The organism is Lutibacter flavus, from assembly GCF_900188355.1.
GTDB classification, from domain to species: Bacteria; Bacteroidota; Bacteroidia; order Flavobacteriales; family Flavobacteriaceae; genus Lutibacter; species Lutibacter flavus.
Genome location: NZ_FZNX01000001.1, coordinates 7501 through 65171 on the forward strand (window position 1 = coordinate 7501; position 57671 = coordinate 65171).

The following is a 57671-nucleotide window of genomic DNA, read 5'->3' on the forward strand; positions in this document are numbered from 1 at the left end:
ACCATTGATAAAAATTTCATCTCCATTTATGGTTAAATTATTTTTTTCATATACTTCAATAATTCTTTTATAAAATGGTAATGATTGAGAGTTTAATGCTACTGTCTTTCCAGCTTCAGGAACATAAATTGGACCGAAATTATCATCTGACCAGGCATATTGTGAACTATGAGGAAAAACCCTTGAGTTATAATTTCCATTAGGCGTTAGCTCTTTAGCAATGCTTTTCACTATTGGATTATTTTTAAGTCTTGCTGCATTTTCATCAGTTAAATTTAGCATATAATAATCCCCTTGAAAACTTCCTTCGGTTATATCATATCTTTTTAAAGTTGCAGCACTTAATTGTTGCCCTTCAGTTACAACTTTGTGCATGTATTGTGGTTTTGCTCTATCTGGTAAAACTGTTTGTTTTCCGTTTATATAGATATAGCCATCTTTAATTTCTAACGAATCCCCAGGAATACCAACACATCGTTTTACATAATTAGACTTTTTATCTATAGGCTTATCGATGTGAATCTTCGATTTATCAAAAAAGAATCGAACTGTATCAACTGGCCAGCTAAATACTACAATTTCATTTCTTTTAATTTTTTGTAAAGCAGGTAATCTAAAGTATGGTAATTGTGGCTTTTTTAAATAAGATTTAAATTTTGTTAATGGTAACGAATCATGAACCATTGGCGCAGCAATAGTCGTCATGGGAGTTCTTGCACCATAGTGAAATTTACTAACAAATAGAAAATCACCAACAAGTAAAGATTTTTCTAATGAAGATGTTGGTATAGTGTAAGGTTGCATAAAATAGGTGTGAACCAAAGTTGCAGCCACAATTGCAAATACAATTGAGCTTACCCATTCACCAAGTTCTGTTCTTGATTTTAAGCTTCTGTCTTCAACATAACTTGCATTTTCAACATAGTTTAAATAATAAGCATAAAAACCTAAAGTTACAACTGCAAGTATAGAATCTATAGTTTTATATTTTCCAAAACTTCTAACTGTTTCTACCCAAACAACTGGAAACATCAGTAAATTAATTATTGGAATAAATAGTAAAATTACCCACCAAAAAGGTCTATTTATTATTTTCATTAAAATAACTCCATTGTATATTGGAACCAATGCTTCCCAGGATTTCCTACCAGCTTTTACATATAATTTCCAAGTTCCTAGAAAATGGATTACTTGTACTATTAGAAAAAATATAAACCATTGAATCATTGTCATAATAAATAATTTTTAATATTATTTTAAACCTAAAACGTCTTTCATCGTAAAAACGCCTTCTTTACCGAATAACCATTCGGCAGCAAAAACAGCTCCTTGGGCAAATCCATCTCGTGTAAAAGCAGTATGCTTAATATCTATAGAGTCAATTTCGGACTTATACTCAACAGAATGTGTACCAGGCACATCTGCTATTCGTTTTGCAACTATAGGTATCTCAGAGTCTTTATTTGTTACATCTAATACCCAGTTTTTTTTATTTGTATGGTTTATTATTCCTTCAGCTAAAGTAATTGCTGTACCACTTGGGGCATCTAATTTTTTTGTATGATGAATTTCTTCCATTGAAATTTTATATTGGTTCAAATTATTCATCATTTTAGCCAAATATTCATTTAGTTCAAAAAAGATATTCACTCCTAAACTAAAATTTGACGCATAAATAAAACCACCATTTTTTTCTTTACAAAGTTCAGTGGCATCCTTATATTTATCTAGCCATCCAGTTGTACCGCTTACAACAGGAACGTTGTTATTTAAACAGTTTGTGATGTTATTAAATGCTATAGAAGGAATACTAAAATCAATGGCAATATCGGCAACTTTTATGTCATAGCTTTTAGAATGTTCATCAACTTTTAAAACAATTTCGTGCCCTCTTTGTAAAGCAATTTGTTCAATTGTTTTACCCATTCTACCATAACCTAATAAAGCTATTTTCATTTTTAAAATTTAAAATTTAAAGATGCTACAACAACGGACTTATTGGATACGGCATCTTGAATAATTTGAGGTGATAAAGATAAATTATTATCTACATTATGTTGCAGTAAATGTGCATTCGTACTAGCTTCCAGTACTTGTAAAACATATAATGCCACTGTAACAAGTAAAGACAAATCACGATCTTTTTTATATGATTTTTGAGCTCTTATTAAGGCATCTTCTGATAATAAAATATTACCATCTACACCATCAAATTCATTTGGTTTTCCATCTAATTTAAGCTTAAAGGCAGTTCGAGCTCTATTGTAATTAGTGCTATTTAAATCGTAAAAGTAGATTCCAGAACCAAGGGCACCCCAAACAAGAGGAATTTTCCAATATTTTTTATTGTATGCTTGGCCTAATCCTGGCAATATTGCTGAATAAAATGCGGCTTTAGCAGGAGAAAGCATATCAAATTCGACAGGGCTTATAACAGTTGTATCTTGTGCTTTTATTAATAGATCTTCTTGAGAAAAGCAATTAATAGTTGAAAATGAAATTACTATTATTAAAATATAAAACTTTTTGTTAAACACTATTGAAGTAATTTTTTTATGCGATTAAAATCTTCTTCAGAATGAAATGGGATAATAATTTTTCCTTTATCATTTCCTGATAATTTAACGTCAACTTTATGCCCAAAGTATTCACTTATTGCTTTTAGTCCTTTATTTACAAATTTTGGTGTTTCAACTTGTTTTGTAGCAGTTTTTGGTGCTGTATTTACTCCGTTCTTAAGATTTTTAACAATTTCTTCAGTTTGTCTAACAGATAATTTTTGCTGTAATATTTTTTCGTAAATATTTAATTGATCTTCTGTATTTTCAATATTTATTAATGCTCTTCCATGACCCATTGAAATGAAAGTATCACGCATACCTGTTTGAATTATTGGATCTAATTTTAAAAGACGTAAATAATTACTAATTGTTGAACGTTTTTTTCCAACTCGCTGACTCATTTCTTCTTGAGTTAAATCAATTTCATCAATTAAACGTTGGTAAGATAATGCTACTTCAATAGGGTCTAAATCCTTTCGTTGAATATTTTCAACCAATGCCATTTCTAGCATTTCTTGATCATTCGCAAGTCTAATATAAGCTGGAATTGTTGTATTTCCAATTAATTTTGAAGCTCTAAATCTACGTTCACCTGATACTAATTGAAATTTGTTGCCGTCTAATTTTCTTACCGTTATTGGTTGAATAACTCCAAGTTGTTTAATAGAACTAGCTAATTCTCTTAAGGCCTCTTCATTAAAGTAACTTCTAGGTTGAAAAGGATTTATATCTATTAATTCTAATTCAATTTCAATTATACTACCAACAACTTTATCAGCATTTTTATCATTAGCCGATTTAATATCTGAGCTATTTTCATTTAATAAGGCAGATAATCCTCTTCCTAGTGCTTGTTTTCTAGTTGCTTTTGCCATCCTTATTATTTTTTATTATTTCGTGCGCTAAGTTAATATAATTTACAGCACCTCTACTTGTAGCATCATATTCTATAATACTTTCTCCAAAACTTGGTGCTTCACTTAGTCGAACGTTTCTTTGAATAATAGTTTTAAAAACCATATCCTGAAAATGTTTTTTCACTTCTTCCACTACTTGATTAGATAGCCTTAATCGAGAATCGTACATGGTAAGTAATAATCCTTCAATATCTAATTCAGGATTGTGTATTTTTTGAATACTTTTTATTGTATTTAATAATTTCCCCAATCCTTCCAAAGCAAAATATTCACATTGAATAGGTATAATTACAGAATCTGAACCTACCAAGGCATTTAAAGTAATAAGTCCAAGTGAAGGAGCACAATCAATTAATATATAATCATACTCATCTTTAATATCCTTAAGAACTTCTTTAAGCATATACTCCCTGTTAACTTTATCAACCAACTCAATTTCTATTGCTACTAAATCTATATGGGCTGGAATTATATCAACATTTGGCGAATTTGATTTTAAAATTGCTTCTTTTGCAGTTGCAGCATGTTCCAATAATTGATAGGTACCAATTTCAACATCTTCCACCACAATTCCAAGACCTGATGAGGCATTTGCTTGTGGATCAGCATCAATTAACAACACTTTTTTTTCTAACACCCCTAAAGCGGCAGCTAAATTAACTGTTGTTGTAGTTTTACCAACACCACCTTTTTGATTGGCGACTGCAATAATTTTTCCCATAAAAGATTAAAGAATTATTTTAAGTTGTAAAAATACAATTATTTATGGTTTTTAAAAGGGAATATTGTTAACAAACATATAAAAAACAAAAGCGATTGAAATTTCAATCGCTTTTGTTTTTTATTACTTTCTTAAAGGAATATTTTCCAGAATTTCAATTAAAAAATTCCAAAATTTTTGACTTGATTTTATGCTTGCTCTTTCATCGGGCGAATGAGCGCCTTGTATTGTTGGACCAAATGAAATCATATCCATTTCTGGGTAATTTGTTCCTAAAATTCCACATTCTAATCCTGCATGACACGCAACAACATTTGCTTTACTTTTAAATAATTTTTGATAAGTATCTGTAAGTACATTTAAAATTAAAGAATCTGTATTTGGTTTCCAACCGGGATAAGAACCAGATAAAGCAACGTTATAACCAACCATTTCAAATGTAGCCTTTAATGCATTTGCTAAATCATTTTTTGAAGATTCCACAGATGATCTGGTTAAACATAAAATTTTAATGAGCTCATCTTTAACAATAACACGTGCAATATTATTAGATGTTTCAACTAAATCTTCCATATCATTACTCATTCTGTAAACCCCATTGTGGGCAGCATAAATAACTTTTAATAAAGAGGTTTGACTTATAGCTGTCATTACTTTTTTAGGTGTCTCAATTTCTGGATAAGAAATTTCTAAATTAGGGTCAGCAGTTTTAAATTCAAGTTTAATTTCTTTACTGATTTTTTTAATTTTTTTTAGAAAGATATCTTTTTGTGATTTATAGACTGATATGATTGCAAAACTTTCTCTTGGGATAGCATTTCTTAAACTTCCACCATTTATTTCAGAAATGCGAATATAATCTTGCACTTCATATAAAACCCGATTCATAATTTTATTAGCATTTCCCAAACCTTTGTGTATATCCATACCAGAATGTCCTCCATTAAGTCCAGTAACTGAAATTTTGAATCCAATGGAATTTGAAGGAGTATGTACTTCGTTGTAAGTATTAGTAGCCGTGATATCTATACCTCCAGCACAACCAATATCAATTTCATCATCTTCTTCAGTATCTAAATTAAGTAGTATTTCACCATCTAAATATCCAGCTTGCAATCCCATTGCACCAGTCATTCCTGTTTCTTCATCAATTGTAAACAATGCTTCAATTGCAGGATGTTTAATATCTTTAGAGGCTAAAACACTCATTATAGCCGCAACTCCTAAACCGTTATCAGCTCCAAGTGTTGTTCCTTCAGCTTTTACCCAATCTCCTTCAATTTTCATTTTAATCCCTTCCGTATCAAAATCAAAAATAGTATCAGAATTTTTTTGATGAACCATATCTAAATGCGATTGCATTACAATTGTTTTTCGGTTCTCCATTCCTTTTGAAGCAGGCTTTTTTATAATAACGTTTCCAACTGGGTCAACTATTGTTTTTAGATTTAGTTTGTTACCAAAATCAACCATAAATTGAATTACTTTTTCTTCTTTTTTGGAACCTCTTGGAACTGCGTTTAAATCTGCAAAATTATTCCAAAGTGCTTTTGGTTCTAATGTTCTAATTTCATTATTCATATCTAAATTTATTAATTGATTTTTTAGTTTATTTCTATAATTGTATCATTTAAAGGCTTACGAACTTTTTTCATTTCACTCATAATATCATCCTCAGCTCTGTATCCAACAGGTAACATTAAAACAGATTTTAAATTTAAATCTTTTAAGCTTAATAATTCGTCAATTTTATGAGGAATAAAGCCTTCCAAAGGACAAGCATCAATTCTTTCAATGGCACATACGGTCATTAAATTACCTAATGCAATATAAGTTTGGTATTTTGCTGAAAGTTGTTTTTCTTCATTTGACATATTTTTATACATATCAACAAGTTGATTTCTAAAATTTGAAATAACTTCTTCATCAACATTTCTAATTTTTTTTTCTAAATCAAAATAGGCATTAACATCATCAGCTGTGGTATCATTTTCTATACATAATACGAGTAGGTGAGAAGCATCTGCAACCTGTCGCTGATAATAAGAATGTTCAACAAATTTTTCTTGTAATTCTTTATTATTAATTACAATCATTTTTATGGGTTGAAGTCCAAACGATGTAGCCGTTAAATTAAAAGCGATTTTAAGTTTATCAATTTTATCTTTTGATAGTTTTTTAGAAGGGTCGAACTTTTTTGTTGCATATCTCCATTCTAAACTATTGATTATGTTCATTCTTATATATTTAATTAAGACAAAATTAGTTAAAATTACCAAAAAAACAGGGAAATAAGTGGTTCAATTTTTATAACTAAAAGTAAATTTTTACATTTAGAAAGTTAAAAAATGCTATGAAAGAAAATTTACTTCATTTTATATGGAAACTTAAGTTGTTTTCATCTAAAAAAATGCTGTCTACTAATGAAGAAAGTATTGAAATTACTTCGACCGGGATTGAAAACTTAAATTCGGGACCTGATTTTTTTAATGCAAAAATTCAAATTAATAATCAAGTTTGGGCTGGTAATGTTGAGATTCATATTAATTCTTCAGATTGGTATAAACACAATCATGAAATTGATGAGAATTATGATTCTGTAATTCTACATGTTGTTTGGGAACATGATGTTGAAATTTATAGAAAGAATGGGGATACCGTTTCTACATTAGAATTAAAAAATTACATTTCAAAAGAAGTATTAAAAAATTACGAGCAACTTTTTAGTAAAAATAATAATTGGATTAATTGTGAGAAGGATATAAATTCAGTCAATTCTTTTGCAATGGATAATTGGCTGGAACGACTTTATTTTGAAAGGCTAGAACAAAAATCTTTATTTATAAATCAAGTATTAGCAGCTAATTTAAATAATTGGGAAGCAACTTTATTTATTTTATTGGCTAAAAATTTTGGTTTAAAGGTTAATGCTGATGCTTTTTTAAATTTTGCTAGATCATTTGATTTTTCAATTGTTAGAAAAGTTTCAAATAATTTGGAACAATTAGAAGCGTTGTTTTTTGGACAAGCTGGATTGCTATCTAATGAAAAGGAGTCTGTTTATTTTAATAAATTAAAACAAGAATACAGTTATTTAAAAGTAAAGTTTAAACTTTCACCTATTTCAAAAGGGGAAGTGCAATTTTTTAGGCTGCGCCCTAATAATTTTCCAACAATTAGATTGTCTCAATTGGCATTTTTATTTAATAAAAATCAAAATTTGTTTTCTAAAATAACTGAGGTTAATTCTCTTGAAGGGTTTTATAAATTATTTGAAGTTTCAACATTGCCTTTTTGGGAAACTCATTATACATTTGAAACAACTTCTAAAAAGAGTTCTAAAAAATTAACAAAGTCGTTTGTAGATTTACTATTGATAAATACAATTCTACCTTTAAAATTCGTTTATTTAAAGAGTATTGGAAAAAGTGATTTCAGTTCAATATTTTCTATATTGGAGGAAATAAAACCAGAAAAAAATACAATTATTTCTAATTTTAATTATTTAAAAATAGATAGTTCTAATGCATTTAAAACACAAGCTTTACTTCAATTAAAAAACGAATATTGTAATAAACAGTTATGTTTGCAATGCTCTATTGGGAAAGAACTATTAAAACGTTAGTTTTTTGGATACCAATTAGATAAACGAACTTCAACGTTTTTATCCTTGTTCTGAACTAAGTTTTTAAAAGCTTCAACATCGCTAAAACCTTCACTACCTCTATAATGATATGGATATACAATTTTTGGTTTAAACTCTAAAACAGCATTTGCAGCTTGGTTTATATCCATAGTATAAGGTAAATTCATACAAACAAAAGCAACATCTATATTTCTCAACATTCTCATTTCAATAATATCTTCAGTGTCACCAGAAATGTAAATTCGTTTATTTTCAATATTTAAAACATACCCATTACCTCTTCCTTTAGGGTGTTTTGCATTTTCTTCTTCAGGTAAATTATACATAGGAATGGCTTTAATAAAATAATCTAATCGATGTACACCTTGTCCATTATTTAAAACAATCACTTGTGAATTGTAGCTTTCTGGTAATTTATTTGCAACTGCTTGAGGAACTATAATTATGCTTTTTGAAGTGTCAATTGAATCTAACGTTTTTTGATCTAGATGATCACCGTGAATATCAGTTAATAAAATAATATCTGGAGATTTGAGCCCTTTATATAAATCTATACCTCCATAAGGATCTATGTAAATTGTTTTATTGTTATGAGTTAATACGAGACTACCGTGCAATACTGGATGAATTTTTAATATTCCATTTGGAGTTTTTAATTCATCCAAAATTGGATTTTGTGCAAAGGAAATTGAGCTAATAAATACAAAAAATGATACTAAGGCTATTTTTACTTTCATATGATTAATTTAATAATGATGTTTATAAATGTACTATTAAATTAATAAATGCTAATATTATGCCAAATATGATAAAACTTGAAAATCTGTATTTTGTAAAATTAATTTCTTTTTTTATAAAAATCTTTAACCCAAGCTACCATTTGATTTTCTGTAATTAATTCAGAATTAAAAACACCAACAAGTTTATCTGCAACTTGCATATTACTTTTAATAGCTTTTTCAAATATTTTTTTCATTTTTGCAGGACCAAATAACACTATGGAATCACTCATTTCAACTTCTTTAATTAGATTTTTCAGAAATTGATTGGTTTGCTCAGTTCGTCGATTCAATCTGTTTTTTTCATAAGTAAGATATTGGTTGCCAAACCTACCAAATTTTTTTGAATCCCCTTCAACTCTTTCTCTCATTACGATATTTGACTCAATTTTTTTAATAGAATGATGGTCGTTGTTTGATAGTTTAATAATTACAGCTTGTTTTGTGTCGATCCAGATTCCAATGTTTTGTTTCATAATTAAAGCTTTTAATGATTTAACAATTGGGGGTAAAAGAGGTGTTTGAACTCTATTTTAAAGTTACGAAAAAATATTTTTCTAAATTCAAAAAAAATAAAAAAAGCTGCAACTTATTGTTGCAGCTTTCTAATTGTAATTAAATTGATTGAATATTAAAATTGATTGAATTAAAAGCAATATTTATTTTCAGCAATTACTTTTTCAGCAATCACTTTTCTTAATGCGATTGGATTGGGGTTATTTACATATTTTGTAAATCGTTTCAATCCCATAAGCATCATTCTTTGTTCATCTCCTTCAGAAAAGTATATAATAGCTTCTTTACCCATGCTACCTGCTTTTTCAACAGCATTAAATAAGTTTAATTTGGCCATAGCAATTTGACATGCTGCTTCTTTTTCAGAAGTTTGTTTAGCTAATTTTTCAGCTTTTAAAATTGAAGATTCTGCCATATATACTTCAATCATTACTTCAGCAGCAGCTAAAATTAATTGTTGATGGCTTTCTAATTCCATTCCAAAAGTTTGAACTGCTTTTCCAGAAATCATTAAAAAAGCTTTTTTTAATTTGTCGATCATTGCTTTTTCTTCTGATAAGACCTCAGAGAAATCTGGTGTTTCAAATGAAGGAATCCCCATTAAGCTTTGACCAACAGCCATTGCTGGAGTTAACAAATCTATTTCTCCTTTCATTGCTTTTTTAAGCAACATTCCAACTGTTAACAGTCTGTTTATTTCATTTGTTCCTTCATAGATTCTTGTAATTCTTGCGTCTCTCCAAGCACTTTCCATTGGTGTGTCTTTAGAAAAACCCATTCCTCCAAATATTTGGATACCTTCATCCGATACATATTGAGAAACTTCAGAACCAAAAACTTTTATAATAGCACATTCAATTGCATATTCTTGAAAAGCAGCTAATTCAGCATCTTGATGTGATTTACCTTCTGCCAAACCAGCATCAATCATATTTTGAATGTCTTTTGCAGCTCTATAACAAGCAGCATCTAAAGTGAATGTTCTGGCACTCATTTCAGCATATTTTTTTTGAATAGCACCAAAATTTGAGATAGCCGTTTTAAATTGTTTACGCTCATTTCCATAATTTACAGATTGAGTAATAATTCTTCTACTTGCATCTAAACAAGCAGCTCCTAATTTAATACGACCAACATTTAAAGAGTTTAAGGCAATTTTAAAACCTTTTCCTCTTTCTGAAAGCATATTTTCAACAGGAATTAATGTATCACTAAAAAACACTTGACGTGTTGAAGAAGAAGTAATTCCTAATTTATGTTCTTCTTCACCTAAAGTAACACCATTTGGATTGTTTTTATCAAATTCCAAGATAAATGCTGTTATGTTTTTATCATTTTCAATACGAGCAAAAACAATAAAAATTTCGGCAAATCCAGCGTTTGAAATCCACATTTTTTGACCGTTAATTTTGTAATGTTTTCCATCTTCAGTTAATTCGGCCGTAGTTTTACCAGAGTTAGCATCAGATCCAGCCCCAGGTTCTGTTAAACAGTAAGCCCCAAACTTTTCACCAGAAGTTAAAACAGGCAAATATTTTTGTTTTTGTTCTTCAGTTCCATATAAAAATATTGGCATTGTTCCAATTCCTGTATGTGCACCAAAAGCAGTTCCAACTGAACCTGTTGCTGATGAAATATAATCTGTCACCAACATTGTTGATACAAATCCCATTCCAATTCCACCATATTGTTCAGGAATTGAAACACCTAAAAAGCCCATTTCTCCAGCTTTGCGCATTACTTCTTCAGTTAAAGCAAAATCTTTATTTTCGAAACGTTCTCTATGAGGCCAAACTTCACGGTCAATGAATTCTATAACCGCTTCTTTCATCATTTTTTGTTCTTCATTAAACTCTTCCGACACAAAAATATCTTCTGATTTAATTTCTTTTATTAGGAATTCTCCTCCTTTTATTGTTCCCATTTTTCAGCCCCTTTTTATCCCCGAAGGGGGAAATTTCTACAAGAGGGAAGTAGTTTTTATTGTTAGACTTTAATTATTACTTTATATTCCAAAAGTCTTCCCTTTGGGAAGGTTTGGATGGGCTTTTTATTTTAATAACTCGTAAACTCCTGCAGCACCTTGACCAGTACCAACACACATTGTTACAATTCCATATTTGTTTTTACGTCTGCGCATTTCGTTAAATAACTGCACTGAAAGTTTTGCTCCAGTACAACCTAGTGGATGTCCTAATGCAATTGCACCTCCATTAACATTTACAATATCCTGATTAATATCCAGCTCTCGCATAACCGCTAAAGATTGAGAAGCAAAAGCTTCATTCAATTCAATTAAATCAATATCATTTAATGTTAAGTTTGCTTGTTTTAAAGCCTTTGGAATTGCTTTTACAGGTCCAATTCCCATAATGCGTGGTTCAACACCAACAGCAGCAAAAGAAACCATACGAGCTATAGGCTCTATGTTTAATTCCTTAACCATATCTTCACTCATAACCAATAAAAAAGCTGCACCATCACTCATTTGAGAAGAGTTGCCAGCAGTTACACTTCCGCCTTGAGCAAAAACCGGACGTAATCTGGCTAAAGCCTCTACTGAAGTTCCTTTACGAGGTCCTTCATCAGCGGAAACAGTATAGTTTTTCGTTTGTTTTTTTCCGTTTTCATCTAAAAATATATTTTCAACAGAAATAGGAACAATATCATCATCAAATGTCCCATTTGCTTGCGCCTCTAAAGCTTTCATATGAGATTTAAAAGAGAATTCATCTTGATCTTCTCGAGAAACTTTAAACTGTTGAGCAACTGCCTCTGCAGTTAAACCCATTCCCCAATAATAATCTTCGTGGCCTTCTTTAGCCGATTTATAATTAGGCACAGGACGGTAACCACCCATTGGAATATAACTCATACTTTCCACACCACCTGCAATAATACAGTCAGCCATTCCAGATTGAATTTTTGCCACGGCAATACTTACAGTTTCTAATCCTGATGCACAGTAACGGTTCACTGTCATACCCGGAACATCTTCAATTTTCAATCCCATTAACGAGACTAAACGCCCCATATTTAAACCTTGTTCGGCTTCAGGCATTGCGTTACCAACAATTACATCATCAATTCGTTTTTTATCTAACTGAGGAACATCTTTTAATAAATGTTCAATAGTTTCGGCAGCAAGTTCATCTGGTCTTTTAAACCTGAAAACACCTCTTGGCGCTTTACCAACTGCAGTTCTATATCCTTGTACTATATATGCTGTTTTCATTTTTTTAGTTTCTTAAAGGTTTACCTGTTTTTAACATGTGCTCAATACGCTCTAATGTTTTACGTTCAGTCATTAAACTCATAAATGCTTCACGTTCGAGGTCTAATAAGTATTGTTCTGAAACATAAGTTGGTTCAGATAAATCTCCACCAGCCATAACATAACCTAGTTTATTTGCTATTTTTTTATCGTGTTCAGAAGCGTAATGTCCTTTTTCTAAACTATCAGTTCCTACCAAGAACATTCCTAATGCTTGCTGACCATAAACCAATGCTTTTTTAGGAACAGGTTGTGTATAACCATCTTCCAACATTAGAATTGCGTGTCTCTTAGCAGTAGCAATTTGACGCTCTTTATTCACAACAACAATATCTTTGTGTTCTTTTAAGAAACCTAAATCATACGCTTCGTGTGCAGAAGTGGCAACTTTTGCCATTGCAACGTTTATAAAATAATCACGAAGTTTATTTAATTTCACATCATCTTTTAATAATCCTTCAGATGCTCTTAAAGCCATTTCTTTTGAGCCAGCTCCACCAGGTATAATTCCAACTCCAAATTCAACTAAGCCAATATATGTTTCTGCAGCAGCTATTACTTTATCGGCGTGCATACTTAATTCACATCCACCACCAAAAGTATATCCGTGAGGAGCTATAATTGTTGGGCAAGATGAATATCTAAGACGCATTACTGTATCTTGGAAATATTTTACAGAGAAGTTTAATTCATCATATTCCTGTTCTACAGCCATCATAAATACCATACCTAGATTAGCACCAACAGTAAAGTTGGCAGCTTGGTTTCCTAGTACAACGGCTTCATATTCAGTTTCAGCTAAATCTATTCCTTTATTAATTGCTTGTAAAACTTCTCCACCTAATGTGTTCATTTTAGATTGGAATTCTACATTTAAAACTCCATTTCCTAAATGTTGAATGGAAGCACCTGCATTAGACCAAATAGTTTTAGCTTCTCTAATATTGTCAAGAATTATAAAACTATCTTGACCTGGAATTTTAACTTGTTTTTTTGAAGGAATGTCATAATAATATTTCGCTCCATCACAAACTGTGTAGAATGATTTATTTCCACTTGCAACCATTTCTGATACCCATTTGGCAACAGGAATATTTTCAGCTTGCATTAATTCAATTCCTTTTTCAATTCCAATAGCATCCCAAATTTGGAAAGGACCATGTTCCCATCCAAAACCAGCTTTCATTGCATCATCAAGTCTATATAATTCATCAGAAATTTCTGGAATTCTGTTTTGAACGTACCCAAACATTGCAGCAAAATTCTTTCTATAAAATTCTCCGGCTTTGTCTTTACCTTTAACCAATACTTTAAAACGATCAATAACTTTATCAATAGTTTTTGTTAATTCAAGTGTGGCAAATTTTGCTCTTTTGTTTGGTCTATATTCTAAGGTGTCTAAATCTAAAGATAAAATTGATTTTTTTCCTCCTTCAACTACTTTTTTATAAAAACCTTGTTTAGTTTTACTACCCAACCATTTATTTTCCATCATGGTATTGATGAAACTTGGAAGCTTAAACAATTCATGAGCTTCATCATTAGGGCAGTTTTCATAAATACCATTGGCTACATGAACCAAGGTATCTAAACCTACCACATCAACAGTTCTAAATGTTGCCGATTTAGGACGTCCTATAACCGGACCAGTTAATTTATCTACTTCTTCAACAGTTAAACCTAACTCTTTAACTTGATGAAATAAACTCATTATTCCAAAAATTCCAACTCTGTTTCCAATAAAAGCAGGAGTGTCTTTAGCTAAAACAGAAGTTTTTCCTAAGAATTTTTCTCCATACATCATTAAAAAGTCAGTAACTTCTTGTTTACAATCGGGACCAGGAACAACTTCAAAAAGTTTTAAATATCTTGGTGGATTGAAAAAGTGAGTTACGGCAAAATGCTTTTGAAAATCTTCACTTCTTCCTTCGTTCATATAACTAATAGGAATACCAGAAGTGTTTGAAGTAATTAAAGTACCTGGTTTACGGTATTTTTCAATTTTTTCAAAAACTGATTTTTTAATATCCAGTCTTTCAACTACAACCTCCATTATCCAATCTACATCCTTTATTTTATGTAAATCGTCATCTAAATTTCCAGTAGATATTCTATCTGCAAATTTTTGATTATAAATAGGTGACGGTTTAGATTTTAATGAAGCTTTTAAACTATCATTAACCAATCTATTTCGCACAGCTTTGTGTTCTAGTGTAAGCCCTTTTGCTTTTTCTACTTCACTTAATTCACGAGGAATAATGTCAAGAAGCAAAACTTCTACACCAACGTTTGCAAAATGGCATGCAATACCAGATCCCATTATTCCAGAACCAATTACAGCTACTTTTTTTATTGGTCTTTTCATTGTTTAAATTTTTTGTTTAGAAGGTTTAGTATCAAATATTTTTTTTGAAGCAATTAACTTATTAATGGTATCAGTAACTTCAAAAAAATGATTTATTTTTTCTTCAGAAATATGTTGTTTAATGGTTTCGTTAAACTGAATAACAGCTTGGCGAGAAGTGTTTCTTTTCTCCAATCCAAAATCTGTTAATTTTATAAGTACACCACGTCCATCTTCTGGATTTTTTTCTCTATAAATTGCACCTTTTTCTTCCATACTTTTTAATATTCTTGAAAGGCTTGTTGGTTCCATTCCCATTTGTGGACCAAGAGCAGTTGAAGGTGTTCCTTTTTTTTTATCTATATTTAACAGTACAAAAGCCATGGCCATTGTGCTATCAAATTGGGTGGCTTTTTCATTATACATTTTTGCAACAGCTTGCCAAGTTGCTCTAAGTGCGTGATCTATTGATAATTCTTTTTGCATTTTTCAAATATATAAAAAAATACTATGCACGCATAATAAATTTTCAAAAAAAATGTTTGCATTGTAATTTTGTTTGGTTATTATAAAAAAAAAGGATAAGTTTAAAGAACTAATCGCAAATAAAAAATTATGGCCAAAAGTGAACTAATAGGGAAAGTTATAATACAAGAAAATATTGATACTGTTGATCAAAATAAAATACCAAATACTTTTATAATTAATGTTCCTGATCCTTTTGAATCGTATTACAGTAGGTTTACGGACATAAATAAACCAATTTCAATAATATTTGTTACGAAAGAAGCAAATTCATTTGAAAAAATTTTAAGAGCCACAAAAAGAATTAATGAAAAATACAATTTGAAATTGGATGGAGCAAAATGTGAAGTTTCAATTAATTCTCGCAAATTAAATGGAATTAGAATAAAAGGAATTAATAGGTACCCTGAAATTGAAATGGTTCAGCAATATTACAAAGATGCTGGGTTTGAATTTGCAAAAAGTGAAAAGTTTAAAGATAAAGATGCCTTAATAAGAATTAATCGTTTTTTTAATATTGAAGAAATAGAAAAAGGTATTTTTAAATCTTGTGAAGAAAGTGATGTTTATTACTTGGAAATACCTGAACTTATGACTTGGGATGAATTTAGAACCAATACATTCGAGATTAAAAACAATATTTCAGATAAGAATTATGATATTGCAAAAGGTATATTTTATACAAATGGTGGTATTACCGAAATGTTACGGGTAGTTAAACCAAAAGCAACAATTGAATTTTTAAAAACTATTCAACAAAAATACATAGATAAACTTCAATAATTTTATTAAAAGATTAACCCTTTTTTACTAAAATAAATTTACTTTCGTTTTGCGAATCAAAAACTAAAGAATGAAAAATATCTTAACGGTTGAAAACGTCTGTAAAAATTATGGAAATTTTACAGCATTAAACAACGTTTCAATTTCGGTACCAAAAGGAAGTGTTTTCGGACTACTTGGTCCTAATGGTGCAGGAAAAACTTCGTTAATTCGAATAATAAATCAAATTACTTTACCAGATAGTGGTACCATTTTATTAGATGGCGAACCACTGAAGCCGCATCATGTGCATCAAATAGGTTATTTACCTGAAGAACGCGGATTGTATAAAAGCATGAAAGTGGGGGAGCAGGCATTGTATTTGGCTCAATTAAAAGGACTTTCCAAAACGGAAGCTAAAAAGAAATTGAAATATTGGTTTGAAAAGTTTGAGATATCTGATTGGTGGGACAAAAAGATTCAGGAGCTTTCTAAAGGGATGGCTCAAAAAGTTCAATTTATTGTTACTGTTTTACATAGCCCAAAGTTGTTGATTTTTGATGAGCCTTTTACCGGTTTTGATCCAATAAATGCAAATATGATAAAAGATGAAATTCTAAAATTAAGAGATGAAGGTGCAAGCATTATTTTCTCTACACATAGAATGGAATCCGTTGAAGAATTATGTGATAACATTGCTTTAATTAATAAATCAAATAAAATATTGGATGGAAAATTAAGTGATATAAAGCAAGAGTTTAAAACCAATCAATTTGAAGTTGGTTTGTTTTCTAATGATAAAGACGAACTTTTGAATCAAATTAATTCACAGTATTTAACTGAAAAATCTAATTCGGCAAAATTAAAAGATGAATTGAGGTTAATAATCACCCTAAAAAATGGAGACACTTCAAAGGATTTAATTCGGTTTTTAAATAATAAAGCTCAATTAAATCATTTTACAGAAATTATTCCGAGCGCAAACGATATATTTTTAAAAGCAGTAGCCAACAATGAATAAATTAAAATTAATAATAAAGAGAGAGTTTTTGGCTAAAGTTAAAAACAAGTCATTTATTGTAATGACTGTTTTAAGTCCGTTATTAATGGTTGGACTTATGATGCTTATCATTTTTTTAAATGAAAAAAATAGTGAGGACGTTCGTACTGTTGCATTTGTTGATGAATCTAATTTATTGGCTTCAACTTTTACAGATACAGAAACTACAAAGTATATAGATTTAACGGCATTAGGTATAGATGAAGCTCGAATGCAAACGGAAGGTCAATATTATGGAATTTTATACATTCCTAAAAGTGATAGTTTGGTAAATTTATCAAAAGGGATTGCTTTTTATTCTGAAGACACACCAAGTTTAAATTTACTGGGTAGTATCGAAAATAAGCTTGAGAAAAAAATACGAAACCTAAAAATTGAACAACTTCATTTTGATGTTGATAAAATAAAAGCAACAGAAACTACCGTAGAAATTGCTACTGAAAATTTTGTTGGAGAAAAATCTTCAAAAATAGGTAGCGTATTAAGAATGATAGCAGGAGGAGGTTTTGGATATCTAATTTTTATGTTCATTATTATTTATGGAACTTCAGTTATGCGAAGTGTAATTGAAGAAAAAACAAGTAGAATTATTGAAGTAATTATTTCTTCTGTTAAACCATTTCAATTAATGATGGGTAAAATTTTAGGTAACGCTTTGGCAGGGGTTCTACAATTTATTATTTGGATGATTTCTGCAGGATTATTATTATTTGCAATTACTTATATTTTTGGAATAGATACTGCTGGATCCGGCACTGCAATGGGGCAAATGAATCCTGAAATGGTGCAACAAGTGCAGGCATCATCTGCAAGTGAATTACAATTGGCTTTGCAAGAAATAAAGAACTTGCCAATTTTAACAATGTTCTTTTCTTTCATAATATATTTTATTGGAGGCTATTTAATTTATAGTTCAATTTATGCGGCAATTGGTGCCGCTGTTGATAGCGAAACTGATACTCAACAATTTATGATGCCGGTTTTAATGCCATTGATAATTGCAATTTATGTTGGATTCTCAGTGATTGAAAATCCACACGGACCAATTGCACTTGCGTTTTCATTATTTCCATTAACATCTCCAATTGTAATGCTTATGCGAATTCCTTTTGGAGTTCCTTGGTGGCAAATTGTAACTTCAATGTTTCTGTTGATTATTACCTTTATTGCAATAGTTTGGTTTGCAGCTAAAATTTATAGAGTTGGTATTTTAATGTATGGTAAAAAACCAACTTATAAGGAATTGTATAAATGGTTAAAATATTAGATGAATCAAGCTTATTTTAGTTAATATATGAAAGAATTGGTTGAATTTTTAAATTATGATTTTGCATTTAGTGACGATGTACAAATTTCAATTAAGGCAATTTTAGTTGTTATTTTAACTTTAATTGTAACTGCTTTAATATTAAAATTAATAAGAAAAATAGTCACCAGGAAGATTCCAACTGAAGATAAAGTAAAATTTATATCCTTATTTTCATATAGTAAATGGTTTATTTATGTAATCATTATTTTAATGACCTTTCATAACATTGGCGTAAATGTAACGGCAATTTTTGCTGCTTCTGCAGCTTTGTTGGTAGGTGTTGGTTTAGCATTACAAACCTTATTTCAGGATATAATTTCAGGAGTTTTTATACTCGTTGATCAATCTGTTCATGTGGGTGATATTATTGAATTAGATGGGAAAGTTGGAAGAGTTGAAGATATTAAATTACGTACCACAAGAGCAGTAACAATTGATAATAAAGTTCTTATTATTCCAAACCATTTATACTTAACAAATAGTTTGTATAATTGGACTGAAAACGGAGTTGAAACCAGGGAAAATGTTTTAGTTGGTGTTGCTTACGGTAGTGATGTTCAGCTGGTGAAAGAATTATTGTTGCAAGCTGCCAAAAGCCATCCATTAGTATTGAAAACTCCGGTACCTGCGGTTTTATTTACTGATTTTGGTGAAAGCTCTTTAGATTTTAAATTGGTATTCACATTAAGTAATAGTTTTGAAGCAGGCCTTCCTAAAAGTGATATACGATTTGAAATTGATAGGTTATTTAGAGAAAATAATATTTCAATTCCATTTCCTCAAAGAGATGTTCATATGTTCCAAGGCAAAGATTAAGAGAAAGTGGCTTAATATTTGTTCTTAGGTAAATTAAAAAAACGTAAAAATGCCAAAAATATTAATAATAGAAGATGAAGCTGCAATTCGCAGAGTATTAAAAAAAATAATTTCAGAAGAAAACGATGCATATGAGGTAGAAGAAGCTGAAGATGGATTAATGGGAGTTGAAATGATTACCAAATCAGATTTTGATTTGGTATTATGTGATATAAAAATGCCGAAGATGGATGGTGTTGAGGTTTTGGAAAAAGTAAAAAAGTTAAAGCCCGAAATTCCTATGGTAATGATTTCTGGTCACGGTGATTTGGATACTGCTGTAAATACAATGCGTTTAGGAGCGTTTGATTATATTTCTAAACCGCCAGATTTAAATCGCTTATTAAATACTGTTAGAAATGCACTTGATAAAAAAGAATTAGTTGTTGAAAATAAGCTTTTAAAGAAAAAAGTGAGTAAAAAATATGAGATGATTGGCAATAGTGAGGCTATTTCTCATATTAAAGCAATGATTGAAAAAGTTGCACAAACTGATGCCAGAGTTTTAATAACAGGACCAAATGGAACAGGAAAAGAGTTGGTAGCGCATTGGTTACACGAAAAAAGTGATAGAACAAAAGCTCCAATGATAGAGGTAAACTGCGCAGCAATTCCCTCGGAATTAATTGAAAGTGAATTGTTTGGACATGTTAAAGGTTCGTTTACAGGTGCAAATAAAGATAGGGCTGGTAAGTTTGAAGCTGCAAATAGAGGAACTATTTTTTTAGATGAAATTGGAGACATGAGTCTTTCAGCTCAGGCTAAAGTATTAAGAGCTTTACAAGAAAATAAAATTACTAGAGTTGGAAGTGATAGAGATATTAAAGTTGATGTAAGAGTTATTGCAGCCACCAATAAAGACCTTCAAAAAGAAATTGCTGAAGGAAAATTTAGAGAAGATTTATATCACAGGTTAGCTGTTATTTTAATAAATGTTCCTGCTTTAAATGATAGAAGAGAGGATATTCCGTTATTAATTGATTTTTTCGCAGAACAAGTTGCAAAAGAACAAGGAACTGCTATAAAATCGTTTTCTACAAAAGCTGTAAAACTATTGCAAGAATATGATTGGACCGGAAATATTAGAGAACTTAGAAATGTTGTAGAGCGTTTAATAATTCTAGGTGAAAAAGAAGTTTCAGAAAATGATGTAAAACTATTCGCAAGTAAATAGGTTATAATTATACTTTTTGATATAAATTATAAAGAAAGCTTATACTAATATAAAAAATTAGCATAAGCTTTTTTTAGTTTTTATAAGATACCATAATATATTTGTGGTGTTAAAAAAGAATAATTAATAATTAAAAACAAAATATATGTCAACAGCAGTAGGTAAAAAATTTCCAGATTTAAATGTAGATGCGATGAATGAAATGGGTGATACAATTAAAGTAAATGTATTAGAGGAGGCAGTTAATAACAAAAAGAAAGTATTGTTATTTTGGTACCCAAAAGATTTTACATTTGTTTGTCCAACAGAATTACACGCTTTTCAAGCAGCATTAGGCGAATTTGAAAAAAGAAATACTATTGTAATTGGAGCTTCTTGTGATACTCCAGAAGTTCATTTTGCTTGGTTAAATACACCAAAAGATAATGGTGGTATAGAAGGTGTTACTTACCCAATTTTAGCAGATAGCAATCGTAACTTATCTAGTATTTTAGGAATATTAGATATTACTAACGAAACTTATGATGAAGCAACTGGAACAGTTCAAGTAGAAGGAGATAATGTAAGTTATAGAGCTACTTATTTAATTGATGAAGATGGTTTAGTACAACACGAAAGTATTAACAATATGCCTTTAGGTAGAAATGTGAACGAGTATTTACGTCTTATCGATGCATTAACTCACGTGCAAGAAAAAGGAGAAGTTTGTCCGGCAAACTGGGAAGAAGGTAAAGATGCTATGGCACCTAATGCAAAAGGAACAGCTGATTATTTAGCTTCACACTAAAAAAATAAGAAATTATGTTTCAAGAATTAACAGAAGATAATTTAGAACAAATTGTAGCCGATAACAAAACGGTTGTAGTTCAATATGCTGCCACTTGGTGTGGAAACTGTAGAATTATGAAACCTAAGTTTAAAAAATTAGCTACAGAAAATCCAGATGCTGTTTTTGTAATTGCAGATGCTGAAAAGTTTCCAAATACACGTAAATTAGCAACGGTAGATAATTTACCAACATTTGCTACTTTTAAAGGAGGAGCTTTTGTAAATCAGGTACAAACAAACAAATTTGAAATTTTAAAAGAACTAGTAGATGAAGTTGCCAGTAATTAAACACCTAACTAATTTTATTGAAGAGAACGATCAGGATTATGTGATTGAAACCATAGAAACTCTTGAGGCTCTAACTGAAGTTCCTTCTTTAAAAGATGAAGAGTTAGATGTTATTGGTGAACTAATTTCTAATTTGTATGGAGCAATTGAAGTTGATAAAATGGTGAAAGAAGGTATGCCTAAAAAAGAAGCTCTAAATACTTTTATGAAAAGAGTTTTAGGATCAATTGATTCTTAAAAAAATAACTACTACTATTTAAATCTAAAAATCCCGAGTTTATACTCGGGATTTTTTTTTGCACGAACAACATTAAGTTACTATTCTACTATCATTAGTATTGTTTTTATTGGAATAAAGTAATATAAATACGATTTGAAATTGGAATTTTAGATGCTAAACAATAATCTAGATACACTTATACAATAGAAGTAGTTGATTTTATACAAAAATCTATTTGTTGTAATTAGCCATTGATTCTTTTTCTTAAAATTAATTAATATAAAAAAAGTGGTCTATTTTTTAATAGACCACTTAAAAAGTTATATCATTAAAATATTATTTTTTGTTTTATTTTTATTAGAAAACTCTAAAACTTAAGCCAAATCAAATCTGTCAAGATTCATAACTTTATTCCAGGCTTTTACAAAATCTTTTATAAATTTTTCTTTATTGTCATCCTGAGCATAAACTTCAGCATAAGAACGAAGAATAGAGTTTGAACCAAATACAAGGTCAGTGCGTGTAGCCGTAAATTTAACTTCGTTTGTTTTACGGTTTCTGATTTCATACATGTTATCTCCTGATGGTATCCATTTAAAATTCATATCAGTTAAGTTTACAAAAAAATCATTGGTCAATACCCCTATTTTGTTAGTAAATACGCCGTGTTTGGTACCTCCATAATTGGTTCCTAACATTCGCAAACCTCCTACAAGAACAGTCATTTCAGGAGCTGTCAATCCCATCAACTGTGTGCGGTCAAGCATCAATTCTTCCGGGCTAACTGCATAGTCTTTTTTTATCCAGTTTCGGTAACCATCTGCTAAAGGTTCTAATGGCTCAAAAGAATCTGCATCTGTCATTTCATTTGTAGCATCTCCACGACCAGGTTGAAACGGAACATTGATGTCAAAACCTGTAGCTTTAATAGCTTGCTCTACACCAAGGTTTCCAGCCAAAACAATTATATCAGCTATACTGATGTTATATTGAGTTGAAATTGGCTCTAAAACTGACAATACACGGGATAAACGTTCTGGTTCATTTCCTTCCCAATTTTTTTGAGGTGCCAAACGAATACGAGCACCATTGGCTCCACCTCGCATGTCAGAACCACGATACGTGCGAGCGCTATCCCAAGCAGTAGATACCATATCAGAAATAGAAAGATTAGTACCCGCTATTTTTTCTTTTACAGCAGCGATGTTATAATTCTTAGGTCCTGTTGGAATAGGATCTTGCCAAATCAAGTCTTCCTTAGGTACATCCGGCCCAAAATAGCGATTCTTTGGACCCATATCTCTATGGGTTAATTTAAACCAAGCACGGGCAAATGTTTCAGAAAAATAGGCTGGATCTTTCATAAACTTTAGGGATATTTCTCTGTAGATAGGATCTACTTTCATAGCCATATCAGCATCTGTCATCATTGGGTTGTGACGAATAGAAGAATCTTCGACATCTACTGGTTTGTCTTCTTCTTTAATTTCTTTAGGTTCCCATTGCCAAGCCCCAGCTGGACTTTTTCGTAATTCCCATTCATGATTAAATAACATTTCAAAAAACCCATTATCCCATTTGGTTGGATATGTAGTCCAAGCACCTTCAAGCCCGCTGGTTACAGTATAGCGTCCCTTACCGGATTTTTGAGGATTATGCCATCCTAAACCTTGTTCTTCAACACTGGCAGCTTCAGGCTCAGGACCTAATAAACTGGCGTCGCCATTTCCATGGGTCTTTCCAACAGTGTGACCTCCGGCTGTTAAGGCTGCAGTTTCCTCATCATTCATTGCCATACGGGCAAAAGTTTCTCGAACTTGGGCTGCTGTTTTCAAAGGATCTGGATTACCATTAACTCCTTCTGGATTCACATAAATAAGTCCCATTTGTACTGCAGCAAGTGGGTTTTCCATTGTTGATGGTTCATCAACGTTATCATAACGTTCATCGCTAGGTGCTAACCATTCCTTTTCGGCACCCCAATAGATGTCCTTTTCTGGGTGCCATATATCTTCTCTACCAAAACCAAAGCCAAATGTTTTCAATCCCATATTTTCGTATGCAATTGTACCCGCCAAAATAATCAAATCAGCCCAACTCACTTTATTTCCATATTTTTTCTTTATTGGCCACAACAATCTTCTAGCTTTATCAAGATTTACATTATCTGGCCATGAGTTTAGTGGGGCGAAGCGTTGATTACCAGTTCCTCCGCCACCTCGGCCGTCGGCTATTCTATATGAACCTGCAGCATGCCAAGCCATTCGAATCATCAATCCTCCGTAATGACCCCAGTCTGCAGGCCACCATTCTTGGCTATTAGTCATTAAATTATGTACATCTTTTTTTAAAGCATCAACATTGAGTTTTTTCAATTCATCGCGATAATTAACATCTTGGCCAAAAGGATTCGTTTTTGTATCGTGTTGATGTAAAATATCAAGATTTAGTGCTTTTGGCCACCAATCCATTACGGATTCTCCAACTATAGTATTTGCCCCATGCATAACAGGACATTTTCCTTTAGCTGTTTCTTTTTTATTGAGCTCATTGTTATGATGAGGGCATTTGTCTGAATTCGAGTTGTTTGCATCCATGATATTTTTTTTAATTTATTTCATATCAAATTTAATCATTATTTTGGACGATAAAAATTATATTTTCAATAACATTATTGATGTTATAGGTGAATACTAGATAAATTAATTATAATTTAACGGTTGCGGAGCTGAAAAGTTTTGGAAAGGCAGCGGATAAATGTTATTCTACTCAATCTGCTTTGAGAACATTGGTTGGTTAATTTGAAAACGAAACCGGAATCAAAATTTTCAATCGAAAGAAAAAACCTATTGCCTTAACTAAAGAAGGTACCATTATTTTTATAATCATTAAATACTTAAATATTAATTAAAAAGAAATGGATGTTTTGGATGAGCTGATTCAATTAGTTAAAGGAGAATTATCTGGTGAAATAAAAATTGGTGTAATTCCAACAGTTGCGCCTTTTATTTTATCAGAATTTAAAATGATTTTACTGAAAAATCCCCTAAAATCAATTTTTAAATTAGTGAAATGACTACATTAATTATTATAAAATTACTAAAAAATAAAGAAGTTGGATATTGGCAATTCTAGTCCCTTTAAAAGATATAATGATTATTGAGATTTCAATATATAATGAGCCTTTTTAGTTGTATGATTGTTAACAAGAAAAAGCAAGAGTTTGCTAATTTAGAGAATTTAGATTTTTAGTAATTTTTAATTTTAAATCGGGTCTATAGAAAGTCTTATCGGTTTTGTAAAAAATAATGGAATAACTTTGTTGCTTTATCTTGTATGTTTGAATTTTTCTCAAATAGAATATGAAAAAATCACTAGTTTTAAATCACCAGTAATTGTAAGAACGATTGACTCAGTTATACATGAACTTTTATTACAATTACAAATACTAGATTTGCTTCAGTTTAAAAAAACAGAATATTAACCATTTATTGAATTCAATTAAAAAATACGAACTTGTTTAACCTTTGTGATTGTGATTAAAATCTTAGTAAATTTTTAATTTAAAAAGCAATTGAATTAAATATAGTCATTGTATATTTTTATGTAGTTTACGATTTTAATATATTTAGCTAAAATAATTTTTAAAATGAACAACTATAAAGTAACAACTCAAATAAACTTAAATGATTTTACCACAAAAGAGGTTGATGAAAAAGCTGGTAAAAAGTTAAAAAAAATTAGAAAAGAGATTAGCAAACTCCAAGACATCATGTACGCCGAGGGAAAATATTCAGTTTTAATTTGTTTACAAGGAATGGATACTTCAGGTAAAGACAGCCTAATTAGAGAGGTTTTTAAAGATGTAAATGCTAGGGGAGTAGTTGTACATAGTTTTAAAGTGCCAACAGAATTAGAATTAAAACACGACTATATTTGGAGACATTATATTGCATTACCAGCAAAAGGTAAAATAGGTGTTTTTAACAGAACGCATTACGAAAACGTGTTGGTTACCCGTGTGCATCCAGAGTATGTTTTTGGTGAAAATATTCCTTCAGTAAAAAGTTTAGACGATTTAAATCATGATTTCTATAATAAGAGAATGGATGAAATCAACAATTTTGAAAAGCATATTGCAGATAACGGAACTATTATTTTAAAATTTTTTTTAAATCTTTCTAAAGAAGAACAAAAAAACAGATTGTTAAGAAGATTGCGATTAAAAGAAAAGAACTGGAAATTTTCACCAGGAGATTTAAAAGAACGCAAACTTTGGGATAAATACCAGTTTTGTTACCAGGAATTATTGAATAAAACTTCTAACGAACATGCGCCTTGGTTTATAATTCCTGCAGATGATAAGCCAACGGCACGACTAATTGTTGCTAAAACTATTTTAATCACTTTAGAGCAGTACAATTTTAAAGAACCAGAATTGCTTGCGAAATATAAAGTTGAAATAGAAAATTATAAAAGGCAACTTGAAAGCGAGTAGTTTTTGCTCATTAAATTTTTGTTAAAAAGTTTGATAAATCGGTTAAGCTATTCGCAAAATCGTAAATTACAAATTGTATATTTACAATTCAAAAAAATAGCATAAACTAATGGAATTAAAGTTAACAAAGCCCATCATATTTTTCGATTTAGAAACAACTGGAATCAATATTGCAAAAGATAGAATTGTGGAAATTTCTATTTTAAAAGTGTTTCCAAATGGGAATAAAGAGAGTAAAACTTGGTTGGTAAATCCAGAAATGGAAATACCAAAAGAAGCTTCAGATATTCACGGAATTACAAACGAAAGAGTGGTTACAGAACCAACTTTTAATGAATTAGCTGCTGAGGTTAGTAAAATACTTGAAGGGTGCGATTTGGCAGGATTTAATTCAAACAGATTTGATATTCCTCTTTTAGCAGAAGAAATGTTACGTGCAAAGGTGAATTTTGATATGAAAGATAGAGTGGCAGTAGATGTTCAAGTTATTTTTCATAAAAAAGAAGAAAGAACGCTAAGTGCGGGTTATAAATTTTATTGTGAAAAAGATTTGGAAAATGCACATTCTGCAGAAGCTGATACGTTGGCTACTTATGAAATTTTAAAAGCGCAATTAGATAAATATGACGATCTTGAAAATGATATTAATTTTTTAAATGAGTATTCTACACATAATAAAAGAGCAGATTTTGCTGGATTTATTATGTTTAACGACGAAGATGAAGAGATTTTTACATTTGGAAAATACAAAGGTCAGAAAGTAAAAGACATATTAAAAAAGGATAAAGGATATTTTTCTTGGATTCAAAATGCTGATTTTCCGTTATATACTAAAAAAGTATTACAACAGATTAAAGAGGATATGTTTCCACGTAAACAAGAAAATACGTTAGAAGATTTACAAAATAAATTCAATCAAAAATTTTAAATATGTTAGTGAGCTTTGAAGAATTAGAAAAAAATGCGAGAGTTTGGATTTACCAATCTAACAGAGAATTTTCTAAAAATGAACTAGTTGAAATCTGTAAAATAGTAGAAGGCTTTGTAGCTAATTGGCAAAGACATGGTGAAGATTTAAAAGCTTCTTATACAATTAAATACAATCAGTTTTTAGTATTAGCTGTAGATGAAAATTTTAATAATGTTTCAGGTTGTTCTATAGATGCTTCCGTAAGTTTAATTAAGAAATTGGAAAGCGAGTTTTCAGCTGATTTAACAAATAAATTAAATATTTCGTTTAAAGATAACAACAATGTTAATGTTGTAAGTATGGCTGATTTTCAAAAATATGCCAAATTAGAAAAGATTACTTCAAACACTGTTGTGTTTAATAATATGGTAACTACAAAAGAAGATTTTGAACAAAATTGGGAGGTTACCGCAGATAAAAGTTGGCACAAAAGATTTTTGGTACAATAATTTCATACTTGTTATTATTAATAATTGCTATATGCTAAAAAAATTACTGTTTATTGTTGTGGTGTTTACTGTTGCTTTTTTAAAAGCGCAAAGCACCGATCCTTTAAAAGCTAAAGATACTTTGGCTCAAAATAAATGGGTGGATACTTTATTAAATAAAATGACTATTGATGAAAAAATCGGTCAGTTATTTATGGTACAAGCATATTCAAATAAAGATGAAAAGCATAGTGTTTTTATTGAAGATTTAATAGAGAAACATCATATTGGTGGACTTATATTTATGCAGGGAACTCCTGAAAAACAGGCCCAATTAAATAATAAATACCAATCTATTTCAAAAATTCCGTTGCTAATAGGTTTTGATGGAGAATGGGGATTGGATATGCGTTTAAAAAACACGTATCGTTTTCCTTGGAATATGACGTTAGGTGCAATTAGAGATAATTCTTTAATTACTGCTTTTGGGGTTCAAGTTGGAAAACATTGCAAACGTTTAGGGATTCATATTAATTTTGCTCCGGTTGTAGATGTAAATACAAATCCCGAAAATCCAATTATTGGCAATCGTTCCTTTGGTGAAAACAGGGATAATGTTACCGATAAAGCATTGGCCTTTATTCAAGGAATGCAAAGTCAGCATGTGTTGGCAAACGCAAAACATTTTCCAGGTCATGGAGATACATCAACAGATTCTCATAAAACCTTGCCAGTATTAGATTTTACAATTGAAAGATTAGATTCTATAGAATTGTACCCTTATAAAAAGCTATTTCAAAATAATTTAACAAGTGTAATGGTAGCTCATTTAAGTGTAAAAGCTTTAGAACCAAATGTGGAATTACCAACATCTTTATCTGAAAAAGTTATTACGGGTTTATTAAAAGAAAAAATGAACTTTCAAGGTTTAATTTTAACTGATGCTCTTAATATGAAAGGTTCTGCAAATTATGCGAAACCTGGAGATGTTGATTTGGCTGCAGTATTAGCTGGAAATGATATTTTATTAATTCCCGAAGATGTTCCGGCAGCAATAACAAAAATTAAAAATGCTTTAAGTGAAAATATATTAACTGAAGAACGACTAGATTATTCAGTTAGAAAAATATTGAAGGCCAAGTTTTGGGCAGGATTGAATGAGTTTAAATTAGTTGAATTAGAAAATTTGAACGAAGGTTTAAATTCAATAACCGATAAAATTCTTCATAGAAAACTAGTGGAGGGTTCTATATCACTTTTAAAAAATGAATCACTTGTTTTTCCAATTCAAAATTTGGATAAAAAGAGAATTGCATATGTTAAATTAGGTGATGCTGATAATAATGATTTTGTTGACATGTTGAAAAATTACACAAATGTTGATGAGGTTTCAGCTACTAATTTAGATGACTTAATAGTGAAACTTAAGAGGTATAATTTGGTTGTTGTAGGCTATCATAAATCTAATTTAAACCCCTGGAAAGATTATAAATTTAAGAATAATGAACTAGTTTGGTTGCAAGAAATTGCAAGAACAAATACTATTATTTTAGATGTTTTTGCAAGTCCGTATAGTTTATTACAAATTAAAACATTTGAGAATGTTGAAGGACTTTTAATGTCTTATCAAAACAGTAAAATTTCTCAGGAAGTTTCTGCTCAAATGATCTTTGGAGCTATAGAAGCAAAAGGAAAATTACCAGTCTCAATTAAAAATGTATTTTCAGAAGGTCACGGATTAATGTCAACTTCTTTAAATAGATTGGCATATTCAATACCTGAGGATGTTGGTTTAAATAGTGAAAAATTAAAAAGGATTGATTCTATTGCTAAAGAAGTTATAGAACAAAAAATGGCTCCGGGTTTGCAAGTTTTGGTTGCAAGAAAAGGAAAAGTTGTTTATAATAAAAGCTTTGGTTTTCATACAGATGAAGAAAAAGTTTCAGTTAAAAACAGCCATATTTATGATGTTGCTTCAATGACAAAAATATTAGCTTCATTACCGCTAATTATGGAACTTGAAGAACAAAATGTTTTACAATTAGAAAGTACTTTGGGAAGTTTATTGCCTAAATTAAAAAATACTAATAAAGATACTTTAACAGTTAAAGAAGTGTTGTCCCATTATGGCAGACTAAAAGCTTGGATTCCTTTTTATTTTAGCACATTAGATAGTATTACAAAAAAGCCTTCAAAAGATTATTATAGAGAAAAATACTCTAAGAAATTCCCGATTGAAGTGGCGAAAAATTTATACCTGGTCAAAAATTATAAAGATTCTATTTTTGATAGAATTACAAAAGCCGATCAACGGTTAAATGTAGGTTATAAGTATAGTGATCTTTCTTATTTTTTATTTAAAGATTTTATTGAAAATTATTATAAACAAAACCTTGATGAGTTAACTCAAGAACGATTTTATAAATCTTTAGGAGCTAACAAAATTGGCTATTTACCATTAAATAAATTTCCTATAAACAATATAGTTCCTACTGAAAAGGATGATTATTATCGCTTTCAGTTAGTACAAGGGTATGTTCATGATATGGGAGCCGCAATGCAAGGTGGCATAGGTGGGCACGCAGGTTTATTTTCCAATGCAAATGATGTGGCTAAAATTATGCAACTATACTTGCAGAAAGGTTTTTATGGTGGAAAAAGATATTTTAAAACCGAAACAATAGATAAATTTAATCACCGCTATTATGAAAATCATAGTGTGCGAAAAGGAATTGGTTTTGATAAGCCTCAAATAAAAGAAGAAGAAAAAGCTACTTGTGGTTGTGTTTCAAATAAAAGCTTTGGGCATAGTGGTTTTACAGGAACTTATACTTGGGCGGATCCAGAATCTGAACTAATCTATGTGTTTTTATCTAATAGAGTTTATCCAACTATGGATAATAAAGGATTGGTAAAATACAATATTAGAACTGAAATTCAACAGTTTATACAAGATGCAATTATTGCTGACTAACAGTCATTGTTTTAGTTGAAATAATACCTGTTAGAATACAAATTCCTAAATAAATTAAGCCATATTTATAATTCCAAATGTAACTTACAATTCCAGCCTGAATTAAGTAAAACATCGGAAAAACTGTTAAAATAAGTGCAAATCTATAGGTGTTCGTAAAAACAATATCAGTAATTTTTGATTTGAGATATTTCCAGATTAATAAAGGAAAAACACTGTTTATTTTTGTAAATAAGTGAATAGGAGCGAACCAATTTATGTGCTTTTTTTTGGGAGTTGTATTTTGAGAATGTGAATCTATTTTTTCTAATATTTTATTTGTTTCAATAGGGTTTAAATAGTCGACATTTAATGCATTTAATTTTGCAAGTTTTTCATCGTATTCTTCAATTTCATCAATATGGGTAGTTAACGTTTTCAACGCACTATGAACTTCCTTTTTTATATCCTTAAATGTGAAATCTGGATTTTCAAGATTAAAAAAGGGATTGGCATGTATTGGTTTTCCATAATAAACAGAAACGCTAGAAGGGTAGTTTAAATGAGAATCGTAGTTAATTCCAACAGGAACAATTTTAATATTTAAATCTGGGTATTTTTGTAATGTTCCTAAAATTATACGAGCATACCCTTTTTTTAAAGGTATAACTCTTCGTTTTAAATGATGCTCACCTTCTGCAAAAATTTGGATTGCTTTTTCATCTTTTAAAAACTCAAAACATTGTTCAAAAATTTCAATATTTTTTTCAATACTGTTTAAACCATCTCTAATTCTATAAACAGGAATCATATTTAATGATCTCAATATTTTAGCAGCAATTTTAGATTTGAAGGCACTCGCTCTGGTTAAAAAATGAATATTTCTAGAAGTTGTAGTTGGAATTAAAATTGCGTCAATTAGTGCATTTTGATGATTTCCTATAAAAATAATGGCACCTTTTGGAGGTATATTTTCTTTACCATAAACTTTAATTTTTTTATGTGTAAAAAAAAGTCCAATTTTAACAATAACCCGAACTGTTTTGTACCAAGTATGCTCCAAAATATTATTTTTTTACTTTTTGTTTTGCCCAATAACTGGCTAAAGCCACTCCTGAAAATATATCCCAAATAGCCCAAAAAGCTACTAATAAAGCCATACCACCTAATCCGTTGAAAAAACTAAATATTAGTAATAAGCCTAATCCAGAATTTTGTATTCCAGTTTCTATAGCAAGCGTTTTTTGATCTGTATATGACAATTTCATAGCTTTTGCAAAATAAAACCCAGTTGCTAAAGCCAAAATATTATGTGCTATTACTAAAATAAGTACGTAATGCACATAGTTTATAAAAATATCAAAATTATCATAAAATGCAATAAATATAAAAAGTAGAAATATGATTAATGAAATAGGTTTTAAAACTTTTGATAGTTTTTCTGCTAAAATAGGTTTGTGTTTTCTAACCAACATTCCAATAATTAATGGAACTCCTAAAATTAATGTAACTAATTTTAATAATTCAATAGGATTTAATTCAATAGTATGAAGAATCTCTGCGGTTGGAGCATATAAATTACCCCAAAAATGAAGATTAAATGGTGTCATAACCAGAGAGACTAATGTGGCAAAAGCAGTTAAACTAACAGAAAGTGCAGAATTTCCTTTTGCCATTTGAGACAAAAAGTTAGATATGTTTCCTCCCGGACAAGCGGCAACCATCATCATTCCTAACGCAATACTTGGCATTGGGTTAACCAATTTAATAAATATAAAAGTTACAAAAGGCAATAAGATAAATTGAGAAATAATTCCTGTAAATAAAATTTTAGGATTATTAAAAAGACGTTTAAAATCTTCCATAGTAATTCCTAAAGCAACCCCAAACATAATTATTGCTAAGGTGATATTTAGAACCCAAAGACTTTCTGTGTTGAAATTTATTTTAAGAGAATCTAAGTTTTCGATCATATTAGTTTTTAAAAGCGTATTCAATAATATTAGCGCCCATTTTTAAAGCTTTTTCTCTCGTTTCATAGTTATTGTTGTGCACTTCTTCATCTTCCCAGCCATCACTTAAATCAGATTCATAATCGTAAAAACAAATCAATCTTCCTTCATAAAACAATCCAAACCCTTGTGGAGGTTTGTTATCGTGCTCATGTATTTTAGGTAAACCATCTTCAAAATCAAATGTTTGATGATAAATAGGATGGTTATAAGGTATTTCTTGAAAATCTAAAGTAGGAAAAATTCTTTTAATCTCCCGTCTAATAAATTTATCGAGCCCGTAATTGTCTGAAATATGTAAAAATCCTCCAGAAATTAAATAGGTTTTCAAATTCTCAATGTCGTCATCAGAAAAAATGATATTTCCGTGACCAGTCATAAAAATTATTGGGTAGTTAAAAATATCAACACTATTTACTTCAACAGTTTCTGGGTTTGCTTTTATGGAAGTATGTATAGCATCATTACTAAACTCAATTAAATTTGGTAAAGCAGTTGGGTTTGCATACCAGTCGCCTCCACCATTGTATTTTAAAATTGCAATTTGTTGTGCTGAAATATTTGAAAAAGGAATAAGGAAAAAGCAAAAAGTAATGAAAACTACTTTTAACTTTATATTTTTCAATAAAAGTTTTAATTTTTGAAATTCAGTCATTAATTTATTCATTAACAAATGCTACGCTATGTACTGCAACAATACCTGCAGTTTCTGTACGTAATCGGCTTTCTCCCAAAGATACAGGAATAAAATTATGTTCCAAACTTTGTTGAATTTCTTTATTTGAAAAATCACCTTCTGGACCAATTAGAATTGTGGTATTTGTTGATGGCTTGAGTTCCGATTTTAATGATTTTTTATCAGTTTCTTCGCAGTGAGCAATAAACAACGAACCATTATAATTTGAATTTATAAACTGATTGAATGTTATTGGCTCATTTAATTTTGGAAAATGAAATTTCAACGATTGTTTTGCTGCAGAATGAACAATTTTCTCCATTCTATCTAATTTTAAAACCTTTCGTTCTGAGTGATCACAAATAATTGGAGTAATTTCATCTATTCCAATTTCAGTTGCTTTTTCTAAAAACCATTCAAAACGATCGTTTAATTTTGTGGGTGCAATGGCAATGTGTAAATAATAATTCCAAGGTTTTATTTGAGATTCAACATTGGTAATTTTCACCAAACATCTTTTGTCATTTGCTATTACAACTTCCGAAGTAAATAAATCTCCTAAGCCATTGGTAATAAATATGGTATCACCTTCTTTTTTACGTAAAACACGCACAATATGCCTGCTTTCGGTTTTATCAAAAGTAAACTCTTGTGTGGTTTTATTAATTTCAGAATTATAAAATAATTGCATTAGATCGCTTTTTTATAGGTGCAACGTTTTTTATGAGTAACTGGCTCAAAATTTTTCCAAACAGCAGCAATTTTTGTGTTTGTTGCCAATTCAGGTGTTCTAATACAATTTAGGATACCTCTTTTTTCAAAGGATATTTGATATTCTAAAAATATTAAAGCGTGAATTCCTTTACCTTGGTATTTTGGATGCACCCCAATAAGATAAAAAATAACATCTTTACTTTCTTTTTTAGCTTTTATAAGATGAAATAATCCAAAAGGAAATAATTTTCCATTTGCTTTTTGTAATGCGTTTGAAAATGAAGGCATTGTAATGGCAAAAGCCACCATATTATCATCTTTATCAACAACAAATTTAATATATTCTGGGTTTATAAAAGAAATGTATTTTTTTTTGAAATATGCTATTTCAACTTCAGAAATTGGAACAAAAGAAGGTAAAGAAGCGTAGCTAATATTAAACAATTCGAACATTTTATCTACATAAGGCATTATGTCTTTTGTTTTTGTAAAGTTTAAAGATTTCAGCTCGTAGCGCTTTTTTAAAATTGTTCCAATTCTTTCAAGCGGCGCTCTTATTACATTTTTAAAAGGAAATTTATTTTCTAAATATTCTTTTTCAATTGTAAAGCCTAATTTTTCGAAATGTGTTTTATAATATGGATGATTGTACCAAGTTATCATAGTACCAATATGATCAAAGCCTTCTGTTAAAACACCTACTTTATCCAGGTTTGAAAATCCGACAGGACCTTCCATAAATTCTAATTTATGTTGAATTCCAATTTCTTCAACTTTTTTTAACAACATTTTAGAAACTTCAATGTCATCAATAAAATCGAACCAACCAAAACGCATTTTTTTCAATTTTTGCTCGTTAAGTTCAGTGAAATTTATAATTGCGGCTACTCTACCTACAATTTCGTTATTTTTTATAGCAACAAAATATCGAGCCTCTGCATGTTTAAAAACAGGGTTTACGTTTTTATCAAAGGTTTCCAGTTCATCCTTTATAATTGGAGGTACCCAAAATTTATTATTTTTATAGAGTTTAAAAGGAAACTTTACAAAAGCTTTTAGTTCCTTTTTCGTAGTCATTTCTTGTATTGTAATCATAAATGGGAATATGTAATTAGTTTCTTCTTTTTCTGAATAATTTGCCAAATAATCTTCCAAAGAAACCTTTTTTATTTTTAGTATTTATTTTTTTTGGAGCATCTTTGAAAACAAAACTATCTACATGGCGATCTAATCTCCAGGCAAAACCTGTTGAGAAATAAGTGTATGTGTAGTTATCGAAAAAATTTGTTCTTGCAGCAGCATCAATTTGTAAATTTTCATTTACTAAATAAGCAAGCCCAGTTCCAAATTGATATTGTGGCGAAAATTTATCTTGATATCTTCCTTGATTTTCAATAAAAAAAGACCAATTTTGATCAATAGCATACGTCATAGTTACAATGTATTTGTAAAACTCATCGTCCGTTGTGTAATTATCAGCAATTAAATTAGTTAAAACTACCAATCTATCGGTAAAATCATTTTGTAATAGTAAGGCTAGTTTATAACTCATTTCATCAGCCTTATAATCTTTACTTATAAATTTAGTATGAACACCTGCATAAACACCTATTGATGGAATTATTCTTTTCCAATCAAAAGCATATCTTTTTTTAAAGCTTCTAATTTCTTTAGACCTATCTGAGAATTCTTGTTGACGGATTAAATATTTTGCGCCGATTGTTAAATCACTTAGTCCGTTAATATGGTAATTATCCCCAAATGGATTTTTAACTTCATCAAATTGATATGCTAAATTTAGATCAAATTCTAATTTTTCTGAAAACCTACTATATCTAAATAATAAATCACTTCCGTAAGTATTAGGATTGGATAAGATAGAAGGATTATCACTGTTTCTGTAAAAAAAACCAGTTTCAAACTGATACACATTTGTACCAATACTATATGGACTTTCAGAAAAACCAGGTCTTTTAGAATTGATGATTTCTGTGTATTGCGCATTCGCTATTTGAAAGCAACAGAAAGTTAAAAGTAGTAGAAAAACTCTTTTCATATTTTTTTGTTAATTATAGTGTCAAATATAAGATTTTATATAATTAAACGTTTTAGTTACTGTCAAATTGTTATTTTTGAAAATTATATAAAATACGTATTAAATGGGTTTTTTAAGAACTATAGCAATTCTTGTTATTATTTATTACGCTTTCAAGCTTTTTAGTAGGTACATAGCACCTATTTTCTTGAAAAAAGTGATAAATAATGTCGAAAAAAAATATAAAGAGCAACAGCAACAGCAAAGTGAACAACAAAATTCTCAAGGAAAAGTTGGGGAAACAGTGATAGCTAAAAAGCCGGCTGAACCTAAAGAAAGTAGAAAAGATGTTGGAGAATATGTGGACTATGAAGATGTAAAGGAATAATTTATATGAATTTTTCAATAAAGAAAGTAGCCCCTTATTTAATTGCAATTGTAATCTTTATAGTGGTTTCGCTTGCTTATTTTTCTCCAGTTTTAGAAGGTAAAAAAATACAGCAAAGTGATATTACTCAGTTTAAAGGATCCTCAAAAGAAATTGCTGATTTTAGAGCAGAAAATAAAACAGAACCTTATTGGACAAATGCTACTTTTGGTGGAATGCCTGCATACGCCGTAAGTGCATATTATTCCTATGATTTTATAAATAAACTAGATAATTTAATTCGTTTTTTACCTCGGCCAGCAGATTATTTATTTCTATATTTTCTGAGTTTTTTCATTTTATTAATGGTTTTAAAAGTAGATTGGAAACTTGCAATTATTGGTTCTTTAGGCTTTGGACTTTCAACCTATTTAATTATAATTTTAGGGGTTGGGCATAATGCAAAAGCACACGCAATAGCTTATTTTCCATTGGTATTGTCTGGAATTTTATTGGTTTTTCAGCGAAAATATATCCTTGGGTTTGTAATTACGGCATTTGCAATGGCGTTAGAATTGAGCGCAAGTCATATTCAAATGACTTATTATTTGCTGTTTTTAGTACTTATATTTGGACTTGTTCAATTAATAGAGTCTATAAAAAATAAGGAGATTCCTCATTTTGTTAAAAGCGTTGGAATATTAGTAGTTGCTGTAATTTTAGCAGTTGGTACCAATGCAACTAGTCTATTGGCAACAAGTGAATATTCTCAAAATAGTACACGTAGTAAAAGTGAATTAACCATAAATCCTGATGGTTCTCCAAAAGAAATTTCTTCGGGGTTATCTACTGATTATATTACTGAATACAGTTATGGTATTGCAGAAACTTTTAATCTGTTTATCCCACGATTTATGGGAGGAACAAGCAGAGAAGAAGTTAAAGACAGTGAGTTGCAAAGCTTTTTACAAGATGCTGTAAATAAAGGTCTAAATCCAAATGATGCTAATTATTTAATGCGAATCTCATCAATGTATTGGGGAGATCAACCAATTGTAGCGGCGCCTGCATATATTGGAGCACTGTTTATTTTCTTGTTTGTTTTGGCGTTATTTTTAGTAAAAGGCCAACTTAGAAATTGGTTGGTAGCAGCAACTATATTTTCAATATTAATGAGCTGGGGGAAAAATTTTGGTGTTTTAACCGATTTCTTTATCAATTATGTGCCATTATATAACAAGTTTAGAGCAGTTTCTTCAATACAAGTTATTGCCGAATTAACTATTCCATTGTTGGGTATTTTAGGATTAAAAGAATTATTTTCTTTGGAAGTAAAAAAAGAAGTAAAGTTGAATGCTCTAAAAATGGTAACTTTTATAGTTGGTGGTTTGGCATTAATTTTTACGGTTGGAGGTTCTGGATTATTTTCTTTTGAAACACCAATCGACTTGCAAATAGAAGAGCAAATAACAGGTTATTTAGATGCAATAGCGGCAGATAGAAGAACCTTGTTTTTTAATGATAGTTTACGTTCGTTAGGTTTGGTGTTGGTTTTAGCTAGTTTTATTTGGTTGTTTTTAAAAGAAAAAATCAATAAAAATATATTGTTAATTGGGTTTGCAGTTTTATTATTATTTGACCTTGTAAATGTTGATAGACGTTATGTAAATGATGACTTTTTTGTTTCGGCAAGAAAAGTGGATAAACCATTTCAGGCTTCAGCAATTGATAAGGAGATTTTAAAGGATAAAAGTTACTATAGAGTTGCTGATTTCAGCAAAAATATAATGACAGATGGAACTACTTCTTATTTTCATAATTCTATAGGAGGTTACCACGCTGCAAAACCAAGACGTTACCAGGAATTATACGATTTTCAAATTTCAAAGGGAAATGCGGAGGTTATAAATATGCTAAATACAAAGTATATTATTGGTGCTGATGAAAAAGGAGAAACGGGTTACCAATTAAATAGTACCGTTAATGGAAATGCCTGGTTTGTATCTAAAATTAAAGTTGTTGAAAGTGCCAATAAAGAAATAATGGCATTGGATAGTTTAAATACAAAAACTACTGCAGTAATTAACTCAAAACTAATTTCAAGTGATTTTGTAACTAGTTATCCAATTGATTCAACAGCTTTAATAAAATTGATTTCTTATAAAGCAAATGAGTTGGTTTACGAATCGAAAAGTTCTGAAAATCAATTTGCTGTATTTTCTGAAATGTATTATAAAAATGGATGGAATGCTTATGTAGATGGCGTTTTAACTCCACATTTTAATGTAGATTATGTGTTGCGAGGGATGGAAGTTCCAAAGGGAGATCATAAAATTGAATTCAAGTTTGAACCTGAAGTTATTAAAAAAGGAAATACAATTACACTGGTATCTTATTTCTTTTTGTTGTTAATTCCTATAGGGTGGTTTTTTGTTGACAAGCGAAAAAAGTAAGTGATTTATAGATTTTTAAGGTGGGCTAAAAACTCATTTTCTCTTCTTTTAAGAGGGAAATTATCAGTAATTTGAGCTCTTGCATCATCTGGTGATAACTTATTATTAGACAAGTTTTCAATTAACTCTTTTAATAAATCAGTGTTTTTTTGCTTCAAAATATAGCCATTATTACCAATTATATCGGGTATTCCGGCAACATCACTACCAATAGGAATACAACCACAAAGCATTGCTTCGCACAACGCATTTGGAAAACCTTCAAACATAGAAAGCTGAAAATAATATTCGTGGTTGTTATAAATTTTGAATAATTCTTCTTGACTAACATTATCAATCAATTGAACATTTTCAGGACACTTTTCTTTTAAATAAACTTTACCAACTATGGTAAAATGATATGATGGGAAAAGTTCAGCAGCTTTTATAATTAGGTCAATTCCTTTTCTATAATAGCCAATTTCATTTACGGCAAATGTTACAGATAAAAAGGAATTTTTAATGCGTTCTACATTTTTGTTTTGCCATTTAATAGTGTCATAACCATTCACCATTTCAACAATATTGGTTTTAATAGTTGGATTAAATGATCGAATTCCTTGATTTGGATATTTTACATTTTTATACGAATAAACACTTTGCTCTAAACTTTTATGAACCGGTAATATTAGTGATGCTTTTTTAAATGAAAAATTTGTAAACCAACTCAGTAATTTTTTAGTGTGTGCCCCATAATTAATTTCAGGTAATTTGGCGCAATCTGTTCCGATTGCTATAATTACGATAGGTTTTTTAAATATTTTGCCAAAAATTACGGGTAAAAAAGAAAGATATCCAGATGATTGAATTACAACAGCTTTGTATTTATGTAAATTAAAAATTAAAAAGAAAAACTGTTTTATAAAAGCATAAAATAAATGCCATTTTTTTACTGTGTTAAATTGGTATAAATCAACGTTATATTCTTTTTCCAAAATAGCAACATCTCTTTTTGCAAATGTGGCATATAAAACAAACATCATTAATACAGATTTTTTATCCTTTTGGTTGTTGGTCATTTAATGGATGTTCTTAAGTTGAAGAAATAATAAATATAGTATTTTATCTAGTCACGAATTTAATGAAAAGTTATAAATTAGCAATTGAGATTTGAATATTGTTTTTAGTTAAAAAACACTCTTTTAAATACATGACCAAGCAAAAAACCGCCAAAGAAATAAACATACTAATTAATAATGTTGTACCTCTAAATAATGGAGATGTGGCTTTGTTTTATGCGTTGTATAAGCAATTAGTTGCAGGTGGTTATAAGGTTGAAATAGCTTCTTATTATTATAAGTTTGCTAAAGAATTGTATCCTGATATACCTTTTGTAAAGGAGTTAGGACAAAGCAAAATTTTTATGAAACTGCCTTTTATTAAACCTTTGGTACTTCCGTTTCTATTTCTTTTTTCTAAATCGTATAGAAAAGCAGATATCATTATTGGAACTGCTGGCGGCTATATAAATTCTAATTATTCAATAAAAAACAGTTTGTCTATTTATAAAATTGCAAAATATTTTGGTAAAAAATGTGCAATTTATTCGCAATCTGTTGGGCCTTTAAATAAAAAAGATTCAGCGTTTTTTACGAGATTGATGAAACATTCAATCGATTATATTTTTGTTAGAGATAATTATTCTTTAAAAGTTTTAAATGAATTGAATATTTCAAGAGATAAATTTAAGCTAACAAAGGATGCGGCTTTTTTATTAGGGCATAACGCTATTCCAAAAACGAATTCAAAAAAAGTTGCTATTTCAGTTAGAGAATGGAATTATGATGGAAGAAGTATTGAAGTATTTAAAAAAATGATTCAGGAATTTGTTATAATTTGTGTAGATAGAAATTATACTATTGAATTTTTATCAACGTGTCAAGGGTTAGAAATTTACAAAGATGATGCAAAACTTGCTCAAGAAATTTATAATAACTTAAATTCTAAATATCAGCAAAAAGTTACTGTTTTGAGCGATTATTATTTGTTTGAAGACTTTTATAAAAAATTGGGGGAATACGAATTTGTAATAGGTACAAGGTTACATATGTGCATAACTTCATTAACTAAAAATATTCCTGCTTTTAATATAAGTTACGAAGTGAAAGGGAAGGAATGTTATAATTACTTAGGTCTTTCTAAGTATTCTATTGATTATAATGAAAACTTAGAAAAAGCCGTAACTTTATTAAATAATTTTATTGATGAATCGGATGCAATTAGAACGGATTTAGAAAATAGAATTCCAAAAATCAATAAAGAATCTAAAGATGATTTTGATTTTTTCATGAATAAAATAACACCTAATTGAAAGTTTTAATAATCACATATTATTGGCCGCCGGCTGGAGGTTCTGGAGTTCAACGTTGGTTGAAATTTGTAAAGTATTTCCGTGATTTTGGTATTGAACCTGTTGTTTATACAGTTGAAAATCCTAATTATCCAATAATAGATTCAAGTCTAATAAATGATATTCCTGAAGGAATTGAGACTCTAAAACAACCAATTTGGGAACCAAATAGTATGTTATCATTTTTTGGTAAAAAGAAAACTGAGAGCGCAGGATTTTTAAATCCGAATCCTTCTTTTTTTGGAAAAATACTGCAATATATTAGAGCCAATTATTTTATTCCAGATGCTAGAAGATTTTGGGTAAAACCATCCGTTAAATTTCTAAAAAAGTATCTTTTAGACAATAAAATTGATGCAATTATAACTACTGGACCACCGCATAGTATGCATTTAATTGGTTTAAGATTAAAAAAACAATTAAACATTAAATGGATAGCTGATTTTAGAGATCCTTGGACAGAAATAGATTATTTTCATCAATTACCGCTTTCAAAAAGAGCAATTAAAAAACATCATATTTTAGAGCAAGAGGTATTAAAAAATGCCGATAAAGTATTGGTCGTTGGCAATACAATGAAAGAAAATTATAGTAAATTTAGTAATAATGTTGTTACAATTACAAATGGATTTGATGGGAAAATATCTAATTTGGAAGTTAAATTAGATGCTAAATTTACAATTACACATATTGGGTTAATGAACGCTGATAGAAACCCAAAAATGTTGTGGGAAGTATTGGCTGAAATTAGTTCAGAAAATAACCAATTTAAATCAGATTTTGAGTTGCATTTAATTGGTAAAGTAGATGCAACTGTTGTTAATGATATTTCAAAATTTAAAATAAAAAATAATGTTCATTTAATAAATTATATTGAACATAATCAGGTGGTTGAGTATCAGAAAAAATCACAAGTACTTTTGTTGCTTCTAAATGATGTTCCAAGTTCGAAAGGAATTATTACAGGTAAAATTTTCGAATATTTAATGGCTAAACGTCCTATTTTGGCAATTGCTCCATTAAATGGGGATTTAGCTGATGTTATCAATAACACCAATTCAGGTACTGTAGTTGATTTTAAAAATAGGGTTTTATTGAAAAAAACTATATTAGATTTGTATTCAAAATACCAACAGGGAAATTTAAGGATTGATTCAAAAAATGTTGAACAATTTCATAGAAAAGAACTGACAAAAAAAGTGGCTCAAATTATTAAACAAATTATTGAATGAAAAAAATTGTAACCATTTTAGGTGCGAGGCCTCAGTTTGTGAAAGCAGCTGTTTTAAGTAGAGTAATTTCAAAGCACAAAGAAGTTGAAGAAGTTATTGTGCATACTGGTCAGCATTACGATACAAATATGAGTGACATATTTTTTGATGAAATGGAGATTCCAAAGCCAACCTATAATTTAGCAATTAATGGTTTAAGTCACGGTGCAATGACAGGGCAGATGTTGCAAAAAATTGAGGAAGTCTTGTTGGATGAAAAGCCAGATTTAGTTGTAGTTTATGGAGATACAAATTCAACATTAGCAGGGACTTTGGCAGCAAAAAAGTTAAACATTAAAGTTGCACATGTTGAAGCTGGTTTGCGCTCTTTTAATATGAAAATGCCAGAAGAAGTTAATCGAATTTTAATAGATAGAATTTCAGATTTATTATTATGTCCAACAGATACAGCCATTAATAATTTGATGAATGAAGGTTTTGAAAATATCCCAACTAAAATTGTAAAATGTGGCGATATTATGAAAGATGCTGTTGAGTTTTATAGTAAAGTTTCAGAAGAAAAATCTTCAATAATTAGAGATTTAAAATTACAAAAAAACGAATTTGTTTTAGCTACAGTTCATCGTCAGGAAAACACAGATAATATTGAAAGTTTAAAATCAATTTTTGAGGGACTTCAAGAAATTAGTAAAAGAAAGGAAGTTGTGTTGCCTTTGCATCCAAGAACAAAAGCAATTTTAGATAAAAATAAGTTGACCTACACTGTAAAAATGATTGATCCAGTTGGTTATTTCGATATGTTGGAATTACTTAAAAATTGCAATTCAGTTGTAACTGATAGTGGTGGACTTCAAAAAGAGGCATTTTTCAATAAAAAACATTGCATAATTGCCAGAGAAGAAACCGAATGGGTTGAGCTGGTTTCAAATGGATTTGCTAAAATTGTTGGAAGTGATGCCGCAAAAATGATTGATGCTTTTAAAGGTTTTCAAAATTCAACAGTTGATTTTTCAATAAATTTATACGGAAACAATGTAGGGAAGAAGATCTATAATGAAATTTTTAAATTGTTATAATGGGTATTGTTTTAAAACAGTCTTTCAATAATACATTAATCTTATTTTTAGGTTTTGCTATTGGTGGTATTAATGTGCTGTTTTTATTTACAAATTTTTTACACGAAGATTATTTTGGATTAATTACATTTTTATTATCTGCTGCAAATATAATTTTGCCTTTATTGGTTTTTGGGATGCAGCATACTATGATCAAGTATTTTTCGTCCTACAAATCTAAAATTGAGCAAGATGGGTTTTTAATTTCAATGCTAATTTTGCCGTTAGTTGTTATTATTCCTTTAGCCCTAATTGGTACACTATTGTATGAAAATATAGCAACTTGGCTATCTTCAGAAAATTTGCTAATTAAAAAATACACGTATTTAATATTTATAGTAGCCATTTTTATGGGTTATTTTGAAGTGTTCCATTCCTGGACCAAGGTTCAATTTAATTCAGTATTTGGGAATTTTATAAAAGAAATATTTGCACGAGTATGTACATCTATTTTATTAGTAGCTATTTATTTTGAATGGATTACAAATGAACAGTTTATATATGCTATGGTTATTGTTTATGGTGTAAGAATGCTACTAATGAAATTGTATGCATTCTATATTTATATGCCTAAGTTAATTTTTAAGATGCCAACTAATTTAAAAGAGATTCTTTCATTTTCTTTATATATTATTGTTGCAGGTTCAGCCTCAGGAATTTTGTTGGAAATTGATAAGTTTATGATTCCTCAAATAGAGAAAATTGCGGAAGTGGCATATTATTCTGTTGGAGTTTATATTGCAAGTGTGGTTGCTATTCCAACACGTGCCATGCAGCAAATTACAAGTCCTATTACAGCCAAAGAAATGAATGATAATAACATTGTTGAGGTTGAAAAATTATACAAACAAACTTCAATTAATTTATTGGTTGTTGGTGGATTACTATTTTTATTGATAAATTTAAATATTACTGATTTATACGAATTAATTAATAAACCTCAATATAGTAAAGGTATATGGATTGTTTTAATTATTTCCATTGCTAAATTATTGGAATTGGCTTTGGGTACAGGAAATGCAATTTTGATAAATTCAAAATACTACAAAATATTTTTTTACTTATCGTTAGCAATGGCTTTAACCGTTATACTACTAAATCGTTGGCTAATTAGTTTGATAGGGATTAATGGCGCTGCCTTTGCGACATTAACTGTAGTTTTTATGTATAGTTTTATTAAAATTATTTATATAAAGTGGAAATTGAAAATTCAGCCTTTTAGTGCAAATACAATTAAAGTATTGTTATTAGTAATAGCCATTTTCTTAGCTTTTAATTTTTGGAATTTCAATTTTAATCCCATAATTAATATAATTTTAAAATGCCTTTTAATTGGTGTTCCTTACCTTTTAATTATTAAAAAATTACACATTTCAAAAGATATAAACAGTTTGGTTACAAAATATTTTTAGTATAAAAAAAGCTCACAAATTGTAAGCTTTTTTATAAATTTAATTATTTTTTATGTCCATATCAATGGTCTTTTCGAAAAATAAGTTCGTCTGTTATGTTTAACTTTACCTATGTATTTAACCTTCCCATTGCGTTTATGTAAAATATGTAGGTTACCTACTTTTTTTAATTTCCCATGTTTGTAGGCTAAATCCACAGATCCAATTTGTACAACCTTATTATTTCTTGTGTAAAAAATTTGAACGTTACCAACTTTGGAAATTCTACCTTTTCGGTCTCTTATAACTTTAACACCTCTTCGGTGCTTCCAATTGTGATTTCTTAAATTCCAATGGTTTTTAAAATATGCCTTGGTAAATTTAAATCTGCCATTTGGTAAAACAGAGAACTCTATACCCTTTTCAATAAAAACTATTGGTTGTGCTTTTAATGAGCGATTATAAAATGGTTTATCACCTGATTTTTCGATTATTTTGGCTTCAATAGTAGAAACCATCATTATCATTGCTAAAATAAATAGTAATCCTTTTTTCATAATATATGGTTTTAAAAGGTTATGCCTACTCTATAAGTTTTTCGACTTCCACTTGTTATTGAATTTTCAACAAGCGTGCCAAAAAAATAGTTGGATATTTATATTGGTATAATGTGGGTTGTAAATAACTGGATGTTAGATTTTAGGGGTATTTAAAAATTGATGATTTTTATTTTTTTGAACAACCTAACATTGTAATTAAAGTTACAAGTTAAACTCATATTTTATTAATATATTCGTTTTTTATCTTTTAAATTTATTTTATAGTAATGCAATATTTATATCACGTTTTATATGGAGTTTTAATGGCGTATTTTGGATTAATTTCTCCGGGAATGTTAAATATGACGGCTCTTAAAATTAGAATTAATAATGGAAAATCTGATAGTTTGAGATTTTCTATTGGAGCTTCATTAATTGTGTTTTTACAAGCGGGAATTGCATTGTTTTTTGCGGACTATTTAGTTAACAATCCTAAAATAGTTGAAACCTTAAAAGTGGTTGCAATTTTTGTGTTTTTTTTACTTTCTGTTTTTTTCTTTTTCCTTTCACGAAAGGAGTTAAACCCAAAAGCGACAAAGCAACAAGGAAAATTTTTCCTAAAAGGATTAGGAATGTCATCAATAAACATGTTAGCAATACCGTTTTATTTAGGAATAAGTATTTATTTAACCTCAATTGATAAGTTAATTATAGAACAACCTTATATTTTGTTATTTATTTTTGGTGCTGGATTAGGATCCTTTTTAATATTTTACACCTATATTCTATTTGCCAAAATAATTATTAAAAGAGTTTTGTTTATTGCTAAAAACATCAATGTTATTTTAAGTTTGCTGTTTTTATTCTTAGGAATTTTTACTTTGATAAAAGTATTACCTTAATTTTATTTTTATATTTACATCACTAATTCACCTATCAAAAATATGATTAACGCTATTGAGAAAAATTTAAACAGAGGTATTAAGCTTTTACAATGCATTTCAAATGAAGATTATTGTAATACTTCAATAGCTCCATATTATTCAAGTATTGGTACTCATATGCGTCATATTTTAGATGTTTTTGATTGTATTTTTGAAGGGCTAGATAAAAGTGATATTAATTTAGTTAATAGGAAGCGAAATGAACTTTCTGAAAATTATAAAGAACACGGGATTAATTATTTTAATGCAACACTTGATAAATTAAAATCATTAAAAACAGAAGATTTTAATAAAATTGTAAAAGTAACAGATGATTTAGGATTGGGTCTTATTACTGCGAATTATACATTAGGTGGAATTTTAATTCAGGCTCATAGTCATGCAATTCATCATTTTGCAAGTGTTGGTTATGTTATTTCTCAATTAGGAATTGAGCTTCCTGATGAAGATTTTGGATTTAACCCTACAACTCCAAAAATAAAACCTGTTAATTAGTTAAACTAATAACTTCTTTTAAGTATCTTTTATATTTAAAATAAATGTTTATTAAATACCTTAAATTGGTAAATTCAATTTGGTTTATTTTATTGTTTTTAACACCTATTTTATAAATAATTCCCCAATGTTTTTTAATGGATTTTAATGCTCCAAAATAACTTCCTTTGGAAGCGTCATAAATATGGGTAGGTTCAGCAATCACACCATTTATTTCTAATATTTTTAAGTTTTTGCCCTCTAATAATTCTTCAAATAGGTTGTATTTAATATCAATTCTACCAAAATACCAACCTTTAATATTTAAATTAATCTTATTTAAAGTATTTTCTAAATCTTTATTAATTAGATGGTTGCCATTAATAAATTCAGTCCCTTTGGAATGGTTTCCAATTACATTTAATATAACCTCTTCATTTTTTGGAGGAATTGAATTAAGATTGTCTTTGTTTAATTCTAAAATTAATTTGTAATATTTTTTAGCTCTTTCATTTTTATTAATAAGGGTTAATACTGTTGATTTACCATCACCAATAACACTGAGATATTTTTTTAAAGTAATGGAAGTAATAACTCCATTTTTTTTACCTGGAATCCTATAATAAAAAATACCACATTCATTTTTAAAACCTATAAATTCCTGAATTATTAAGTCTATTGAATTGTATTTTTTTAAATAAATGGAGAGTTCTTCTTTAGAATTAATTTTTTTGACTAATAAACCTCTAAAACCAATATCAGGTTTTATAATTAAAGGGAATATTATTTTTTCATTTTCTAAATTCTCAAAAATTTTAATAATGGATTTATTTTTTGGGATAAAAATTGTTTTTGGTTTATATTCTGAAGGAATTAATAATGTGGTTTTGTATTTAGATTCTAAACCATTTCCAGAGCCGTCAATACTTGGATTTACTGCTGAAAAAAAACCAAAACTTCTCGATTTAATGGCTAAATAAAATGCGTAAGGTAGGAGGGGAACATAAAACATAAATGAAGGCCAATATTCCCAATTTGTAATTGTCTCAAATTTGGAAAACTTCATTTATTTAGAATTAAAAAAAGCATTTAATATTATTCTAATACCTAAAAACCCTAAAACTATTGCAGTTATGGCTATAATTATTCCAGTAATTAGCCACCAGTAATTATTTTGAAGTTTAATAGCTTTAAAGCCAATTGAAATTAATACAGGGCCAAGAATTAACAATGGTAATGCAATTAGTTCGTATTGCAAACCCCTTACAAGTTCCTTTCTATCTGTTGCCATTTATATAATAATTTATTGCTTTTCTAACATTTTGGTGCTCTACAAGTAATTTATGGGCTTCTTCTTCCAAAATATTTAGCTCATCCATAATCATTTTTGTGCCTCTGTCAACAAGCTTATTATTTGATAGTTGCATTTCAACCATTTTGTTCCCTTTAATTTTACCAAGCTGAATCATTACGCTTGTAGAAATCATATTTAGAACTAATTTTTGAGCTGTTCCAGCTTTCATTCTGGAACTTCCAGTTACAAATTCTGGTCCCACAATTACTTCAATAGGGTGTTTAGAAACTTTAGATAAAGGGCTATTTAAATTACAAGTAATACAACCTGTTAAAATAGAATTTTCATTACATTTTTGAAGACCACTTATAACATAAGGTGTTGTTCCGGAAGCCGCAATTCCAATAACAGTGTCGTTGTCATTAATTTTATATGGTTGTAAATCTTCCCAACATTGCGTAGTAGAATCTTCAGCAAATTCAACAGCTTTTCTAATGGCAATATCTCCACCAGCAATTATTCCAATCACCATATCATGAGGAACTCCAAAAGTTGGGGGGCATTCTGAGGCATCTAAAATCCCTAATCTTCCACTTGTTCCAGCTCCAACATAAAATAATCTTCCACCTTTTTTCATTCTTTCAACAATTGCAATTACAAGTTTTTCAATTGAAGGAATAACTTTGTTAACGGCAATAGGAATTGTTTTATCTTCTGAATTGATATTATTCAAAAGTTCATTAACACTCATTTTCTCTAAATGATTGTGATTTGATGCTTGCTCAGTGGTTTTTATAAAACTCATGTTTCAAAAATAAAAAAAAGCTTCAACTTATTAGTTGAAGCTTTAAATTTAGTTTAATTTATATCTTAAAATAATATTTTCAATAAAATGTTTTCTTTATTTTGAAATTGATGCTATTATTTTATTAAATGTTTCACTTGGTCTCATAGCCTTAATAGTAAGAGCTTCATTTGGTTCATAATACCCTCCAATATTAACTGGAGCTCCTTGTGCATTTAAAAGCTCTTGATTAATAGATGATTCATTAGCCTCTAACTCTTTTGCAACTTTAGTAAAAAGATTTTTTAAATCCATATCTTTGTTTTGAGCTGCTAACTCCTCAGCCCAATATTTTGCCAAATAAAAGTGGCTTCCTCTTGTGTCAATTTCTCCAACTTTACGTGAAGGCGATTTTTTATTTTCTAAGAATTTATCTGTAGCATCATCTAATGTTTCACCTAAAATTAAGGCTTTTGAATTACTATTAACTTCACCTAAATGTTCTAAAGAAACCGCTAATGCTAAAAATTCACCTAAAGAATCCCATCTCAAATGTCCTTCTTCATTAAATTGTTGTACATGTTTTGGAGCAGATCCTCCAGCACCTGTTTCAAACAAACCACCGCCATTCATTAAAGGAACAATTGATAACATTTTAGCACTTGTACCAACTTCTAAAATTGGGAATAAATCGGTTAAAAAATCACGCAAAACATTCCCAGTAACAGAAATAGTATCTAATCCATCTTTTAACCTTTTTAAAGTGAATAAAGTAGCCTCAAATGGAGCCATAATTTGTATGTCTAATCCCGAAGTATCATGATTTGGTAAATATTTGTTTACCTTCTCAATTATTTGCGCATCATGAGCTCTGTTCCTATCTAACCAGAAAACTGCAGGGGTATCTGTAGCTCTTGCTCTTTTTACGGCTAATTTAATCCAATCTTGAATTGGAGCATCTTTTACCTGACACATTCTCCAAATATCGCCATTTTCAACAGGATGTTCCATTAAAATAGTTCCAGCAGTATCAATTACTCTAACAATTCCATCACCTTTAATTTCAAAAGTTTTATCGTGAGAACCATATTCTTCAGCCTTTTGCGCCATTAAACCTACATTTGGAACTGTTCCCATAGTAGTAGGGTCAAAAGCTCCGTTTTCTTTACAAAAATCTATTGTAGCTTGGTAAATACTTGCATAACTACTATCAGGAATTACAGCTTTGGTATCTTGTAATTCACCTTCAGTATTCCACATTTGCCCAGAAGAACGGATCATTGCAGGCATTGAAGCATCAATAATTACGTCACTTGGTACGTGTAAATTCGTAATTCCTTTATCAGAATTTACCATTGCAACTCCAGGTCCTTTTTCAAAGCAAGAATTGATATCTGCTTCAATAGCTGTTCTTTGATCTTCAGGTAAATTTTGAATTTTATTAAGTAAATCTCCAAAACCATTTTTTACATTAACACCAATTTTATTTAAAATTGCACCGTGTTTTTCAAAAACATTTTTGAAGAAAGTTTCAACGGCATATCCAAATATTATTGGATCAGAAACTTTCATCATTGTGGCTTTCATATGCAATGAAAATAATACATTTTGAGCTTTTGCATCTTTAATTTGAGCTTCTAAAAAGCTAATAAGTGCTTTTTTACTCATTACGGTAGCGTCAATTATTTCACCTTCTAATAATGCCAAATTTTCTTTTAAAATTCTAATTGACCCATTTTTATCAACAAATTCAATATTTATAGTCCCAGCTTTTGAAACCGTTACAGATTTTTCATTGGTTCTAAAATCCCCGTGATCCATAGTGGATACATGTGTTTTAGAATCTTTAGACCAAGCACCCATTGAATGTGGATTTTTCTTAGCGTAATTTTTTACTGCTTTAGGAGCTCTTCTGTCTGAATTCCCTTCGCGAAGTACTGGATTTACAGCAGAACCTTTAATTTTATTATATGTTTCTTGGACTTTTTTCTCTTCTGGTGTTTCTGGGTTTTCAGGATAATTTGGAATTGCGTATCCTAAAGACTGTAATTCTTTAATTGCAGCTTTTAATTGTGGTACAGATGCGGAAATATTTGGCAATTTAATAATGTTTGCTTCTGGTTTTTTTGCTAATTCACCTAATTCAGATAAAGCATCAAGTACTTTTTGTTCTGGAGTTAAATACTCAGGAAATACAGCTAAAATTCTACTAGCTAATGAAATGTCTCTAGTTTCAATTTCAACGTTAGAAGGTTTAATAAAAGCTTCAACAATTGGCAAGAATGAATAGGTTGCTAAAGCTGGGGCTTCATCAGTTTTAGTGTAAATAATTTTTGATGTATTACTCATAATATTTTTATGTTTTTAAAACTATAAATACTTCAAATAAAAATAATTATAGCGAATAAAATTAATTTTAATTTTTGCTATGCAAATGTAATAAATTATAGAGATAAATTGGCTTCGAAAACGTTATAAATAAGGGGGTGATTTTGAAAATCAAATAAATTATGAGTGCTTTATTTAAGAGAATTGTAATGAAATAAAAAAACAAAAGCCATAATATTGATTTCTCACTATTATGGCTTTTTGCTGAAACACTTTTTCTAATAGGTTGTAATGATAATTTTTAACCGTTTTTGCCATTTTTTTTCAAAAACCACATAATTAATAACATCATCTCAATAAGTTGTATTCTTACAAATCAACTTCTTATTAAACTAGTTGTTTCTTTTAAAATAATTCCTAAAACTTTGTTGTAGATTTCTTTTCAGTAATTTACTCGCTTTAAGGTGCTATTTTAAAAATGTTTTTAAAATTCAGTATCCATTTATTCATGCTAAATACTTGGGCACTTTACTTTTTTAAAGCTAAATTTTAAAAACGATGTTCAAGAACATTTTGAATTTCACTTAAAAATTCTAACTAAACTTTAAAAAGTTACATCTTAATGCAATAGTTAATCTTTTTTCGTTAATTCTTTTGTAAAAAAAAGAGCTTATTTTTAATTTTCCAAATTTATAATTAATTTAATATGAACAAGATATGAACTTGGTTTATAAACATTTGTTAATAAAAAAACCCGCTTCAGAAATGAAGCGGGTTTTTTAAATCTTATAGAAAGAAGGTTAACGTCTTTTTTCTGCAATTCTAGCTTTTTTACCAGTTAAACCTCTAAAGTAGAAAATACGTGCTCTACGTACTCTACCGTGTTTGTTAACTTCAATTTTTTGGATAGCAGGTAAATTTACAGGGAAGATACGCTCAACTCCAACTGTTCCAGACATTTTTCTAATAGTAAATGTTTCTGATGCTCCTGTTCCTCTTCTTTGAATCACTGTTCCTCTAAAAAACTGAGTACGAGTTTTTTCACCTTCTCTAATTTCGTAGAATACTGTAATTGTATCTCCTGCTTGGAATTGAGGAAATTCTTTTTTTGTTACAAACTCGTCTTGTATAAATTTTACTAAAGTTTCCATTTTAAACTTTTTAATAGGTTTTTCATAAATCAACATTCACGATTTTCGTCAGAGGTTAATTTTGAGAGTGCAAATTTAACAAAAAAGATCAATCTTCCAACAAATCCGGTCTAATTTTTTTTGTATGTTCAAAAGCTTTTTCATTTCGCCATTCTTCAATCTTGGGAAAATTACCTGATAAAAGTATTTCAGGAACCTTAAGTTCTTTATATTCAGCTGGTCTGGTGTAAACGGGAGGTGATAATAAATCATCTTGAAAAGAGTCGGTTAAAGCAGAAGTTTCATCTCCTAAAACACCAGGTATTAATCTAATAATTGCATCACACAAAACGGCAGCACCTAATTCACCGCCACTTAAAACATAATCCCCAATCGAAATTTCTTTGGTTATAAATAAATCCCGAACGCGTTGATCCACACCTTTATAATGTCCACAAAGTATAATTAAGTTTTCTTTTAACGATAATGTATTTGCAGTTTTCTGATTTAAAGTTGGAGCATCTGGCGTCATGTAAATTATTTCATCATAATCGCGTTCAGCTTTTAATTTTGAAATACATTTATCAATTGGTTCAATCATTAAAACCATTCCAGCTCCACCGCCAAATTGATAGTCGTCAATTTTTCCATAATCATTTAAAGCATAGGTTCTTAAATCGTGAAAATGGACTTCAACTAAATTTTTATCAATAGCACGTTTAATTATTGAATACTCAAACGGACTTTTAATTAATTCTGGTGAAACTGTAATAATATCAATTCTCATTTTGCAAAGATAATTAATTAAATAGTTGCTTTTATCATTCTATCAACTCCAAAAATATCTTTTTTCAAAATAATATTTTTGTAGCCTTTTGATTCTAATAGTTTGACAGTTTCTTTTGCTAAATATTGATTGATTTCAAAAAAAAGACTTCCGTTTTTTGAGAGGTGATTTAATGCTAAATCAGCAATTTTATCATAAAATAACAATGGATTTTTATCTTTTACAAACAACGCTAAATGAGGTTCATTTGCTAAAACATTTTCTTGCATTAGTTTTTTTTCTAACTCTCTTACATATGGGGGGTTACTTACTATTATGTCATAATTTGATGGCAATACTGAAGTTTTTAAAATGTCCTTTTCAATAAACTCAACTTTTACATTGTTTATTTTGGCATTATTTGCCGCCGTTTTTAATGCTTTTTTCGAAATATCAATAGCAGACATTTTACATTTTTGTAAGTTTTTAGCTAAAGAGATTGCTATGCAACCACTTCCTGTTCCAATGTCAAGAATTTTTATTTGGCTGCTAGGTGGAGTCGAAGCGATGATCCAATTAACCAATTCTTCGGTTTCTGGTCGAGGAATTAATACATTCTCGTTTACTTTAAAAGGTAAGCCGTAAAATTCTGTTTCACCTAATATATATTGAATTGGAACTTGGTTTTTTAAGTCAATTAGGGCATTTTGAAGAAAGGATAAATCTATTTCAGATATATTTAAATCTGGTTGCAGTGCAACTTCAATCCGACTTAAATTCAATTTATATTCAATTAGTAAATTAAAGAAAGACTGAATTTCCGTTTCTGGATATAATTTAGAAAGTTCTAAATAAAACTGTTTTTTAAATTGTTGAAGTAGCATTATAAATCTTTAAGCATCCATAAATTGCAAGAATAATGTCCGGTGTCGCCCATTGGAGCATCTAAATCTTTAAAACCTACTTTTCGGTATAGTTTTCTTGCTTCTTCCATATAGGGCAGGGTTTCTAGATAGCATTTTTCAAAACCATATTCTTTAGCTTTTTGCAGACAAGTTTGCATCATTTTACTGCCTAGTCCAATGCCTCTTGCTTCTGATAAAAAATACATTTTTTGCAATTCACAGGTATTTCCATCATAATTATCTAATTGTTTGATGCCTGCACCTCCAAAAATATTTCCTCCTTTTTCAATTACAAAGTAAATGGCTTTTTCAGCTTCATAAGCATCAGATAATGTATCTAAAATAGTGTCGGCATATGCAGTTCCTACTTTTGGAACTCCATATTCTATTAAAACATCCCGAATTGCTTTAGCTATTTTTTCATTGTCTTGGGGTTGAATTTCTCTTATTGTAAAGTCTTTGTGAGTCATTTTAAAATACTATTTTTACGCTGTGAAATTACATGAAAAATATATAAAACGATGCATTCAATTAGCTAAAAATGGATTGGGTACAACCTACCCAAATCCTATGGTTGGTTGTGTTATTGTTTTAAATGATGTAATTATAGGTGAGGGTTGGCATAAAAGGGCAGGGGAGCCACATGCTGAGGTTAAAGCTATTGAATCCGTTAAAGATAAATCCTTATTAAAAGAAGCGACTATTTATGTAAGTTTAGAGCCTTGTTCACATTTTGGGAAAACGCCACCTTGTGCTAATTTAATTGTAGAAAAAGGGATTAAAAATGTAGTTATTGGGATTTTTGATTCTAATAGTAATGTAAGTGGAAAAGGAGTAAAACATCTAAAAGACAATGGTTGCGAGGTTGTTGTTGGAGTTTTAGAGTCAGCATGTTTTGACTTAAATAAGCGATTTTTTACATTTCATAATAAAAAACGTCCATTTATTATTTTAAAATGGGCCGAAACGAAAGATGGTTTTATAGATAAAAAGAGAAATGCAGGAGATGACAATTCTCCAAACTGGATATCTAATCAGTATTCGCAGCAATTTGTTCATAAAATGAGAGCTGAAGAACAGGCTATTTTAGTTGGGACAAACACAGCTTTAAATGACAATCCAAGTTTAAATGTTAGAAGTTGGGTTGGTGAAAACCCAATTAGAGTTGTTTTAGATAGAACTTCAAAAATTCCAGTAGATTATAATTTATTTAATGGTGAGATAAAAACGATTGTTTTTTCTGAAACGAAACATATTATAGATTCTTATGGGAAAGTTATTTTTGAAAGAATTGATTTTAGTGAAAATGTGCCAAGTCAAATTTGTGAAGTGTTATATAAATATGAAATTCAGTCTGTAATTATTGAAGGTGGCTCACAAACCTTGCAAGGTTTTATTGATGCTAATTTATGGGATGAAACTTTTGTTTTTGTTGGAGCTACAAATTTTAAGGAAGGATTATTTGCGCCAGAACTTAAAAAAGTACCATTTGAAGTTCGGAAAATTTCAAATGATACTTTAAAGATTTATAAAAATTACTAGTTATTCTGATTTTTCAAACATTTCAACTTTAGATTCTCCATTTGATTTTTTAAAACCTCTAAACATACCGGTAGAGTTAAAATCCCAATAAACGTCTCCATATTTATCAAGTAAAATCATTCCGCCTTCACCACCTAATGGGCCAATTTGATTAAACAAAACCTCATTTAAAGCTTCGGAAGGAGTATATTTTTTGTATTTTATTAAACTTGAAACCTCATGAGAGGCAACTGTTCTAATAAAATATTCGCCAGTTCCTGTGGCCGAAATTCCACAAGTTAAATTATTTGCATAAGTTCCTGCTCCAATAATAGGAACATCTCCAACTCTTCCATATTTTTTGTTAGTCATACCGCCAGTTGAAGTTCCTGCAGCAATATTTCCAGTTTTATCAATAGCAACCGCTCCAACAGTTCCAAATTTATGGTCGTCAATTAGTTCATTTTTAATTAAATATGCAGTATGGTCTAGTTCGGTTTTCTCTTTTCCTTGAATTTTTTTAAGTTGATTCATTCTTTTTTCAGTAAAAAAGTAAGAGCTATCCACCATTTCTATTCCGTATTTTTCGGCCATTATTTCAGCTCCTTTTCCAGAAAGCATCACGTGACTAGAGCTATCCATAACAATACGTGCAGCTAATATTGGGTTTTTAATATGATTTACACCTGCAATAGTACCAGCGTTTAGCGTTTTTCCATCCATAATTGCAGCATCCATTTCTTGGTTGCCTTCACTGTTATATACAGCGCCTTTTCCGGCATTAAATAATGGTGAATCCTCCATAACATTAATTGCAGCTTGAACTGCGTCTAAAGAAATGCCTCCTTTTTCGAGTACAGCATATCCGGCATCCAATGCTTCTTGTAATTTTTCAGCATAAGCTTTTTGTTGTTCTTCGGTAAAATATTCTCTTTTAATTCCTCCAGCGCCACCGTGAATTACAATTGCAAATGAGTTTGGTTCTCGTTCGGTTGAAATAGTTTTTTTGTCATTATTTTCATTACAAGAAATAATAAAAAATAACGATAACAATATTAATGGAAGTTTTTTCATGAGTTTTGATTTGATATTCAAATATATTCAATTTTAAACATTAATCTATTGGAATGGTTTGATATATTTGTGGATTCAAACTTTTTTATGACATCAGAGAAAGATACTTATAAAACCATTGAAATTACTAAAGGGGATGTTTTATTTAAGGATAAAGGAAGTAAATTTATTGGCTATGTTTTTCCAATAACTTTTGAAGAAGATGTTAAAGAGTGTATAGATGGTTTAAAAAAAAAGCATCACGCAGCAAGGCATTGGTGTTATGCTTGGCGTTTAGGTATTGAGGAGATTCGCTATAGAGCCAATGATGATGGTGAGCCTAATAATTCTGCAGGACAACCAATCTACGGCCAAATTCTGTCCAAAGAACTGTCTAATATATTAGTTGTAGTTGTTCGGTATTTTGGAGGGACCAAATTAGGTGTAGGTGGTTTAATAAATGCTTATAAAACTGCAGCGAAATTAATTTTAGACGAAGCAATAATTGTTGAAAAAACAATAGATATACATTTTCAAGTAATTTTTGAATATCAACACATGAATAAAGTGATGCGGGTTATTAAAGAAAATAATTTAGATATCTTACAGCAAAAAATGGAATTAAATTGTGATTTTATAATTTCAGTAAGAAAAATGAATTCTCAAAAAGTTAAAAAGAAATTTGAGGATTTAAGATGTCTAAAAATTAAGGAAATTACTTAGAAGCTTTCTCCAATTTTTTTAAAATGTATTCAGGTGCTCTGGTAGGTCTATTCGTTTTCATATTTACAAAGACTAAAGTGGCGACTGCAGTTGTTAATAATTCGTTTTTTTCATTGAATAATTCAAATTCAAATTCTATTTGAGCAGTAGGGTTTTTTGTTAGGATGGTTTTTAAAGTAAGAATGTCGTCATATTTTG

At 29.7% G+C, this 57671-nt stretch carries 56 protein-coding genes (2 of these 56 only partly in view); 24 read left to right on the forward strand and 32 right to left on the reverse strand.

Annotation, left to right across the window (positions count from 1 at the left end):
• The 7 genes from lepB to CHB63_RS00075 form a co-directional block, all read right to left on the reverse strand.
• A protein-coding gene (gene lepB, locus CHB63_RS00045; protein ID WP_089376398.1) for a signal peptidase I crosses the window boundary here: on the reverse strand, positions 1-1233 show its 5' portion. 309 nt of this gene lie to the left of the window's left edge; only the first 1233 of its 1542 coding nucleotides appear in the window; it begins with the start codon at positions 1231-1233; the stop codon falls past the left edge of the window.
• An 18-nt stretch (positions 1234-1251) separates the two neighbouring features.
• A complete protein-coding gene (dapB, locus tag CHB63_RS00050) occupies positions 1252-1956 on the reverse strand; it encodes a 4-hydroxy-tetrahydrodipicolinate reductase (RefSeq protein WP_089376399.1) in 705 nt (234 codons plus the stop codon).
• A 2-nt stretch (positions 1957-1958) separates the two neighbouring features.
• Positions 1959-2537, reverse strand: coding sequence for a DUF5683 domain-containing protein (locus tag CHB63_RS00055; RefSeq protein ID WP_089376400.1), 579 nt, complete (start codon positions 2535-2537; stop codon positions 1959-1961).
• Positions 2537-3436 carry a ParB/RepB/Spo0J family partition protein gene (locus tag CHB63_RS00060; protein WP_089376401.1) on the reverse strand — a complete coding sequence of 300 codons (900 nt, stop codon included), beginning with the start codon at positions 3434-3436 and terminating at the stop codon, positions 2537-2539. Before CHB63_RS00060 ends, CHB63_RS00055 begins: the two co-directional genes overlap by 1 nt.
• Entirely contained in the window at positions 3420-4199 is a 780-nt protein-coding gene (locus CHB63_RS00065) for a ParA family protein (protein ID WP_089376402.1), read from the reverse strand. Before CHB63_RS00065 ends, CHB63_RS00060 begins: the two co-directional genes overlap by 17 nt.
• A gap of 123 nt (positions 4200-4322) precedes the next feature.
• Entirely contained in the window at positions 4323-5780 is a 1458-nt protein-coding gene (locus tag CHB63_RS00070) for an aminoacyl-histidine dipeptidase (RefSeq protein ID WP_089376403.1), read from the reverse strand.
• A 23-nt stretch (positions 5781-5803) separates the two neighbouring features.
• Positions 5804-6436: an NAD(P)H-dependent oxidoreductase gene (locus CHB63_RS00075; protein WP_089376404.1), complete on the reverse strand. Its 633-nt coding sequence runs from the start codon at positions 6434-6436 to the stop codon at positions 5804-5806.
• A gap of 116 nt (positions 6437-6552) precedes the next feature.
• Here CHB63_RS00075 and CHB63_RS00080 point away from each other — a divergent pair, with 116 nt between their 5' ends.
• Positions 6553-7824, forward strand: coding sequence for a DUF2851 family protein (locus tag CHB63_RS00080; RefSeq protein ID WP_089376405.1), 1272 nt, complete (start codon positions 6553-6555; stop codon positions 7822-7824).
• Here CHB63_RS00080 and CHB63_RS00085 read toward each other — a convergent pair.
• From CHB63_RS00085 to CHB63_RS00110, 6 genes are all read right to left on the reverse strand, one after another.
• A complete protein-coding gene (locus CHB63_RS00085) occupies positions 7821-8582 on the reverse strand; it encodes an MBL fold metallo-hydrolase (protein ID WP_089376406.1) in 762 nt (253 codons plus the stop codon). The two genes, CHB63_RS00080 and CHB63_RS00085, sit on opposite strands and share 4 nt — an antisense overlap.
• Before the next feature lie 101 nt (positions 8583-8683).
• A complete protein-coding gene (locus CHB63_RS00090) occupies positions 8684-9100 on the reverse strand; it encodes a hypothetical protein (RefSeq protein WP_089376407.1) in 417 nt (138 codons plus the stop codon).
• Positions 9101-9270: 170 nt separating this feature from the next.
• Positions 9271-11064 carry an acyl-CoA dehydrogenase family protein gene (locus CHB63_RS00095; protein ID WP_089376408.1) on the reverse strand — a complete coding sequence of 598 codons (1794 nt, stop codon included), beginning with the start codon at positions 11062-11064 and terminating at the stop codon, positions 9271-9273.
• Positions 11065-11190: 126 nt separating this feature from the next.
• On the reverse strand, positions 11191-12375 hold the full coding sequence (locus CHB63_RS00100) for an acetyl-CoA C-acyltransferase (protein WP_089376409.1): 1185 nt from the start codon (positions 12373-12375) through the stop codon (positions 11191-11193).
• A 4-nt stretch (positions 12376-12379) separates the two neighbouring features.
• Positions 12380-14779: a 3-hydroxyacyl-CoA dehydrogenase/enoyl-CoA hydratase family protein gene (locus CHB63_RS00105; RefSeq protein WP_089376410.1), complete on the reverse strand. Its 2400-nt coding sequence runs from the start codon at positions 14777-14779 to the stop codon at positions 12380-12382.
• A gap of 3 nt (positions 14780-14782) precedes the next feature.
• The gene (locus CHB63_RS00110; protein WP_089376411.1) at positions 14783-15244 is read right to left on the reverse strand and encodes a MarR family winged helix-turn-helix transcriptional regulator; all 462 of its coding nucleotides are present in this window, start codon (positions 15242-15244) and stop codon (positions 14783-14785) included.
• Between the two features lie 129 nt (positions 15245-15373).
• Here CHB63_RS00110 and CHB63_RS00115 point away from each other — a divergent pair, with 129 nt between their 5' ends.
• The 8 genes from CHB63_RS00115 (at position 15374) to CHB63_RS00150 (ending at position 21797) form a co-directional block, all read left to right on the forward strand.
• Positions 15374-16066 (forward strand): hypothetical protein, encoded by a 693-nt coding sequence (locus tag CHB63_RS00115; RefSeq protein WP_089376412.1) that lies wholly within the window; start codon positions 15374-15376, stop codon positions 16064-16066.
• Between the two features lie 70 nt (positions 16067-16136).
• Positions 16137-17066, forward strand: a complete 930-nt coding sequence (locus CHB63_RS00120; protein WP_089376413.1) for an ABC transporter ATP-binding protein — start codon at positions 16137-16139, stop codon at positions 17064-17066.
• Positions 17059-18372: an ABC transporter permease gene (locus tag CHB63_RS00125; RefSeq protein ID WP_089376414.1), complete on the forward strand. Its 1314-nt coding sequence runs from the start codon at positions 17059-17061 to the stop codon at positions 18370-18372. Before CHB63_RS00120 ends, CHB63_RS00125 begins: the two co-directional genes overlap by 8 nt.
• 27 nt (positions 18373-18399) lie before the next feature.
• A complete protein-coding gene (locus CHB63_RS00130; protein WP_089376415.1) occupies positions 18400-19230 on the forward strand; it encodes a mechanosensitive ion channel family protein in 831 nt (276 codons plus the stop codon).
• 49 nt (positions 19231-19279) lie between these two features.
• On the forward strand, positions 19280-20443 hold the full coding sequence (locus tag CHB63_RS00135; RefSeq protein ID WP_089376416.1) for a sigma-54-dependent transcriptional regulator: 1164 nt from the start codon (positions 19280-19282) through the stop codon (positions 20441-20443).
• A 145-nt stretch (positions 20444-20588) separates the two neighbouring features.
• Entirely contained in the window at positions 20589-21230 is a 642-nt protein-coding gene (locus CHB63_RS00140; protein WP_089376417.1) for a peroxiredoxin, read from the forward strand.
• A gap of 14 nt (positions 21231-21244) precedes the next feature.
• The gene (locus tag CHB63_RS00145) at positions 21245-21559 is read left to right on the forward strand and encodes a thioredoxin family protein (protein ID WP_089376418.1); all 315 of its coding nucleotides are present in this window, start codon (positions 21245-21247) and stop codon (positions 21557-21559) included.
• The gene (locus CHB63_RS00150; RefSeq protein WP_089376419.1) at positions 21540-21797 is read left to right on the forward strand and encodes a DUF6952 family protein; all 258 of its coding nucleotides are present in this window, start codon (positions 21540-21542) and stop codon (positions 21795-21797) included. Before CHB63_RS00145 ends, CHB63_RS00150 begins: the two co-directional genes overlap by 20 nt.
• 356 nt (positions 21798-22153) lie before the next feature.
• Here CHB63_RS00150 and katG read toward each other — a convergent pair whose 3' ends face one another.
• Entirely contained in the window at positions 22154-24376 is a 2223-nt protein-coding gene (katG, locus tag CHB63_RS00155) for a catalase/peroxidase HPI (protein WP_089376420.1), read from the reverse strand.
• A gap of 320 nt (positions 24377-24696) precedes the next feature.
• Here katG and CHB63_RS17065 point away from each other — a divergent pair, with 320 nt between their 5' ends.
• From CHB63_RS17065 to CHB63_RS00175, 5 genes are all read left to right on the forward strand, one after another.
• Complete coding sequence (locus CHB63_RS17065; RefSeq protein WP_176420162.1) at positions 24697-24855, forward strand: hypothetical protein; 159 nt, start codon at positions 24697-24699, stop codon at positions 24853-24855.
• 573 nt (positions 24856-25428) lie between these two features.
• Positions 25429-26277 carry a PPK2 family polyphosphate kinase gene (locus CHB63_RS00160; protein ID WP_089376421.1) on the forward strand — a complete coding sequence of 283 codons (849 nt, stop codon included), beginning with the start codon at positions 25429-25431 and terminating at the stop codon, positions 26275-26277.
• Positions 26278-26386: 109 nt separating this feature from the next.
• Complete coding sequence (locus CHB63_RS00165; RefSeq protein WP_089376422.1) at positions 26387-27205, forward strand: 3'-5' exonuclease; 819 nt, start codon at positions 26387-26389, stop codon at positions 27203-27205.
• 2 nt (positions 27206-27207) lie between these two features.
• Positions 27208-27696 carry an ABC transporter ATPase gene (locus CHB63_RS00170; protein ID WP_089376423.1) on the forward strand — a complete coding sequence of 163 codons (489 nt, stop codon included), beginning with the start codon at positions 27208-27210 and terminating at the stop codon, positions 27694-27696.
• A 31-nt stretch (positions 27697-27727) separates the two neighbouring features.
• Positions 27728-30649, forward strand: coding sequence for a glycoside hydrolase family 3 N-terminal domain-containing protein (locus tag CHB63_RS00175; protein WP_089376424.1), 2922 nt, complete (start codon positions 27728-27730; stop codon positions 30647-30649).
• Here the strand turns inward: CHB63_RS00175 and CHB63_RS00180 are convergent.
• Genes CHB63_RS00180 through CHB63_RS00205 form a run of 6 tightly spaced genes read right to left on the reverse strand, consistent with a single transcriptional unit; the run spans position 30636 to position 36086 of the window.
• Entirely contained in the window at positions 30636-31691 is a 1056-nt protein-coding gene (locus CHB63_RS00180) for a lysophospholipid acyltransferase family protein (protein ID WP_176420165.1), read from the reverse strand. The genes CHB63_RS00175 and CHB63_RS00180 overlap by 14 nt on opposite strands.
• 4 nt (positions 31692-31695) lie before the next feature.
• Positions 31696-32601 (reverse strand): bile acid:sodium symporter family protein, encoded by a 906-nt coding sequence (locus tag CHB63_RS00185; protein WP_089377528.1) that lies wholly within the window; start codon positions 32599-32601, stop codon positions 31696-31698.
• A 1-nt stretch (position 32602) separates the two neighbouring features.
• Positions 32603-33256 carry a DUF4159 domain-containing protein gene (locus tag CHB63_RS00190; protein WP_245856805.1) on the reverse strand — a complete coding sequence of 218 codons (654 nt, stop codon included), beginning with the start codon at positions 33254-33256 and terminating at the stop codon, positions 32603-32605.
• Positions 33257-33299: 43 nt separating this feature from the next.
• A complete protein-coding gene (locus CHB63_RS00195; protein ID WP_089376426.1) occupies positions 33300-34007 on the reverse strand; it encodes a 16S rRNA (uracil(1498)-N(3))-methyltransferase in 708 nt (235 codons plus the stop codon).
• A complete protein-coding gene (locus CHB63_RS00200) occupies positions 34007-35125 on the reverse strand; it encodes a GTP cyclohydrolase (RefSeq protein ID WP_089377530.1) in 1119 nt (372 codons plus the stop codon). Before CHB63_RS00200 ends, CHB63_RS00195 begins: the two co-directional genes overlap by 1 nt.
• Positions 35126-35141: 16 nt before the next feature.
• Positions 35142-36086, reverse strand: a complete 945-nt coding sequence (locus CHB63_RS00205; protein WP_089376427.1) for a transporter — start codon at positions 36084-36086, stop codon at positions 35142-35144.
• A gap of 103 nt (positions 36087-36189) precedes the next feature.
• Between CHB63_RS00205 and CHB63_RS00210 the strand changes: the two genes are divergently transcribed.
• Positions 36190-36453, forward strand: coding sequence for a DUF4834 family protein (locus tag CHB63_RS00210; protein WP_089376428.1), 264 nt, complete (start codon positions 36190-36192; stop codon positions 36451-36453).
• A 5-nt stretch (positions 36454-36458) separates the two neighbouring features.
• Entirely contained in the window at positions 36459-38885 is a 2427-nt protein-coding gene (locus CHB63_RS00215; RefSeq protein WP_089376429.1) for a YfhO family protein, read from the forward strand.
• 5 nt (positions 38886-38890) lie between these two features.
• On the opposite strand, the gene CHB63_RS00220 is transcribed toward CHB63_RS00215, so the two are convergent.
• Positions 38891-39943 carry a glycosyltransferase family 4 protein gene (locus tag CHB63_RS00220; protein WP_089376430.1) on the reverse strand — a complete coding sequence of 351 codons (1053 nt, stop codon included), beginning with the start codon at positions 39941-39943 and terminating at the stop codon, positions 38891-38893.
• A 131-nt stretch (positions 39944-40074) separates the two neighbouring features.
• On the opposite strand from CHB63_RS00220, the gene CHB63_RS00225 reads away from it, so the two are divergent.
• The 4 genes from CHB63_RS00225 to CHB63_RS00240 are packed head-to-tail and all read left to right on the forward strand — an operon-like array spanning position 40075 to position 45033.
• Entirely contained in the window at positions 40075-41235 is a 1161-nt protein-coding gene (locus tag CHB63_RS00225) for a polysaccharide pyruvyl transferase family protein (RefSeq protein WP_089376431.1), read from the forward strand.
• Entirely contained in the window at positions 41232-42506 is a 1275-nt protein-coding gene (locus tag CHB63_RS00230; RefSeq protein ID WP_089376432.1) for a glycosyltransferase family 4 protein, read from the forward strand. The genes CHB63_RS00225 and CHB63_RS00230 overlap by 4 nt, the downstream gene beginning before the upstream one ends.
• Positions 42503-43582, forward strand: coding sequence for a non-hydrolyzing UDP-N-acetylglucosamine 2-epimerase (wecB, locus tag CHB63_RS00235; RefSeq protein WP_089376433.1), 1080 nt, complete (start codon positions 42503-42505; stop codon positions 43580-43582). The genes CHB63_RS00230 and wecB overlap by 4 nt, the downstream gene beginning before the upstream one ends.
• The gene (locus tag CHB63_RS00240) at positions 43582-45033 is read left to right on the forward strand and encodes a lipopolysaccharide biosynthesis protein (RefSeq protein WP_089376434.1); all 1452 of its coding nucleotides are present in this window, start codon (positions 43582-43584) and stop codon (positions 45031-45033) included. The genes wecB and CHB63_RS00240 overlap by 1 nt, the downstream gene beginning before the upstream one ends.
• Positions 45034-45083: 50 nt before the next feature.
• Here CHB63_RS00240 and CHB63_RS00245 read toward each other — a convergent pair whose 3' ends face one another.
• A complete protein-coding gene (locus CHB63_RS00245) occupies positions 45084-45569 on the reverse strand; it encodes a hypothetical protein (RefSeq protein ID WP_089376435.1) in 486 nt (161 codons plus the stop codon).
• Positions 45570-45838: 269 nt separating this feature from the next.
• Here CHB63_RS00245 and CHB63_RS00250 point away from each other — a divergent pair, with 269 nt between their 5' ends.
• Positions 45839-46453: a hypothetical protein gene (locus CHB63_RS00250; RefSeq protein ID WP_089376436.1), complete on the forward strand. Its 615-nt coding sequence runs from the start codon at positions 45839-45841 to the stop codon at positions 46451-46453.
• Between the two features lie 42 nt (positions 46454-46495).
• Complete coding sequence (locus CHB63_RS00255; protein ID WP_089376437.1) at positions 46496-46990, forward strand: DinB family protein; 495 nt, start codon at positions 46496-46498, stop codon at positions 46988-46990.
• Here CHB63_RS00255 and CHB63_RS00260 read toward each other — a convergent pair.
• The 8 genes from CHB63_RS00260 to CHB63_RS00295 all read right to left on the reverse strand — a co-directional run bounded on the left by CHB63_RS00260 (position 46983) and on the right by CHB63_RS00295 (position 54646).
• Entirely contained in the window at positions 46983-48035 is a 1053-nt protein-coding gene (locus tag CHB63_RS00260; RefSeq protein WP_089376438.1) for an ATP-grasp domain-containing protein, read from the reverse strand. The genes CHB63_RS00255 and CHB63_RS00260 overlap by 8 nt on opposite strands.
• Positions 48036-48260 (reverse strand): DUF6095 family protein, encoded by a 225-nt coding sequence (locus CHB63_RS00265; RefSeq protein ID WP_089376439.1) that lies wholly within the window; start codon positions 48258-48260, stop codon positions 48036-48038.
• Positions 48247-49068: an N-acetylmuramic acid 6-phosphate etherase gene (gene murQ / locus CHB63_RS00270; protein WP_089376440.1), complete on the reverse strand. Its 822-nt coding sequence runs from the start codon at positions 49066-49068 to the stop codon at positions 48247-48249. The genes CHB63_RS00265 and murQ overlap by 14 nt, the downstream gene beginning before the upstream one ends.
• Positions 49069-49164: 96 nt before the next feature.
• Positions 49165-51396, reverse strand: coding sequence for an NADP-dependent isocitrate dehydrogenase (locus CHB63_RS00275; RefSeq protein WP_089376441.1), 2232 nt, complete (start codon positions 51394-51396; stop codon positions 49165-49167).
• A gap of 779 nt (positions 51397-52175) precedes the next feature.
• Positions 52176-52526, reverse strand: a complete 351-nt coding sequence (rplS, locus tag CHB63_RS00280; protein ID WP_089377531.1) for a 50S ribosomal protein L19 — start codon at positions 52524-52526, stop codon at positions 52176-52178.
• An 88-nt stretch (positions 52527-52614) separates the two neighbouring features.
• The gene (gene trmD, locus CHB63_RS00285; protein ID WP_089376442.1) at positions 52615-53292 is read right to left on the reverse strand and encodes a tRNA (guanosine(37)-N1)-methyltransferase TrmD; all 678 of its coding nucleotides are present in this window, start codon (positions 53290-53292) and stop codon (positions 52615-52617) included.
• A 17-nt stretch (positions 53293-53309) separates the two neighbouring features.
• Positions 53310-54155, reverse strand: coding sequence for a peptide chain release factor N(5)-glutamine methyltransferase (gene prmC, locus CHB63_RS00290; protein WP_089376443.1), 846 nt, complete (start codon positions 54153-54155; stop codon positions 53310-53312).
• Positions 54155-54646, reverse strand: coding sequence for a GNAT family N-acetyltransferase (locus CHB63_RS00295; protein ID WP_089376444.1), 492 nt, complete (start codon positions 54644-54646; stop codon positions 54155-54157). The genes prmC and CHB63_RS00295 overlap by 1 nt, the downstream gene beginning before the upstream one ends.
• Positions 54647-54668: 22 nt before the next feature.
• On the opposite strand from CHB63_RS00295, the gene ribD reads away from it, so the two are divergent.
• Complete coding sequence (gene ribD, locus CHB63_RS00300; protein WP_089376445.1) at positions 54669-55718, forward strand: bifunctional diaminohydroxyphosphoribosylaminopyrimidine deaminase/5-amino-6-(5-phosphoribosylamino)uracil reductase RibD; 1050 nt, start codon at positions 54669-54671, stop codon at positions 55716-55718.
• Here ribD and CHB63_RS00305 read toward each other — a convergent pair whose 3' ends face one another.
• Entirely contained in the window at positions 55719-56771 is a 1053-nt protein-coding gene (locus tag CHB63_RS00305) for an isoaspartyl peptidase/L-asparaginase family protein (protein ID WP_089376446.1), read from the reverse strand. It abuts the gene before it with no gap.
• A gap of 87 nt (positions 56772-56858) precedes the next feature.
• On the opposite strand from CHB63_RS00305, the gene CHB63_RS00310 reads away from it, so the two are divergent.
• Positions 56859-57473 carry an IMPACT family protein gene (locus CHB63_RS00310; RefSeq protein WP_089376447.1) on the forward strand — a complete coding sequence of 205 codons (615 nt, stop codon included), beginning with the start codon at positions 56859-56861 and terminating at the stop codon, positions 57471-57473.
• Here CHB63_RS00310 and CHB63_RS00315 read toward each other — a convergent pair.
• Positions 57466-57671 carry the 3' portion of an acyl-CoA thioesterase gene (locus tag CHB63_RS00315; protein ID WP_089376448.1) on the reverse strand. It continues 202 nt past the right edge of the window, so the window shows 206 of its 408 coding nt (coding positions 203-408); its start codon lies off the right edge, out of view; it ends in the stop codon at positions 57466-57468. The genes CHB63_RS00310 and CHB63_RS00315 overlap by 8 nt on opposite strands.

Bases quoted from the DNA above. Each gene is read 5' to 3' on its own strand.
- dapB (WP_089376399.1), bottom strand. From the start codon at position 1,956: ATGAAAATAGCTTTATTAGGTTATGGTAGAATGGGTAAAACAATTGAA.
- CHB63_RS00060 (WP_089376401.1), bottom strand. From the start codon at position 3,436: ATGGCAAAAGCAACTAGAAAACAAGCACTAGGAAGAGGATTATCTGCC.
- CHB63_RS00065 (WP_089376402.1), bottom strand. From the start codon at position 4,199: ATGGGAAAAATTATTGCAGTCGCCAATCAAAAAGGTGGTGTTGGTAAA.
- CHB63_RS00070 (WP_089376403.1), bottom strand. From the start codon at position 5,780: ATGAATAATGAAATTAGAACATTAGAACCAAAAGCACTTTGGAATAAT.
- CHB63_RS00075 (WP_089376404.1), bottom strand. From the start codon at position 6,436: ATGAACATAATCAATAGTTTAGAATGGAGATATGCAACAAAAAAGTTC.
- CHB63_RS00080 (WP_089376405.1), top strand. From the start codon at position 6,553: ATGAAAGAAAATTTACTTCATTTTATATGGAAACTTAAGTTGTTTTCA.
- CHB63_RS00085 (WP_089376406.1), bottom strand. From the start codon at position 8,582: ATGAAAGTAAAAATAGCCTTAGTATCATTTTTTGTATTTATTAGCTCA.
- CHB63_RS00090 (WP_089376407.1), bottom strand. From the start codon at position 9,100: ATGAAACAAAACATTGGAATCTGGATCGACACAAAACAAGCTGTAATT.
- CHB63_RS00095 (WP_089376408.1), bottom strand. From the start codon at position 11,064: ATGGGAACAATAAAAGGAGGAGAATTCCTAATAAAAGAAATTAAATCA.
- CHB63_RS00100 (WP_089376409.1), bottom strand. From the start codon at position 12,375: ATGAAAACAGCATATATAGTACAAGGATATAGAACTGCAGTTGGTAAA.
- CHB63_RS00105 (WP_089376410.1), bottom strand. From the start codon at position 14,779: ATGAAAAGACCAATAAAAAAAGTAGCTGTAATTGGTTCTGGAATAATG.
- CHB63_RS00110 (WP_089376411.1), bottom strand. From the start codon at position 15,244: ATGCAAAAAGAATTATCAATAGATCACGCACTTAGAGCAACTTGGCAA.
- CHB63_RS00115 (WP_089376412.1), top strand. From the start codon at position 15,374: ATGGCCAAAAGTGAACTAATAGGGAAAGTTATAATACAAGAAAATATT.
- CHB63_RS00120 (WP_089376413.1), top strand. From the start codon at position 16,137: ATGAAAAATATCTTAACGGTTGAAAACGTCTGTAAAAATTATGGAAAT.
- CHB63_RS00125 (WP_089376414.1), top strand. From the start codon at position 17,059: ATGAATAAATTAAAATTAATAATAAAGAGAGAGTTTTTGGCTAAAGTT.
- CHB63_RS00130 (WP_089376415.1), top strand. From the start codon at position 18,400: ATGAAAGAATTGGTTGAATTTTTAAATTATGATTTTGCATTTAGTGAC.
- CHB63_RS00135 (WP_089376416.1), top strand. From the start codon at position 19,280: ATGCCAAAAATATTAATAATAGAAGATGAAGCTGCAATTCGCAGAGTA.
- CHB63_RS00140 (WP_089376417.1), top strand. From the start codon at position 20,589: ATGTCAACAGCAGTAGGTAAAAAATTTCCAGATTTAAATGTAGATGCG.
- CHB63_RS00145 (WP_089376418.1), top strand. From the start codon at position 21,245: ATGTTTCAAGAATTAACAGAAGATAATTTAGAACAAATTGTAGCCGAT.
- CHB63_RS00150 (WP_089376419.1), top strand. From the start codon at position 21,540: ATGAAGTTGCCAGTAATTAAACACCTAACTAATTTTATTGAAGAGAAC.
- katG (WP_089376420.1), bottom strand. From the start codon at position 24,376: ATGGATGCAAACAACTCGAATTCAGACAAATGCCCTCATCATAACAAT.
- CHB63_RS17065 (WP_176420162.1), top strand. From the start codon at position 24,697: ATGGATGTTTTGGATGAGCTGATTCAATTAGTTAAAGGAGAATTATCT.
- CHB63_RS00160 (WP_089376421.1), top strand. From the start codon at position 25,429: ATGAACAACTATAAAGTAACAACTCAAATAAACTTAAATGATTTTACC.
- CHB63_RS00165 (WP_089376422.1), top strand. From the start codon at position 26,387: ATGGAATTAAAGTTAACAAAGCCCATCATATTTTTCGATTTAGAAACA.
- CHB63_RS00170 (WP_089376423.1), top strand. From the start codon at position 27,208: ATGTTAGTGAGCTTTGAAGAATTAGAAAAAAATGCGAGAGTTTGGATT.
- CHB63_RS00175 (WP_089376424.1), top strand. From the start codon at position 27,728: ATGCTAAAAAAATTACTGTTTATTGTTGTGGTGTTTACTGTTGCTTTT.
- CHB63_RS00185 (WP_089377528.1), bottom strand. From the start codon at position 32,601: ATGATCGAAAACTTAGATTCTCTTAAAATAAATTTCAACACAGAAAGT.
- CHB63_RS00195 (WP_089376426.1), bottom strand. From the start codon at position 34,007: ATGCAATTATTTTATAATTCTGAAATTAATAAAACCACACAAGAGTTT.
- CHB63_RS00200 (WP_089377530.1), bottom strand. From the start codon at position 35,125: ATGATTACAATACAAGAAATGACTACGAAAAAGGAACTAAAAGCTTTT.
- CHB63_RS00205 (WP_089376427.1), bottom strand. From the start codon at position 36,086: ATGAAAAGAGTTTTTCTACTACTTTTAACTTTCTGTTGCTTTCAAATA.
- CHB63_RS00210 (WP_089376428.1), top strand. From the start codon at position 36,190: ATGGGTTTTTTAAGAACTATAGCAATTCTTGTTATTATTTATTACGCT.
- CHB63_RS00215 (WP_089376429.1), top strand. From the start codon at position 36,459: ATGAATTTTTCAATAAAGAAAGTAGCCCCTTATTTAATTGCAATTGTA.
- CHB63_RS00220 (WP_089376430.1), bottom strand. From the start codon at position 39,943: ATGACCAACAACCAAAAGGATAAAAAATCTGTATTAATGATGTTTGTT.
- CHB63_RS00225 (WP_089376431.1), top strand. From the start codon at position 40,075: ATGACCAAGCAAAAAACCGCCAAAGAAATAAACATACTAATTAATAAT.
- wecB (WP_089376433.1), top strand. From the start codon at position 42,503: ATGAAAAAAATTGTAACCATTTTAGGTGCGAGGCCTCAGTTTGTGAAA.
- CHB63_RS00240 (WP_089376434.1), top strand. From the start codon at position 43,582: ATGGGTATTGTTTTAAAACAGTCTTTCAATAATACATTAATCTTATTT.
- CHB63_RS00245 (WP_089376435.1), bottom strand. From the start codon at position 45,569: ATGAAAAAAGGATTACTATTTATTTTAGCAATGATAATGATGGTTTCT.
- CHB63_RS00250 (WP_089376436.1), top strand. From the start codon at position 45,839: ATGCAATATTTATATCACGTTTTATATGGAGTTTTAATGGCGTATTTT.
- CHB63_RS00255 (WP_089376437.1), top strand. From the start codon at position 46,496: ATGATTAACGCTATTGAGAAAAATTTAAACAGAGGTATTAAGCTTTTA.
- CHB63_RS00260 (WP_089376438.1), bottom strand. From the start codon at position 48,035: ATGAAGTTTTCCAAATTTGAGACAATTACAAATTGGGAATATTGGCCT.
- CHB63_RS00265 (WP_089376439.1), bottom strand. From the start codon at position 48,260: ATGGCAACAGATAGAAAGGAACTTGTAAGGGGTTTGCAATACGAACTA.
- murQ (WP_089376440.1), bottom strand. From the start codon at position 49,068: ATGAGTTTTATAAAAACCACTGAGCAAGCATCAAATCACAATCATTTA.
- CHB63_RS00275 (WP_089376441.1), bottom strand. From the start codon at position 51,396: ATGAGTAATACATCAAAAATTATTTACACTAAAACTGATGAAGCCCCA.
- rplS (WP_089377531.1), bottom strand. From the start codon at position 52,526: ATGGAAACTTTAGTAAAATTTATACAAGACGAGTTTGTAACAAAAAAA.
- trmD (WP_089376442.1), bottom strand. From the start codon at position 53,292: ATGAGAATTGATATTATTACAGTTTCACCAGAATTAATTAAAAGTCCG.
- prmC (WP_089376443.1), bottom strand. From the start codon at position 54,155: ATGCTACTTCAACAATTTAAAAAACAGTTTTATTTAGAACTTTCTAAA.
- CHB63_RS00295 (WP_089376444.1), bottom strand. From the start codon at position 54,646: ATGACTCACAAAGACTTTACAATAAGAGAAATTCAACCCCAAGACAAT.
- CHB63_RS00305 (WP_089376446.1), bottom strand. From the start codon at position 56,771: ATGAAAAAACTTCCATTAATATTGTTATCGTTATTTTTTATTATTTCT.
- CHB63_RS00310 (WP_089376447.1), top strand. From the start codon at position 56,859: ATGACATCAGAGAAAGATACTTATAAAACCATTGAAATTACTAAAGGG.